Genomic DNA, 55,315 nt, shown 5'->3' with positions numbered 1-55,315 from the left:
GTGAGCCGCCCTACTACACGACCGATACCTGCGCCGGCTGCGGGGCGATCGTGCACGGCATTCACGGCCGGTGGACGTGTGCCGCGTGCGGCGCCTGCAGCCCGTACCAGGAGCCCCCGGAGGGCTGGTGCTCGGAGATCACCCCGGAGGAGCTGGCGGCCAACACCGTGGGCTACGACAAGCCGCCCGGCTCCCGCTCACAGGGATAGCGGTCGGTTCTTCTCGCGGTCGGTCTTTCCGTGGTCAGTCCTTCTCGTCGGGAAGGATCAGGTGCATCGCCCAGGCCACGATCGAGACGATGACGCCGCCGATGAGTGCGGTCCAGAAGTTCGCGACGTGGAAGTGGAGATGGAGCCTGCCCGCCACCCAGCTCGTCAGCAACAGCATCAACGCGTTGATCACCAGGGTGATCAGGCCGAGGGTGAGGATGAAGAGCGGCAGGGACAGGAACTTCACGATGGGCTTGACGACGAAGTTCACCACGCCGAAGACGAGCGCCACGGCGAAGAGCGTGACCGCCTTCTTCGCGGTCGTGTCCCCCGCGTGAGCCAGGGTGATGCCCTTGAGCAGCCAGACGGCGACTGCCAGGGCCGCCGCGTTGGCGATCGTCTTGACCACAAAATTCTTCATACGTGAGATCGTGGCAGACGGGACCGACAGGTGGGACGGGCGCGGACGGCCGAGCCGGCGCGCGGAAACGGAGACAGGCGCATGAGGGCGTTCCGGCTGGACGAGCTGGAGGCGGAGCGTGCCGCGAACAACGGCGCGTATCTGCAGTTCCTGCGGGAGCGGAACATGTCGGCCGGACTCTATGCGCTGGACGCGGGCGCCACGGACCCGCAGGGCCCGCACGAGCAGGACGAGGTGTACCTCGTGATGAGCGGCCGGGCGTCGATCACGGTCGGGTCGGAGACGACGGAGGTCGCGCGGGGCAGCGTGGTCTATGTACCGGCCGGGGAGACCCACCGGTTCCACCACATCAGCGAGGATCTCCGGGTTCTGGTGATCTTCTCTCCGCCTGAGGCCTGAGGGGCGCCCCCGGCATCCCGTAGGGGACCGTTCAGGGACCTACGAGGGGCGCGAGGCCCCCATCCGCCCCCTTGTCCGCCCTAGCATCGAGAGCAGGCCGGGGCACTTCGCCCCGGCGGTCCGTCCGTCAGTGATGTGCAAGCGAACCGGAGAGCAGGGGACGACATGGCCGAGAAGGGGATACTCGCGGGGCTGCCTTGGTGGGTGAAGTGGATCGTCTTGCCGGTCCTCGTCATCCTCGTGTTCGGCTCCTTGATCACCAGTGTGCTCGGATTCCTCATCAGCGTGGTCTTCAAGGTGCTGCTGCTGGTCGCGCTCATCGCCGGACTGATCTTCGTCTTCAAGAAGTTCACGTCGTCCTCGTCGTCGAAGGGCGGCGACTGGTAGGAGACGGCGGATGCGGGATGCCGGCGGTTTCCGGCGGCCTCGTCAACTCAACGAGGCAATGCGCGGGAGGTACTTCTCCCGTCAGCGGATTCCGCCGCTTCACCCCGCCACCGCGTGTGCGATGAGGGGGAGTCGCCCACTCCCGCGTCCGTCACGCGCGGTCCCAACCGGTCTTGCCGCAGTGGCCAGTTATCCGCTGTTGCGCTAGGCAGAATCAGGCGGAACGACTCCGCCCCGTAGTCGAGTCGCTACGCTCCAGAGTCAGTGAGCTCGTAAGCTCACTCTCGATCTCTATCGGTAACTGAAAAATCACTCCTTGTGATCCACGGGTCGTTGTTGTCAGACTATGGCGTCATTAGAGGGTCATGAGGATCCAATCCCGGCCAAACCGACGAAGACGGGGCATTGGGCGATGCGCGACACAGTTCAGGCAGAAGTGATCATGACGTTCCTCGTCTCCGAGGAGCTGTCCTTTCGTATCCCGGTGGAGCTGGGCTACGACAGCAGCGATCCCTACGCGGTGAAGTTCACCTTTCACCTGCCCGGCGACGCCCCGGTGACCTGGGCGTTCGCAAGGGAGTTGCTGCTCGACGGGCTGAGCCAGCCCTCCGGCGAGGGCGATGTGCACATCGCCCCCGCCTCCGCGCAGCATCTGTCGGACGTCTTCATCCGGCTGCAAGTGGGCGGCGAGGGTGCCCTGTTCCGGGCGGGCGCCGCACCCCTGGTGGCCTTCCTCGACCGGACCGACCGGATCGCGCCGCTCGGCGAGGAGCGCACGGTCGCCGACTTCGACTACGACCTGGCCGCGGCGCTCGACAACATCCTCGCAGGCAACACCGAGGGGCAGAACGCGGGTTAGCCCGCCATGGGTGCCCCGGCCTCCCCGGCGTCCTCCTCGACCGGCACCCGCTCGGCACGCGGGGCCGCAGCCGCGGACGCCGTGCCGCCGCCCCGGCCGTCGGCGCCATGGGCACCGCCCAGCGCCGTGCCCGGCCCGTCGGTGCCCATGGACGCGAGCAGCTGACGCGCCAGTCCCAGGCCCGTGCCTCCCATCGTGAGCGCCTTCGCGAACATCTCGGACATGCCGTCCGCACCGTTCAGCAGCACCATGTGGTCCACGTTGCCGAACGCCTGCGCCCCGGCGCGCACGATCTCCGGCCACTTCTCGGCCAGTTGCTGGGCGACGACGGCGTCCTGGTTCTCCGCGAGCGCCGCCGCACGTGCCTTGATCGCCTCGGCCTCGGCCAGTCCCTTGGCCTTGGCCGCCTCGGCCTCCGCGAGCCCCCTGGCCTTCGCGGCCTCGGCCGCGGCAAGACCCTTGGCCTGGGCGGCCGCCGCATCGGCCTGGCCCGTCGCGCGCGTGGTCTCCGCCGCCGCGTTGCCACGGGCCTTGGTGGCCTCCGCCTCGGCGGCCGCCGCCGTCTTCACCCGCGTCGCCTCGGCCGCGGCCGCCAGCTCCGTCTCCCGGGCCTTCGCCTGGGCGGCGGAGATCCGGGCGTCGCGCTCCGCCTCCGCGAGCGTGCGCTTCTCGTACGCCGCCGCGTCCGCGGGCTTGCGGACGTCCGCCTGGAGCTGCTGCTCCCGGCGCTGGGCGGCGAGTTCGGCGACACGCGTCTCCTGGACCACGACCTCCTGCTGGGCCGCCGCGTCCGCGAGCGGACCAGCCTGCCGCGCCTTGGCGGCGGCGCTGTCGCGCTCGGCCTGGTAACCGGCCTGGAGGATCTGGCTGTCGCGCTGTGCCTCCGCCATCCGGGCCGCGGCCTGCTGCTCGGCCTCGGTGGCCAGCCGGTCCGCCTCCGCCTGCGCGATGCGGGCGTCCCGCTGCACCGCGGCGGCGTGCGGCGCGGAGAGGTTCTTGATGTAGCCGGTCGGGTCCTGGATCTCGTGGATCTGCAACGAGTCGATGATCAGGCCCAGCTTCTCCATCTCCGTGCCCGAAGCCGACCGGGTCTCGCCCGTCAGCCGCTCACGGTCACGGATCATGTCCTCGACCGTGAGGCCGCCGACGATGGACCGCAGATGGCCCGCGAAGACGTTGTGCACCCGCTCGGCCATGTGCTTCTGCTGGTCGAGGAAGCGGCGGGCCGCGTTGGCGATCGACACGAAGTCGTCGCCGACCTTGAATATCACCACGCCATGGACTCTGAGCGGAATGCCCTGCTTTGTCACGCAATCCACGTTCAGCTCGGCCTCGTTGAGGTCGAGCGAGAGCTTGCGCACCGCCTGCACTCCGGGCAGCACGAGCGTGCCGCGCCCGGTGACGATCCTGAAGCCCATGCCCTCCCCGAGGCCCTCCGTCCGGTGCTTCGAACCGGAGATGACGAGCGCCTCGTTGGGCTCCGCGACCCGCCACATCAGCTTGAACAGGCCGATTGCGGCGGCAATGGCGACGACGATGATCCCCGCCACGATTCCGATGAACATGAGTCTGATCCCCCCTCCTTACCAAATCCCTTGGGGCAAAAGGTGCGTTACCCGGATATCCAGGTGAGTGCCGGCCGGGCGGCGAGGCTCACTCGGCGTCGTAGGCCCGCGTCACATACACCGTGCGCGGCGGCTGGTACTCGACGACCATGACGACCGTGCCGCGCTCCAGGCGTGCGCCGGGCTCGGCCGCGTACGCCAGGAAGGCCTCGGCGCCGCCCCGCACGCGGAGCATCACCTCACCGACCAGCCCGGGGCCCACCGACCCGGTGACTCTGCCCAGTTCGCCCACCATCACGACTCCCCCCGTCCGCCGCCGGGCACCGCGCCGTCACTTCGCGCGGCGCCGCCTTCCGCCCCTGGCTCTTGCCCTGCCCCTTGCCCCGACCTGGGACTCCGTACTCGCATTGTGACGGTCGGCACTGACAACGAGCGCCGCCAGGGCGGTCGTCACCGGCACCGAGAGCACCAGGCCGATGCTGCCGACCAGGGTACGGACGATCTCCTCCGCGACGATCTCGCTCGTCGCCACCGTCCCGACCCCGCTGTCGGCGACCGAGAACAGCAGCATCAGCGGCAGCGACGCACCCGCGTACGCCATCACGAGCGTATTGACGACCGAGGCGATGTGATCCCGGCCGATCCGCATGGCCGCACCGTACAGTTTGCGCCAACTCGCGTGCGGGTCGGCGTCCTTCAGCTCCCACACCGCCGACGTCTGCGTCACGGTCACGTCGTCGAGCACGCCCAGCGAGCCGATGATGACTCCCGCGAGCAGCAGGCCCTTGGTGTCGATCCTCGGGAAGAGGCCGTGGATCAGGCCGCTCTGGTCGTCCGTGTTGCCCGTCAGATGCGCCCAGTCGATGAACAGCGAGCCGAACAGCCCGATGACCATCAGCGAGGTGAGCGTCCCCAGCACGGCCACGGACGTACGGGCGTTGAGGCCGTGGCACATGTAGAGCGCGATCAGCATGATCGCACTGCCGCCGACCACGGCGACCAGCAGCGGATCCGAACCCTGGAGGACGGCGGGGAGGATGAACAGCGTCAGCAGCCCGAAACTGATCACCAGGGCCGCCAGGGCGAACACCCCGCGCAGCCGGCCGATGACCACCACCGCCAGCGCGAACACCCCGGCGAGCAGCGCCATCGGGATGTCGCGGTCCACGTCCGTGACCGAATAGCGCAGATTCTCGGGCGCCTTGGGCGCGTACGCCAGGACGACCTTCTGGCCCACCGAGTAACGGCGCGAGGCGTCCGGCTGCACGATCTCGGTGAACGTACGGCCCTTGTCGGGACCCGAGGTGACCTCCACGGTCGCCTTCTCGCACGGCCCCTGCGGCGGGTCCCCCGGACCCTGCTGCGTGGCGGGCCGGGCGCCCACGGCGGCGCAGTCCTTCTCCTCCACGCCCACCACCCGCCCCGCCCGGGTCTGCTGGTCGAGGCCCAGCCCGGTGTGCTGATGCGGCGGCGCGGAGCCCGGCCACAGGACGAACAACCCGACGGCCACCGCACCGGCGAACGGGATCAGCACGGCGGCGATCACCTTGCGCAGATGCGACGAGACGGGAGCGGCCGGACCGTGGCCATGGGCATGGGAGTGGCCGTGCGAGTGGCCGTGCGAGTGGGAACGGTCACGGGGAACGGGGTCGGTGCGGGTCACCGCGGCATCATCGCAAGCCCCCCTGGCCCTCCGCCCCGGGGAGGCGCTAGCGTGGTGCCACCTTTGCAATCGCGGGAGCTCGGAGCACCGGGCTGAGAGGGCGCTGACCTCCGTACGCACCGTACGGAAGCCGCTGCGTCGACCGCCGAACCTGTTACCGGGTAATGCCGGCGTAGGGAGTTACGGTCTCATGGCCACGCAGGACGCACGCACGTCTGCACACACGTCCACCAACCCGTCGACAACTGAACAAAACGGGCAGACCGGCTGGCACAAGGACTACATCTCGGGCGCCCCCGGCATGCGCCCGGACCTTCGCGTCCCCGTGCGCCGGGTTCACCTCACCAACGGGCGGGACGTCCGGCTGTACGACACCTCGGGCCCCTACACCGACCCGGCCGTCACCACGGACGTCCGCCGCGGCCTGGTGCCGCTGCGGGAGAACTGGATCGTCGGGCGCGGCGACACCGAGGAGTACGCCGGCCGCCCCGTGCGCCCCGAGGACGACGGCATCAAGCACACCTCGCCCCGCGGCGGCCTCAGGAACCTCGACGCCGTCTTCCCCGGCCGCCCCCGCCTGCCCCGCCGGGGCCGCGACGGCGCCGCCGTGACGCAGCTCGCGTATGCGCGGCGCGGCGAGATCACCGCGGAGATGGAGTACGTCGCGCTCCGCGAGAACGTCTCCCCGGAGACCGTCCGCGAAGAGATCGCCGCCGGCCGTGCCGTACTCCCGGCCAACGTCAACCACCCCGAGATCGAGCCGATGATCATCGGCAAGCGGTTCCTGGTCAAGGTCAACGCCAACATCGGCAATTCCGCGGTCACTTCCTCCATCGAGGAGGAGGTGGAGAAGATGACCTGGGCCACCCGCTGGGGTGCCGACACGGTCATGGACCTCTCCACCGGCCGCAACATCCACACCACGCGGGAGTGGGTGCTGCGCAACTCGCCCGTCCCGATCGGCACCGTCCCGCTCTACCAGGCACTCGAGAAGGTCGACGGCAAGGCCGAGGACCTCACCTGGGAGATCTACAAGGACACGGTCGTCGAACAGGCCGAGCAGGGCGTCGACTACATGACCGTCCACGCGGGCGTCCTGCTGCGCTACGTCCCGCTCACCGCCCGCCGCAAGACCGGCATCGTCTCCCGGGGCGGTTCCATCATGGCGGCGTGGTGCCTGGCGCACCACAAGGAGTCGTTCCTCTACGAGAACTTCGAGGAGCTCTGCGAGATCCTCGCGTCGTACGACGTCACGTTCTCGCTCGGCGACGGCCTGCGCCCGGGATCGATCGCCGACGCCAACGACGCGGCGCAGTTCGCCGAGTTGAGGACCCTGGGCGAGCTGAACCGCATCGCCAAGCGGCACAACGTGCAGACCATGATCGAGGGCCCGGGCCATGTCCCGATGCACAAGATCAAGGAGAACGTCGACCTCCAGCAGGAGATCTGCGAAGAGGCTCCCTTCTACACGCTCGGCCCGCTGACCACCGACGTCGCCCCGGCGTACGACCACATCACCTCCGGGATCGGCGCCGCGATGATCGCCTGGTGGGGCACGGCCATGCTCTGCTACGTCACGCCCAAGGAGCACCTGGGCCTGCCGGACCGCGACGACGTCAAGACGGGCGTCATCACCTACAAGATCGCCGCCCACGCGGCCGACCTCGCCAAGGGCCACCCGGACGCCCAGGAGTGGGACGACGCCCTCTCGGACGCCCGCTTCGAATTCCGCTGGGAGGACCAGTTCAACCTGGCCCTCGACCCGGACACCGCCCGCGCCTTCCACGACGAGACGCTTCCGGCGGAGCCGGCGAAGACGGCGCACTTCTGCTCGATGTGCGGGCCGAAGTTCTGCTCGATGCGCATCTCGCAGGACATCCGCCGTCAGCACGGCGGTGAGCTGTCGGAGCAGCCGGAGCTGTCGGAACTGTCGGACGAGGACGTCGAGGCGGGGATGGCGGAGAAGTCGCGGGAGTTCGCGGAGGCGGGGAGCCGGGTGTATTTGCCGGTGGTGGAGTGAGCGAACTTGCGGTCTATCCACAGGGGGTGACCTGCAGGTTTGCGCAAGGTCTAACTGGAGGTTAGACCTTGCTCGCACCTGTACAGTCAGGGCGGGCCCGAAGTCGCAAGCTGCGTTTGCGACTTCGGGCCCACTGCCGACTACTTGAGCACGTAGACCGGTGTGCCGTCGTCCAGCATGCCTGTCTGACGAATGCAACCTTGCTTCAGCAGCATCCTCAGCGCGTCATGGACACGGCGTGACGTCAGTCCGGTCCTTGCGGCGATGATCTCCAACCCATGGCGGCATTCGCCGTGTTCGAGAATGGTGGGCACGATGTAGGCCGCGATGGCCCAGGCGTCGTTGGTGACCGCCAGGTTGCGGCCGAGCCAGCCTCTGAGAACCGACTCCGCTGTGAGCCACGGGCCTGATGGGGGTGGCGGTACCGCCTGTTCGGCGGACGGCAGACGATGGGCAATGCCCTCTACCTGATCCGTAAGCCGGTTGAGGGCGGCGCCGATGTTCCGGATCGCTTCGATCATCTCCACCCGGTGCTGCGCGGCTTCTCGCTGGGCGAGGGCGAACTCCTCGTCCAACCGCAGGTTGCGTTCCTCTAGGCGCACGATCGCGTCCGCCACCTCATGCGGCATGGCGTACGCAGGCCGGCCCGTGTTCGGTTGCTGGACCTCTGCCTTCTCGAGGGAGTATGAGCCCTCGCGCTGGACGGTGATGATCACCTCTGTGACCCACCGCTTGAATGGCTCCGCTTCCGGCTTGGTGCAGCCGTTGACCAACCGGATCAAGCCTTGCAGGTTTACCATCCGCATGTGCTTCTGGATTCTGTGACCTGCATGTTTGCGCAAGGTGTCGCCTCTGGCGACACCTTGCGCAAGCTCAGCGAAGCCCATGACATGCTCGTCTGGGACGTGCTGGGCGAGCGCGTCACGCGTGTTCGCGTACCCGAGACGCGTCGCCACATCCGCCGCCGGAAACCAATGGCTCCCATCCGGCATCGTCAGCCTCCGCACCCGCGCCCCCGTTGCCGCGAACACGAAGTCGTTGACGTCGATCGCGTCCTGCCCGGTGCCCACCGTCTGGTCCGGTGGCAGATTTTGTGTGCTCATGTTGAGCATCACCTCCTCACCGCACCGTAGGCACACCGAATCCACAAGTGCCGCACGATAAAAGGAAGTTCGCTCAATAGGGGAGATCCGGTTGACGGATCAGTCCGGTCGCTCCTTCGGCCCGCCGTAGTCGGGGCTGGAGAAGCCCGGTGGGGTGTAGCCCAGGTGCGGGGTGCGGCCGTGGGGGCGTGGGCCCGGGACGGGTGAAGTGCCCGGGCGGGCCTGGGTGTTGCGGAGGGCCTCGCGGAGGAACGGCAGGACACCGCGCTCCAGCAGCGCCTGCCGCCAGACTTCCCGGGCGTGTGCGACTTCGTCGGCCTGCCGGTCACCGCGTGCGGGCTCCTGGTCGCGTCCGTTGCGCAGGGCGGTGAGCAACAGGGCGGCCATGCCGACGACCGCGGCCGCGGCGGTGATCCCGGCGAACCACCAGCCCGCGGTGATCATGGAGTTGCCGACGGAGGTGCTGGAGGCGACCAGACGCAGGACATAGCCGATGAGAAGGAAGATGAGCGCGGCGATTCCGGCCAGGACCGGGGCGAGCACGGCGAGCACCGCTCCGGCGCCCGCGCCCTCCTCCCCGTCGGCGGATGCCGCCATGGCCGCGGTGCCCGGGGCGGGGTCGCCGTCGTCACCCCGCGTGACCCCGCCGGCGCCGACGGGCTGGGGCTGGACGGCGGCCGTACGGGCACGCAGCGCGTCGCGTGCGTCGACGTAGGCGTGGTATTCGGCCGTCGCGCACGCCGAGATGGCGGTTATGGCCTGGAGGGCCATGGTGCGCAGTTGTTCGGTGTTGAGGCGCTGTCCCGGGGCGGTGGACAGGGCGTTGATTTCCGGGTCTCGGTCCGCTGAACGCAACGCCTGGTCCAGAACCCGCTCGAATTCCGGGCGGTCCTCGGCCAGTAGGTGCGGAGCGCTGTTCATGTGCATCCCCCGATGCTCCGTAGGGCCTTGTAGCCGGCTTGTACCGGGCAGTGGGCGGAAACGGAGGAGAGCCTGCTACGGATAAGCCGATGGTAGAGCCGCACCGACGCGAGGTGACAGTGCGTTTCCCGAATTACCCCGTGGCGGTGGAACTCCGTACTTGCCCGTGGTGCTGCCGGCTGAACCCTCAGGCAGCGATCGGAAGTTGCACGACCAGCAGTTTTCCGGCCATCGTGACCCCTCCGTCCATCGCGAGGGCGAGGCCGTCCGCGTACAGGTGCGGACCGTTGACGACGGGGGCGCTCTCCTCGCCGTCGGCGTCCTCGCCGGGCACCTCGCCGAGGAGGTAGGGGATGGGGCTGTGGCCGTGCACCACGCGGCTGCCGCCGTACGTCTCCAGCAGTTCGCGCGCGGCGGTGGAGCCGTCGTCGCGGAACGCGAAACGCTTGGTGAACTTGCGGAACAGATCCCAGCATTCGTCGGGGTCGTTGCGCTGCAGCGCTTCCGTGACCGCGTCGTTGACGGCTTCGATGGAGTCGCCGTACTCGAGGTAGGCGGTGGTGTCGGAGTGGACGAGCAGGTGTCCGTCCTCCTCGGCCATCGCGTCGAGCCGGGACATCCACTGCAGGTGGTGGTCCTCCAGCCGCTCCATGTCCGTGCGCTGTCCGCCGTTGAGCAGCCACGCGGCCTGGAAGGAGGCCGTCCCGGCCCCGGAGTTGACGGGGGTGTCGCCGAACCGCTTGGCGCCGATGAGCAGCAGCTCGTGGTTGCCCATGAGCGCCTTGCAGTAGCCGCCCGCGGCCGCGGCCTCGGCGGACAGCCGCATGACGAGGTCGATGACCCCGACGCCGTCCGGGCCCCGGTCGGTGAAGTCGCCGAGGAACCACAGGCGGGCGTTGCCCGCGGCCCAGTGGCCCTGTGCGTCGATGAGGCCCTGCTCGGCCAGCGCCGCGTAGAGCTCGTCGAGGTAGCCGTGCACGTCGCCGACGACGTAGAGCGGCCCGGGGCCGGGGGGCAGGGGCTGGGTCTGCGGGACTGGCAGCGGCGTGAGCTCCACGGTCGGCACGTCGTTCGGGGCACTGTGGCCGAGGACGGGCAGGTCGCGGGCGGTCGGGGTGTAGCCGCCGAGGTGCACGGGGCTCTCGGCGGGCAGCCCGGAGCCGGGCGGGTCCATGGGGAAGTCCGGGTGGTGCGAGGCCGGGCCGGGCACGTAGTCAGGCATGAACGACGGCACGGCGTACCCGGAGTAAGGCGTGGCCTCCTCCATGGTCCGTACCGCAGGTTCCTGTCCGGCCCCCTGAGCCATCGACCCCTCCACCGTCGCGCCGCAGTGCACCTTGTGGACCCTGCCTGGTCGCCGGCGGCCCGTGGTGTCGTGCGCCCATCATAGGAATGACCGTCGCGGCTTGTGACGCACCAGGGGCCGTCAATCGGGGAGGGGGACCGGGTTTGCCGGTCATTTCTCCCCAATTGCGTCATTCGCGCCGGTCAACGAGGGGGCAGCCCCTGCCGTCACGGCCGTGGGGCCGATCTGCTCGCTCGCCGTAATGCGGGGCTGCCCGTGTTGACGTTCGCGGTGTACAGGGCCCGTCAGGTGGCGGCCGGGCCGCGCGGGGCGCTGACGGTGGTGCGCGGGGGGCGGCGCTCGGAGGAGGTCCGCACGATCAGTTCGGTGGGTATGACCTGTTCCACAGGCCGCCCGGTGTCCAGACCCTCGATGGCGTCGATCAACAGCTGTACGACGGCGGTGCCGATGCGGCGCGGCTTGAGGGACAGGGTGGTGATCGGGGGCTCGGTGGTGGCGTAGACGGTGGATTCGCTGCAGCAGACGAGCAACAGGTCGTCCGGTACGCGCAGGCCGTAGCGGCGGGCGGCGGCGAGCAGATCGGTGCCGTTGGGGTCGAAGAGGCCGTAGACGGCGTCGGGGCGGTCGGGGCGGGCGAGCAGGCGGTCGGCGGCGACGGCGCCCGCGCAGGGGTCGTGGGCGGGGTACTCCTCGTAGACCGGGTCCTGGCCGATGCGTTCGCACCAGTGAAGGTAGGCGTGGGTGGAGAGCCGGGTGTAGGTGTCGGTCGTGGTGCCGGTGAGCAGGCCGATCCGGCGGGCGCCGGCGGCGGCCAGGTGGTCGAGGATGCCCAGGACGGCGGCCTCGTGGTCGTTGTCCACCCAGGCGGTGACCGGGAGGATGCCGGCCGGGCGGCCGTCGGAGACCACGGGGATGCCCTGGCGCACCAGGTCGGAGACCACGGGGTCGTGGTCGGAGGGGTCGATGACGACGGTGCCGTCGAGGGCGACGTTGGACCACACGTCGTGGCGGGAGGTGGCGGGCAGGATGACCAGGGCGTAGCCGCGGGCGAGCGCGGCGGAGGTGGCGGCCCTGGCCATCTCGGCGAAGTATGCGAACTCGGTGAAGGTGAAAGGTTCATCCCCGTACGTGGTCACCGTCAGGCCGATGAGGCCGGACTTGCCCGTACGGAGCGTGCGGGCGGCGGCCGACGGGCGGTAGCCCAGCCGGTCCGCGACCTCGCGGACGTGGCGGCGGGTCGCGTCCGGCAGGCGGCCCTTGCCGTTGAGCGCGTCGGAGACGGTCGTGATCGACACCCCGGCGGCGGCGGCAACGTCCCGGATGCCCGCCCGGCCCTGCCGGCCGCCCCTGCGGGAGGAGTCCGCTCGGCTCACCTGATGCTTCCCTGCTGCTGTCATGGCGAGCCGATAGTAGGGCTCGGGTGGTCCGTTGGCAGGGCTCCGTAATTCACTGTTGACAGGCACGTTTCTGCACGCCCAAATCCCACCAATGACCTTGGAAGCAGAGGTAGTTGATGGGGGTGACGGTGCTGCGTTGACTCCTGGCATATCTACGTCTGATGAATGGTCCATCTCGTGCGGTGGTTTCAACTCACCTTCACGAGGGACGCGCGCCACGGCGCTCGCCACGGCGCGCGCCGGAGGAAGAAGCGCCGCTCAAAGCTCTGGACGCCGTACGGGGCAATCCTCATAAGGTGTGCAGTATTCGAGTGAGGAGGCCCCGCGGTGACCGAGAAGACCCCCAGGCTGCGGCCTGAGCTGGACAGCGTGCCGACCTACAAGCCGGGCAGGCCGGCTGCGACGGACGGCCCGGTCGCGTACAAGCTGTCGTCCAACGAGAACCCGTATCCGCCGCTGCCCGGGGTTCTGGAGAGCGCGGTCGCCGCGGCCGGTTCCCTCAACCGCTACCCGGACATGGCGTGCGCCGGGCTGATGGCGGAGCTCGCGGACCGCTTCGAGGTGCCGCTCTCCCACCTGGCCACCGGCACCGGCTCGGTAGGCGTCGCCCAGCAGCTGGTGCAGGCGACGGCCGGCCCCGGGGACGAGGTCCTCTACGCCTGGCGTTCCTTCGAGGCGTACCCGATCATCACGCAGGTGTCGGGCGCCACTCCGGTGCAGGTCCCGCTGACCCCGGGCGATGTGCACGACCTGGACGCGATGCTCGCCGCGATCACCGACCGGACCCGGCTGATCTTCGTCTGCAACCCCAACAACCCCACGGGCACGGTGGTGCGCCGCGCCGAGCTGGAGTCCTTCCTGGACCGGGTGCCGTCCGACGTGCTCGTGGTGCTGGACGAGGCGTACATCGAGTTCGTCCGGGACCCGGAGGTCCCGAACGGGATCGACCTCTACCGCGACCGCCCCAACGTCTGTGTGCTGCGCACGTTCTCCAAGGCGTACGGGCTGGCCGGGCTGCGGGTCGGCTTCGCGATCGCGCACGAGCCGGTGGCGGCGGCGCTGCGCAAGACCGCGGTCCCCTTCGGGGTGAGCCAGGTCGCGCAGGAGGCCGCGATCGCCTCGCTGCGCAGCGAGGAGGCGCTGCGCGAGCGGGTCGACGCGCTGGTCGCGGAGCGGACGCGGGTGGTCGAGGGGCTGGCCGGCCAGGGCTGGACGGTGCCGGAGGCGCAGGCCAACTTCGTCTGGCTGCGGTTGGGGGAGCGCACGCTCGACTTCGCCGCCGCGTGCGAGCGGGCGGGCGTGATCGTGCGGCCGTTCCCGGGCGAGGGTGTGCGGGTGACGATCGGCGAGACCGAGGGCAACGACCTGTTCCTGCGGGCGGCCGAGGAGTTCCGCAAGGAGCTCTGAGGTCTGACGCCGCCCTGCATCGCACTGCGCCCTGGGCCGGATCCGTCATGGATCCGGCCCAGGGCGTTTTTGTGTGCCGGGGGACAGGTGTACGGGCGGTCAAGGGGCCGAAGGGGGTACCCCGCTGTCTGTCCGAAAAGACATGTGCGCCATAATGACTTGTGAATGTGAACGCGTTCACAAGCTCGTCTTTATGTCCTGTTTTCAGTGGGGCATATGGGGCGAACCGTCGGCTTTTAGTCGCCGGTGGCGCACGATGCAAGGAGAGACCGAGTGAACCTGGCTATGGCGCCGGAGACACTGTCGCGCTGGCAGTTCGGCATCACCACCGTCTACCACTTCCTCTTCGTCCCCCTCACGATCAGTCTCGCGGCGATCACCGCGGGTCTGCAGACGGCCTGGGTCCGTACGGACAAGGTCAAGTACTTCCATGCGACGAAGTTCTGGGGAAAGCTCTTCCTCATCAACATCGCGATGGGCGTGGTCACCGGCATCGTCCAGGAGTTCCAGTTCGGCATGAACTGGTCGGACTACTCGCGCTTCGTCGGTGACGTCTTCGGCGCCCCGCTCGCGATGGAGGCCCTGCTGGCCTTCTTCTTCGAGTCCACCTTCATCGGCCTGTGGATCTTCGGCTGGGACAAGCTGCCCAAGAAGATCCACTGCGCGTGCATCTGGATCGTCGCGGTCGGCACCCTGCTCTCCTCGTACTTCATCCTCGCCGCGAACTCCTGGATGCAGCACCCGACGGGCTACCGCATCGACAAGGCGACGGGCAAGGCTCAACTCACCGACATCTGGGCGGTGCTGACACAGAACACCACCCTGGTCGTGGTCTTCCACACCATCACCGCCGCCTTCCTCACCGGTGCGGCCTTCATGGTCGGCATCGCCTCGTTCCACCTGTGGCGGGCCAAGCGCAAGCAGATCAAGGGCGAGGAGCTCGGCGAGAAGCAGCGCCACCAGATCGGCGCGATGCGCTCCTCGCTGCGCGTCGGACTGGTCGTCGCGGTGATCGCCGGGCTCGGCACCGCGATCAGCGGCGACAGCCTCGGCAAGGTGATGTTCGAGCAGCAACCGATGAAGATGGCCGCCGCCGAGGCACTGTGGGAGACCCAGGCACCGGCGCCGTTCTCGGTGTTCGCGGTCGGCGACGTCACCAAGGGGCACAACAGCGTCGAGATCGAGATCCCCGGCATACTCTCCTTCCTCGCGCACAGCAACTTCTCCGAGGCCGTCCCCGGCATCAACGACATCGCCGCGAAGGAGGCCGCGCAGTACGGCGGCAAGGCGGATGACTACATCCCCAGCATCTTCATGACCTTCTGGGGCTTCCGCCTCATGATCGGCTTCGGGATGACCTCCTTCGTCGCCGGGCTCATCGGCCTGTGGACCACACGCAAGAAGTTGTGGCTCGCGCCGGAGTTCCGCACCGGCGAGAACGAGGTGCCGCGGCTGATGCTGACGCGGACGCGCGAGATGAACCCCCTCCTCACCAAGTGGTCCTGGCGCATCGGCATCCTCACCATGGGCTTCCCGCTGATCGCCAACTCCTTCGGCTGGATCTTCACGGAGATGGGACGCCAGCCCTGGGCCGTCTACGGACTGCTGAAGACGGACAGGGCCGTCTCGCCCGGGGTGAGCCAGGGCGAAGTCCTCACCTCCATGATCGTGTTCACGCTGCTCTACGCCGTGCTCGCGGTCGTCGAGGTCAAGCTGCTGGTCAAGTACGGCAAGGCCGGGCCGGACACGGACGAGCAGCCGCCGGCGAAGGACCCCCGGCTGCGGCTCCCCTCGGGAGAGCCGGCGGCCGAGGAGGCCGACAAGCCGATGACCTTCGCGTACTGAACGTACTGACGCGGCGGAACGGAGAGATTCCATGCACCTCCACGACTTCTGGTACCTGCTGATCGCTGTCCTGTGGATCGGCTACTTCTTCCTCGAGGGCTTCGACTTCGGCATCGGCGTGCTGACCAAGCTGCTCGCCAAGGACCGCACCGAACGCCGGGTGCTGATCAACACGATCGGCCCCGTCTGGGACGCCAACGAGGTCTGGCTGATCACGGCGGGCGGTGCCACCTTCGCCGCCTTCCCCGACTGGTACGCCACGCTCTTCAGCGGCTTCTACCTCCCGCTGCTCGCCATCCTGGTCTGCCTCATCGTGCGCGGCGTCGCCTTCGAGTACCGCCACAAGCGCAGCGAGGAGCGCTGGCAGCACAACTGGGAACACGCCATCTTCTGGTGCTCGTTGCTGCCCGCCTTCCTGTGGGGCGTCGCCTTCGCCAACCTCGTGCGCGGTGTGCCGATCGGGCCGGACAAGAACTTCACCGGCAGCGTGCTCGACCTGCTGAACCCGTACGCCTTGCTGGGCGGCCTCCTCACGCTCGTGCTCTTCACCTTCCACGGCGCTGTCTTCGCCGCGCTCAAGACCGTCGGCGACATCCGGCACCGGGCCCGGGCGTACGCGACCCGGCTCGGCCTCGTCAGCGCGGTGCTCGCGGTGGCCTTCCTGGGCTGGACGCAGGCGGACTCCGGCAACGGACGCAGCCTGCCCGCACTGATCGTCGCGGTGGCCGCGCTCGCCGCCGCGCTGGTGATGAACCGGCTCGGCCGGGAAGGCTGGGCCTTCGCCCTGTCCGGAGTGACGATCGTGGCCGCCTTCGCGATGCTCTTCCTCGCCACCTTCCCGGACGTCATGCCCTCCTCCACCGACCCTCGGTGGAGCCTGACCGTCACCAACGCCGCGTCCAGCCCCTACACGTTGGGGATCATGACGTGGGTCGCGGGCTTCATGACCCCCGTGATCATCGGCTACCAGGCGTGGACCTACTGGGTGTTCCGCAAGCGGATCGGCACCCAGCACATCCCCGCCGCGCACTGAGGAACAAGCGAGGAACAAACAAGGAACGAGCGAGGAGCGAGCCGATGAAGCCCGTCGACCCCCGGCTGTTGCGGTACGCCTCCGCGACCCGCTTCTTCCTGGCCGCCTCCGTGGTGCTCGGGCTGGCGGGGGCCGGTCTCGTCGTCGCCCAGGCGATGCTCATCGCAGAGACGGTCACCGGGGCGTTCCAGCACGGGCGCACCGCGGCGCAACTGGCGGTGCCGCTCGCCCTGTTGGCCGCCGTCTCGGCGGGCCGGGCCCTCGTGGCCTGGCTCACCGAGCTGGCCGCGCACCGTGCGAGTGCGTCCGTCAAGTCGCAACTGCGCACCCGGCTGCTCGAGCACGCCACGCGGCTCGGGCCCGGAGCCGCACCGGGCACCGGCGAGCTCACGACCCTCGCCACGCGCGGAGTGGACGCGCTGGACGACTACTTCGCCCGCTATCTGCCCCAGCTCGGTCTCGCGGCCGTCGTGCCCGTCGCCGTGCTGGCCCGTATCGTCTCCGCCGACTGGCTCTCGGCGCTCGTCATCGTCCTCACGCTGCCCCTCATCCCCCTCTTCATGGCCCTCATCGGGTGGGCCACCCAGGCCCGGATGGACCGGCAGTGGCGCCTGCTGTCCCGGCTCTCCGGGCACTTCCTCGACGTCGTCGCCGGACTTCCCACGCTCAAGGTCTTCGGCCGGGCCAAGGCCCAGGCCGAGTCGATCCGCGCCATCACCTCCGACTACCGGCGCGCGACCCTGCGCACGCTGCGCATCGCCTTCCTCTCCTCCTTCGCGCTGGAACTGCTGTCCACCATCTCGGTGGCCCTGGTCGCCGTCGGCATCGGCATGCGGCTCGTGCACGGCGAACTCGATCTGTACACCGGGCTGTTGGTGCTCGTCCTGGCGCCCGAGGCCTATCTGCCGCTGCGGCAGGTGGGCGCCCAGTACCACGCCGCGGCGGAGGGACTCGCGGCCGCCGACCAGGTCTTCGCCGTGCTGGAGACCGAGCCCGCGCCGCGGGGCGGCCTGCCCGCGCCGGACGCGCGCCGGGCCGCGCTGACCGTCGACCGTCTCGTGGTGCGGCGCCCCGGGCGTGACCAACCCGCCCTGGCCGAGACCTCGTTCGAGGTGCGGCCCGGGGAGACGGTCGCCCTGACGGGCGTGAGCGGCAGCGGCAAGTCCACGCTGCTGGACGTCCTCCTCGGCTTTGTGCGGCCCGCGAGCGGGCGGGTGCTGGTGGGCGGTGCGGAGCTGTCATCGTTCTCCCCCGAAAGCTGGCGGGACCAGGTGGCCTGGGTCCCGCAACGGCCCCATCTCTTCGCCGGGACAATCGCCGAGAACGTGCGACTGGCACGGCCGGACGCCACGGACGCACAGGTGCGGGACGCACTGCGTGCGGCCGGAGCGCTCGAGTTCGTCTCCATGCTGGACCATGGCACTGACACTCGCCTCGGCGAGGACGGTGCCGGCCTCTCCGCCGGGCAGCGCCAACGCCTCGCACTGGCACGGGCGTTCCTCGCCGACCGGCCGGTGCTGCTCCTCGACGAGCCGACCGCGAACCTGGACGGCGAGACGGAGGCGGGGGTCGTCGAGGCGGTGGGGAGGCTGGCCGAGGGGCGGACGGTGCTGATGGTTGTGCATCGGCCTGCGTTGCTGGCGGTGGCCGATCGGGTGGTGCGGGTGGGGGGTGCGGTGGAGGAAGTGAGCCCCCGGCCCGCCCTTTCACCGTTTCTTCCGGGGGCTCCGCCCCCGGACCCCCGGTCCTCAAACGCCGGACAGGCTGAATTGGGCCGGGCCGGGCTGGAAAGCGGGCCCCGGAGCAAGAACCCCCTTGCGCGCGTGCGCGCCGAAGGCGCCCCGTGGCGGGGGCGGTTCGGGCTGGCGCTGGTGCTCGGGAGTCTGGCGCTCGGGAGTGCCGTCGGGCTGATGGCCGTGTCCGGGTGGCTGATCTCGCGGGCCTCGCAACAGCCCCCCGTGCTCTACCTGATGGTCGCCGTCACCGCGACCCGCGCGTTCGGCATCAGCCGGTCCGTCTTCCGCTACGCCGAGCGCCTCGTCTCGCACGACGCCGTGCTGCGCGCCCTGGCCGGGCTGCGGGTCTCCGTCTACCGGCGGCTCGAGCGTCTCGCCCCGGCGGGGCTGCGCGACGCCCGGCGCGGTGATCTGCTCTCGCGGCTCGTCGCCGATGTGGACGCGTTGCAGGACTACTTCCTGCGCTGGTTGCTGCCGCTCGGCTCGGCCGTGCTCGTCGGCGCCGTGTCGGTCGGGTTCACCGCGTGGCTGCTGCCGGAGGCCGGCGCGCTGCTCGCGGCCGGGCTGCTGGTCGCGGGTGTCGCGGTGCCCGCGCTGTCCGGTGCGGTCGCGCGGCGTGCCGAGCGGCAACTGGCGCCCGCGCGCGGGGCGTTGTCGGCCCAGGTGGTCGGCCTGCTCGCCGGGGTCGCCGAGCTGACCGTGGCGGGCGCCCTGCCCGCCCGGCTCGAGCGGCTGCGCCGCGCGGACGGCGCGCTCACCCGCATCGCCCGCCGGGCCTCGGCCGCCACCGCGCTCGGCGCCGGCCTGTCCGCCCTCGCCTGCGGTCTGACCGTGGCCGCGACGGCGTGGGCGGGTGCCGGGGCCGTCCACGACGGGCGGCTCGGCGGGCTGTGGCTGGCCGTCGTCGTCCTCACCCCGCTGGCCGCGTTCGAGGCCGTCGCGGGCCTGCCGCTCGCGGTGCAGCACCGGCAGCGTGTCCGCCGCGCCGCGGAGCGGGTGTACGAGGTACTGGACGCCCCCGAGCCCGTACGCGACGGAACGGACCCCGCGCCGCGGTCGCCCTTCCCGCTGCGGCTGGACGGCCTGACCGTCCGCCACCCCGGGCGCTCCGAGGCCGCCCTGAGCGGATTCGGCATGGAGCTGGCCGAGGGCCGCCGCGTCGCCGTCGTCGGACAGTCCGGTTCGGGCAAGACGACGCTCGCACACGTGCTGCTGCGCTTCCTGGACGCCGAGTCCGGCGCGTACACCCTCGCCGGCCGCGACGCGGCCCGTATGGACGGGGACGCGGTGCGGCGGCTCGTCGGCCTGTGCGCGCAGGACGCGCACATCTTCGACAGCTCGCTGCGCGAGAACCTGCGGCTCGCGCGTCCGGGGGCGGGGGACGACGAGCTGCGCGGGGCGCTGCGGGCCGCACGGTTGCTGGCGTGGGTGGAGAGCCTGCCGCAGGGGCTGGACACCCTGGTGGGCGAGCACGGGGCGCGCCTGTCCGGCGGCCAGCGGCAGCGGCTCGCGCTCGCCCGCGCGCTGCTCGCGGACTTCCCCGTGCTGGTGCTGGACGAGCCCGCCGAGCACCTCGACCTGGCGACCGCGGACGCGCTGACCGCCGATCTGCTGGCGGCCACGCGGGGCCGTACGACCGTACTGATCACCCACCGGCTGGCCGGTCTGGAGGCGGTCGACGAGGTGATCGTGCTGGACCGGGGGCAGGTCGTGCAGCGGGGCGGGTACGCGGAACTGGCGGGGGTGTCCGGACCGTTCCAGCAGATGCTGGAGCGGGAACGGCAGACGGAGTCCGTCGACGCGCATCCGCCGCTTTCCCTGGCAAAAGGTACTTATTAGGCTCTGGGTATGGCAGCCACGGCAGAATCCTCGGGCCCCCAGGACCTCACGGCACCCTCGGGCCACTTGGACCCGTTGGCGATCGCCACCGAGGCCACGCGCAGTCTGCAGGGCATGTCCACGCAGCTGACCTCGCGCGTCCCGCAGCTGCTGGAGGCCATGCGGTCGGTCGGCACCGGCCTCGAGCTGCACACCATGCTCGACCGGATCGTCAAGACCGCCGCCGAGCTCGCCGATGCGCGCTACGCCGCCATCGGCGTCATCGACCCCTCCGGCCGGGGGCTCGCGGACTTCATCACCCACGGCGTCACCGAGGAGCAGCACAGGCGCATCGGCACCCTGCCCGCCGGCCGGGGTCTGCTGGGTGCCCTCATCCGGCGGCCCGAACCGGTCATGCTGGCGGACCTGACGACCGACCCGCGCGCGTGCGGCTTCCCGCCGGGGCACCCGCCGATGCGCAGCTTCCTGGGCGTCCCCATCCGCGTCGAGGGCGAGGTGTTCGGCAACCTCTATCTCACCGGGAAGCGCGGCGGTGGTGAGTTCAATATCGCGGACCTGCACATGGTGAAGATCATCGCCACCGAGGCGGGCATCGCGATCGGCAACGCGCGGGTGCACGAAGAGGGCCGTCAGCGGATGCGCTGGATCGACGGTTCGGTGGCCGTCACCACCGCCCTGTTGTCCGGAAGCGACGCGGAGGACGCACTGTCCGTCATCGCCGAACAGGCGCGCCGCCTCGCGGACTCCGCCGCCGGCATCGTGCTGCTGCCGGAGCAGGACGGCGGGCTCGAGATGGCGGCCGTCTCGGCCGACGACCCCGCTGGGCTGCTGGGGACGGTGATGCCCCATCACAGCCCCGTCGTGTCGCAACTCCTCGCCGGGGAGCCGGTGTTCACGGACGACTCGGCCACGGACCCCCGGATGACGACAGAGGACGCGCCCCGTTTCGGCCCGAGCATGCTGCTGCCGCTCAAGAGCGGCGACCGGGTGCTCGGTGCGCTCGCGACACCGCGGCACCGCGGCGCCCGCAGATTCAGTGCTGCCGAGCGCACCCTCGCCGAGCGGTTCGCCGCACAGGCCGCGCTCGCGCTCGTCCTGGCGGAGGCACAGCGCGACCGGGAACGGCTCGCCGTCTACGAGGACCGCGACCGGATCGCCCGGGACCTGCACGACCTGGTCATCCAGCGGCTGTTCGCCACCGGTCTGCTGCTTGACAGCGCGCAGCGCAGGGCGGTGGTGCCCGAGGTGCGCACGACGGTGGGGCAGGCCGTGGACGAGCTGGACCGGACGATCCAGGAGATCCGTACGGCGATCTTCGCCCTCCAGCAGGAGCCCACCGAGGCGCCCGCCGGGCTGCGTACGCGCGTCCTGCGGGAGATCGGCACGGCCGCAGTGCCGCTCGGTTTCCAGCCCTCGGCGAGCTTCGTCGGCCCGGTCGACGCGAAGGTCGGCGAACGGACGGGCAAGAACCTGATCGCGGCACTGCGCGAGGCCCTCTCCAATGCCTTCCGGCACGCTCAGGCGTCGCGCATCGAGGTCGTCGTCGACGTGACGGCCCGCCTGCCGGACGGACGGGACGCGGTCCGGCTGACGGTCGCCGACGACGGGGTCGGCATCCCGGAGGGCGGGCGGCGCAGCGGGCTGCGGAACCTCGCCAAGCGGGCCGAGTCGCTGGGCGGTTCCAGCTCGTACGGGCCGGGGCTCGGCGAGGACGGACGGGGCACGCGGGTGATGTGGGAGGCGCCGCTGTAGCCGGTTCGGCCGCACGATGTGCCCCGAACGGTCTTCTGCGGGGGCGTGCTGTTGACGGCCGGGACAAGATCGCGTTCATGCGGTGTCGTCGTTTTCGCCGGTACGGCGTGGCGCTGTGCGCGGTGTGCGTGTTGGTGTCGCCCCTGTTCGGGTCCGTTCCCTCGGCCGCGGTCAGGGCCCCGGCGCGGCTGGCGCGCGCCGGCTCCGAGGTGTACCGGCTGGCCCACGAGGCCGGGCGGGCCAGGGAGCGCTACGAGCGGGGGCTCGCGGCGCTGGGGGAGCGCCACGAGCGGGTCCGCGGGCTGGCGCGGCAGCTGCGCGGGCAGCGGTTCGTCTCGTCGGTGCTGCGGGAGGACGCCGGGGCCGCCGCCCGGGCGCAGTACCGCACGGGCGGCTTCACCGCCGTGGGCAGCCGGTTCGCCGAGGACCCCTTCGAGCTGATGGAGCTGCAGGAGCGCGACATCGACCGCCGTGACCGGCTGGCCCGGAGGCTGGGCGAGGCCGACGGCACGAGCAGGTCCCTGGCGGCCGAGGAACGGTCCGCGGCGATCGCCTGGCACGCGCAGGAGGAGGACGTCTCCCGGCTGCGTGAGCTGAAGGGCGTCCTCGACGAGCGGCTGGTGGCCGCGCGCGGGAAGCTGAACGATCTGGCCGAGACGGCCATCGGCAGCGGCCGCTGCGAACCGGTCGACCGCGAGGCCATCGGCGCGGGCGACAACGCGCACCCGGGCGGGGAGACGCGGCAGAGCTGGACGCGCCCGGTGCTGGACTACCAGCTGTCGGCCGGTTTCGGCGGCTCCGGTGCGAACTGGGCCTCCACGCACACCGGTCAGGACTTCGCCGTTCCCGTCGGCACGCCCGTGCGCGCGGTCGGTTCCGGGACGGTGGTCGCGGCGGGCTGCGGGGGAGCGTTCGGCATCAGCATGGTGATCCGGCACGAGGGCGGCTGGTACTCGCAGTACGCGCACCTGTCGGCGCCGTTCGTGGCACCGGGGCAGAGGGTGCGTCCCGGGGAGTGGATCGGGCTGTCCGGGACCACCGGGAACTCCACGGGCCCGCATCTGCACTTCGAGATCCGTACGACCGAGGAGTTCGGCTCCGCGGTCGAGCCGCTCGAGTGGCTGCGGGCCCGTGGCGTCCGGGTGTGACTACGCGCGGTCGCGCAGGATCCGTTCGATGACCTCCGCCACGCCGTCGTCGTTGTTGCCCGACGTCCGGTGGGTGGTGGCGGCCAGGACCTCGGGGTGAGCGTTGGCCATGGCGTACGAGGTGCCGGCCCAGGTGAGCATCTCCAGGTCGTTGGGCATGTCGCCGAACGCCACGACCTCTTCGGGCGCGATGCCGCGCTCGGCGCAGCAGCGGGCCAGCGTGCTGGCCTTGCTGACGCCGAGGGCGCTGATCTCCAGCAGTGCGGTGGGGCTGGACCGGGTGAAACAGCCGTGGTCGCCCGCGACCGCGCGGGCGACGGCGAGGAAGTCGTCCGGCAGCAGGTCGGGGTGGTGGGCGAGCAGCTTGAGGACGGGGGCGTCGCTTCCGTCGCCGAGCGCGTCCTCGGCCGTGGCGACGAAGGCGAGCGGCTCGAGCTGGAAGGGCGGGTACTGCGGCTCGTACTGGACGCCGGTGGTGCGGTCGACGGCGAAGGAGGTGCCGGGCACGGCGGCGCGCAGCGTGTCGACGATGGCCAGGGCGTCGGCGTGCTCCAGCGGTCGTACCTCGACGAACCGGCCGCCGTCGTGCAGGTCGACGACGGCCGCCCCGTTGGCGCAGATCGCCAGCCCATGGCCGTGCACATGTGCGCTGACCACGTCCATCCAGCGCACCGGCCGTCCGGTGACGAAGAAGACCTCGATGCCCGCCTCCTCGGCGGCGGCCAGGGCGGCGACCGTGCGGTCGGAGACCGTCTGGTCGTCGCGCAGCAGGGTTCCGTCGAGATCCGTGGCGATCAGCCGGGGGACCGGGGATCTGCGGCGGGCGGCCGGGGTCTCGGGCTGCTCGGTAGCTGAAGTCACGAGTCCCATTCTCGGTGACGCGGTGGGTACGGGTGTACGGGCGTACGTCAGCACGGGAGGCTCTTACGCGAGCTGCGCGAGGCCCTCGGTGGCGATGCGCTCGAAGACCTTGTCGTCGGCCGCGAAGTCCGAGTCGGGAATGGGGCTGTGGATGACGATCTCGTCGAAGCCCAGCTCCAGGTGCCTGCCCGCGAAGTCGACGAAGGCGTCGAAGGAGGCCAGGGGGCGGTCGGGGGTGAAGCCGGTGAGCAGGATCTTGTCCAGCTCGCGCACGTCCCGGCCGGTGGCCTCGCACGCCGCTTCGAGCTTGGCGACCTGGCCGCGGATCGCCTCGCGCGACTGCTCCGGCGTTCCCGTCTCGAAGATCTTCGGGTCGCCCGTGGTCACCCAGGCCTGCCCGTACCGGGCGGCCAGGCGCAGTCCGCGCGGGCCGGTGGCGGCGATCGCGAACGGGATGCGCGGGCGCTGTACGCAGCCGGGTACGTTGCGGGCTTCCTCGGCGGAGTAGAAGTCGCCCTTGTGCGACACGGCGGGCTCGGTCAGCAGCCGGTCGAGCAGCGGCACGAACTCCCCGAACCGGTCGGCCCGCTCGCGCGGCGACCAGGGCTCCTGGCCGAGCGCGGTGGCGTCGAAGCCGTTCCCGCCGGCGCCGATGCCCAGAGTGATCCGGCCGCCGGAGATGTCGTCGAGCGAGATGAGCTCCTTGGCGAGGGTGACCGGGTGCCGGAAGTTCGGCGAGGTGACCAGGGTGCCCAGCCGGATCCGTCCGGTGATGCCCGCAGCCGCCGTCAGGGTCGGCACGGCGCCGAACCACGGGCCGTCGCGGAAGGTCCGCCAGGACAGGTGGTCGTAGGTGTACGCGGCGTGGAAGCCGAGCTCCTCGGCCCGCCGCCATTCGTCGGCGCCCCCCTCGTGCCAGCGGCGGACGGGGAGGATCACGGTGCTGAGGCGAGGGGAAGTCGTCATGGGCCCGAGCCTACGTCCGGTGGAGCGGGCGTTCGGAAAGGCGTTCGGAAGAGCATTCGGGAGTGCTGTTCGGAGGAGCGTTCCTTACCCCGCTCTTTACCGCGCGCACAGCCGGGGGCGAGGGAGAATCGGGACAGGGGCACCTGCCGTGGGCACGGTGTCCGAGGCCTTGGAGGTATCCATGCAAGGCACCCGATTCACCCCGGACCGGGGACTGACCACCCGCATGGTGACGACGATGTTCTTCATCGGGCTGCTCTATGTGGTCTTCGTGGGCGTGCTGGTGGTGCTGTTGCGCGGAGCCTGGCCGCTGGTCGTACTGCTCGCGGGGGGCATGTTCATCGCCCAGTTCTGGTTCAGCGACCGCATCGCCGCCTTCGGCATGGGCGCCCGCGAGGTGACCGAGCAGGAGGCGCCGGAGCTGCACGGCGCGGTGGACCGGCTGTGCGCGCTGGCCGACATGCCCAAGCCGAGGGTGGCGATCGCCGACACCGATGTGCCGAACGCCTTCGCGACCGGCCGCAACCGCAACAACGCCCTGGTGTGCGCGACGACCGGGCTGCTGCGGCGGCTGGAGCCGGAGGAGCTCGAGGGCGTGCTGGCGCACGAGCTCTCGCACGTGGCGCACCGTGATGTGGCGGTGATGACCATCGCCTCGTTCCTGGGTGTACTGGCCGGGATCATCACCCGCATCGGGCTGTGGGGCGGCCTCCGCAGGGTCGGCGGGCGTGACAGCAACACGGCGATCCTGATGATCGTGATCCCGCTGGTCAGCGCTGTGGTGTACGCCATCAGCTTCCTGCTCACCCGGATGCTGTCGCGCTACCGCGAGCTGTCCGCCGACCGTGCCGCGGCCCTGCTGACGGGACGGCCCTCGGCGCTGGCGTCCGCGCTCACCAAGGTCACGGGCCAGATGGCCCGCATCCCCACGCGCGACCTGCGGCAGGCCGAGCCGTTCAACGCCTTCTTCTTCGCGCCGGCCTTCTCCAAGGACAGCGTGAACCGGCTGCTGTCGTCGCACCCGACGCTGGAGCAGCGGCTCGAGCAGCTCGGCCGGATCTCGGTCCAGCTGGGCCGGCCCTGACATGAACCAGCCCTGACACGAACCGGTCCTGACACGAACCGGTCCTGACACGTAAGGAGCCTTGCGGACGTGGGTTTCCTGGACATCCTCCTCGGGCGCACCAAGCCCGTCCGCCCGGACCTGGACCAGCTCTTCGCTCTGCCGTCCGCCGCCGTCACCCTCCAGGCGGGCGCGGGTTTCCGCCCGACGGGGACGGGCTCGGTGTGCTTCGCCAGCGTGGAGGGCGGCGCCTTCGACACCCTGCAACAGGACGTACGGGCGCTGCTGGACACCGACACGGAGCACGGCGGCGTGCCGGTGGAGTTCAGCCGGGACCCCTACGGCTACACCTGGCTGCTCGCACGGCACTCGCCGGACGACACCGCGGGCCTGGTGGGTGACCTGCACGGGGTCAACACCCTGCTCCAGGACGCCGGCTTCGGGCCCCAGCTGCTCTGCTCGCTGGTGGGTTTCCGGGACGCCGGAGAGCGCTCGCTGGCGCTCGTCTACCTCTACAAGCGCGGCACGTTCTACCCCTTCGCGCCCGCGGCGGGCGGCGGGGACAGGCGCGACAACGGGCTGGAGCTCCAGGCCAGGGCGCTGCTGGAGGACGACCTGCGGATCGAGACGGACCTGAGCCGCTGGTTCCCGGTCTGGGGCGCGCCCGGGCTGTGAGGGGTGCCCGGGCTGTGCGGGGCGGCCGTCAGTCGGTGCCGGTTCTCGAGCTGTACTGCTCGGCGGCCCAGTGCGCCCATTCCTCCTTCATGGCGGTCACGCGGAGCCCGTACTCCAGGGTCAGGCGGCCGGTGACCGACAAGGGGTCGTCCCCCCAGTCGATCTGCGCCTCCAGCTCCTTCAGCGCGGCGTGCTCGCGGGCGGCGCGCCCGGCCTCGCCCGCGAGGTAGGCGACCGCCTCGAGTGGGGTCAGGGCGCTGAGGAAGAAGACCTTCAGCATGGCCTCGCTGCGCACCGGGCGGCTCGGCTCGTCCGAGGTGAGCCATCGGTGGAGCTCGGAGACGCCCTTGTCGGTGATGGCGTACTCCTTGCGGCCCCGGGCGCCCTCCGCGGTCGTCGTGAGCAGGCCCGCCTGCGCGAGCTTGCCCAGCTCTCCGTAGACCTGGCTCTGGGTGGCGGGCCAGACGTTGGCGAGTGAGGACTCGAACGCCCGCATCAAGTCGTAGCCGCTGGCGGGGCGTTGGGCCAACAGTCCGAGCATCGCGTGTCTCAGGCTCATGACCACCACCTTACCTTCCACTCTTGACACGTCAAGGCTGGACGCTCTACTTTCGACGTGTCAAAACTGGAATGTCGGGGGGCCGGTCGTGCCCGGCCGATCGGACGAGGGGGAAATTCCGTGAAACTGAGCCAGCTGCGCACCTTCCTTCCCTGGATCGCCTTCGCGATCGTGTCCCCGATCGGCTTGCGGTGGGGAGTGGCCGCCTCGCTCGCGGTCGGCGCGGTCCTGCTCGCCAAGGACGTCGCCGCAGGGGTCCGGGCCGAGTCGATGATCCTGGAGTACAGCTCGACGCTCTTCTTCGCGCTCCTCGCCGTCGTGGCCTTCGGCTTCCCCGGCAGCGGGCTGGAGCAGCACACCAGCGCTCTCTCCTCGGGCTGGCTCGCTCTCACCGCGTGGGGCTCGCTGGCCGTCGGTCGGCCCTTCACCATCGGCATCGCCAAGCGGGAGGTGCCGCGCGAGGTGTGGGAGAACCCGCTGTTCCACCACGCCAATGTGGTGATCACCGCCGTCTGGTCCCTGTCCTTCACGGTGGGCGCCCTCGCCGCCGAGGCCATCCGCGCGGCCGGCCTCGGCGCCGAGGTCTCCATACCGGTCCACGTCGCCGGGTTCGTCCTCCCGATGATGTTCACCACCACCTACCGGCAGCGCCTCCGCGCCCGTGCCCGCGCCGCGCAGGCGTGAGCTGAGCAGGGCAGTTCACCCATCGATCCGCATCAAGGAGGTTGAGTGCCATGACGACACCGCCCGCGCACCTCGCAGGCAACTACGCGCCGGTCAAGGAAGAGCTGACCGCCTACGACCTGCCCGTCACCGGAGCGATTCCGCCGGAGCTCACCGGCTGGTATCTGCGCAACGGCCCCAATCCGCACGACGCGGCATCCGGCCACTGGTTCTTCGGCGACGGCATGATCCACGGCGTGCGGCTGGAGGGCGGCCGGGCCGTCTCGTACCGCAACCGCTGGGTGAGCACCTCGACGTTCACCCATGGCGCCCGGATTTATGACGGGCAGGGCAATGCCGACTTCACCGCCGGGCACGCCAACACCCATGTCGTACGGCACGCGGGCCGCACCTTCGCACTGGTCGAGTCCTCGGTCCCGTACGAGATGGACTGCCGCCCCGGGCACGAGCTGGAGACCGTCGGGCCGTACGACTTCGCGGGCCGGCTGACCACTTCGATGACCGCCCACCCCAAGACCTGCCCGGTCACCGGCGAGCTGCACTTCTTCGGCCACAACGGCATCACCGCGCCCCACCTGACCTATTACCGCGCCGGTGCCGACGGGGAGTTGGCCGTCAGCCGCCCCATCGAGGTGCCCGCGCTCACGATGATGCACGACTTCCACCTCACCGCACGCCATGTGGTTTTCATGGACCTGCCCGTCGTCTTCGACCCGGTGCGTGCGCGGCAGCCCGGCGGAGGTCTGCCGTACACCTGGGATCCCGGGTACGGGGCCAGACTGGGCGTGCTGCGCAGGGACGATCCCTTCGGCGAGGTGCGCTGGCTGCCGATCGACCCCTGCTACGTCTTCCATACGCTCAACGCCCATGACGAGAGCGATGAGCACGGTGAGCGGATCGTCCTCCACGTCGTGCGCCGCCCGCATCTCGGGGCCACCGGCCTGGGGCCCTCCCGGCCTGTGCTCTGGCGCTGGACCGCCGACCTCACCACCGGCACGGTCACCGAGGAGCAACTCGACGACACCACCTGCGAGTTCCCCCGCATCGACGACCGCCTCGCCGGGCATGCGGCCCGCCACGGGCACGTCACGGTCGCCGCGCCCCCGGGCGCTGAGCCCGTGCCCGGTGCGCTGCTCCGCTACGACCTGGGCACCGGAACCGTCGTCCGGCACGACTTCGGGCCGGGGCGCGTCCCCTCCGAGGCGGCCTTCGCACCGGCCGACGACCGGCCGGGCGGCCCCGGCTGGCTGATCACCTACGTCCACGACGAGGCGACCGGCACCAGCGACCTCGTCATCCTCGACGCGGACGACCTCGCCTCACCTCCCGTCGCCGTCGTCCACCTGCCCCAGCGTGTGCCCTACGGCTTCCACGGCAACTGGATAGCCGACCGCTGATCGCCGGCCGCGGGCGGCGAGGGCGTCCATGGTGCGGGCCCGGACCTCGCGTTCGGCGGCGGCGGTGACGAACTCCCCGACGTGCTCGGCGCCGACGAGCCCGGCGACGGCCCGGACGGTCCCGGCGGGCAGCCGGACCGGCTCGTCGCCGGGGGCGGGTCCGGCACCGTCCGCCGGACGGTCGTGCGCGGTCCCGTGGTCGTGCGCGGCCCCGGCCGCGTCGCCGAGGTGGTCGCGCAGCAGCTGGGTCGCCAACGTCCGCATCGCGCGGGCCAGTTCGGCGTCCATGGTCTGCTGGGCGAGCGGCCGTAGCCGGCGTACCAGCGAGGCGGCCTCCGCGGCCTCGTCGTCGGTCGGCGGGTGATCGAGGTACGGGCGGAACACATGCTCGGTGGTGAGGGCGAGGAAGCGTTCCGCGATGTACTCGACCTGGGCGCGCAGTTCCCGCAGGTGATCGGCGAGGGCGGGCAGCGGTACCCCGGCCGCGGACAGCTCGGCGGCGACGTCCAGTTCCCGCGGGCTGGGCACGTGGAACACGTCCGGGGAGCCGGGCAGCCGTTCCAGGACGCCGAGTTCGACCGCGTCCTCGACGGCCCGGTCGCTGGAGTCGCTGCCGAACTTCTCGTCCAGCTCGGCCCGTGTGATCCGGCCCGCCTGCTCGTCCGTCCACGGCCCGTCCACCTCGGCCACCAGGCCGAGGACCCCGCCGAGCCCGCGGCCCGTGTCCCAGGCCTCGAGCAACTCCTTGATGCTGGCCAGGGTGTAGCCGCGGTCGAGGAGGCCGGTGATCTGCCGCAGCCTGGCCAGGTGGGCGTCCCCGTAGACGTTCGCCCTGCCCCGCCGCTCCGGCTTCGGCAGCAGCCCCCGGTCCTGATAGGCCCGGATCGTGCGGACCGTGGCACCGCTGCGGTGGGCGAGGTCCTCGATCCGGTACTCGGCCACGGTCATGAAGCCGCCGCGCGTCCCGTGGCACCCACGGCGGCAGCCCGTGCCGCGGGGGAGGCGGCCAGGTACGCGACGGCCGCGCTCAGCGAGCCCTCCTGCGAGGGGTGGTAGGACGGCCGCAGGAAGCGCGGTATCGCCGCCCCCAGCTCCCGCCACGTCGGCAACAGGCCCTTCGCCACGGCTCTGTTGTGGTTGCGCAGCGAATAGCGCATACGGCCCGCGAGCCGAGGGTCGTGCCGGATCAGATAGGACGTGCCGTACCGCCACAGGTACATCAGCGCCACCGCCGTGACCAGCATGCTCATGACCCGCCGGACATAGCGCCCCGGGTCCCCGCCGCCGCAGTGCTGGTACATGTCGAAGGCCACCGACCGGTGTTCGACCTCCTCCGCGCCGTGCCAGCGCAGCAGGTCCAGCATCACCGGATCGGGGTCGGCATGGTCGAGCGCGTCCGCCCGCAGCACCCAGTCGCCCAGCACCGCCGTGAACTGCTCCACCGAGGCGATCACCGCCAGCCGCCAGCGCAGCCACTCCCGCTCCGGCACCGGCAGCCCGAACGGGGGCCGCTCGCCCAGCAGCACGTCGAAGAGGAAATCCACGTGCCGCGTGTACTCCGCCGTGTCCAGGCGCTGCTCGGCCAGGTGGTCCAGCACATAGGAGTGCTGCACGCTGTGCGTGGCCTCCTGGCCCATGAACCCCTTGACGTCCTTGAGCAGTTGCGGGTCCCGCACCAGCGGCAGGGCCTCCTTGAAGACCTTGACGAACCACCGCTCCCCGGCGGGCAGCAGCAGGTGCAGGACGTTGATGACATGGGTGGCGGTGGGCTCGTCGGGTATCCAGTGCAGCGGCGTCCGCTGCCAGTCGAACGCCACGCGCCGGGGCGCTATCCGGTAGGTCATGTGCGGTTCTCCTCAGCTGTCTCTCTGCGGTGGGGGCTACAGCGGGGGCTACAGCGGGGGCTACAGCGGGGGCGCGATGCGCGCGAGCGCACGCAGCGCCCTCGGGGCGAAACGGGACAGGAAGCGCGCGCCACGCGCCTCGGGCGTCACCGGGACCACGGCCTGATCGTCCAGCACGGCCCGCAGGACGGCCGAAGCGACCTTCTCCGGCGGGTAGTTGCGCAGCCCGTACGCCCGTGTGGCCTTCGCCCGGCGCCGCTCCTGCTCCTCCTCTGGCACGCCCACGAAGCGCGAGGCGCTGGTGATACCGGTGTTGACGGCACCGGGGCAGACCGACGAGACCCCGATCCCCTGGCCTGCCAACTCGGCGCGCAGGCACTCGCCGAGCATCAGCACCGCCGCCTTCGACGTGCAGTACGCGGAAAGCGTGCGCAGGGGCTGATAGGCCGCCGCGGACGCGATGTTGACGATGTGGCCGCCCTGCCCGCGCTCCGCCATCTGCCGGCCGAACGCCCGGCAGCCGTGGATCACCCCCCACAGGTTGACGTCGAGGACCTTGCGCCAGTCCTCCGTCGAGGTGTCCATGAAGTCGCCGGACAGCCCGATCCCCGCGTTGTTGACCAGGACATCCACCACGCCGTACTCGGCGGCGACCTGGGCGGCCAGCTTCTCCATCGCCTGCTCGTCCGCGACGTCGGCGCACTCGCCCCAGGCCCCGGCCGCACCGATCAGCCGCGCCATCTCGGCCGTCCGGGCCGCGCCTTCCGCGTCCTTGTCGACCGCGACGACCCGCGCCCCGGCCTCCGCGAAGGCGAACGCGGTGGCCCGCCCGATGCCGCTCGCCGCACCCGTCACCAGCACCAGCCGCCCGCCGAACCGCTGCGCGAACGGCCCCGCCGCCACCTGCTCGCGCGGCGGCGCGCCGTCCTCCCGGGATGTGACGAACTCGGCGATCCACGACGCCACTTGGTCCGGCCGGGTGCGCGGCACCCAGTGCCCGGCCCGCAGCGTGCGCCGCACCAGCCCGGGCGCCCAGCGGTCCAGGTCGTCGTAGAGCCGCTCGGAGAGATAGGGGTCGCCGGTCGGGACGATCAGCTGGACGGGCGCGTGGGCGAACGCGTCCGCCCGCGGCCGGCGCAGCCTCGCCCGTACGTTGTCGCGGTACAGCCAGGCGCCGTGCGCCGCGTCGGAGGGCAGCGACGCGGTGGGGTAGGGCCCCCCGCTCCGGGGTTGCGGCACCTTCTCGAACCGCTCGAGCATGGCCGGCCAGCGTCTGCCGAGCGGCCCGCGCCAGGCCGCCTCCGGCAGCACGGGCAGGTGCAGCGCGCCCACGTACCACGACCTGCGGCTCTGGCCCAGCAGATGGGCCGCGCGGCGCGGGGTCGGGCGGGCGGCGCGCCGTCTGATCCAGTGCGCGAAGTGGTCGAGTGACGGGCCCGAGATGCTGGTGAAGGAGGCGACGCGGCCCTCGGTGCGCTCGACCGTGGCGAACTCCCAGCCCTGCACCGACCCCCAGTCGTGGCCGACCAGATGGACCGGGGCATCGGGGCTCACCGCGTCGGCGACCGCGAGGAAGTCGTCCGTGAGCTTCTCGAGGGTGAATCCGCCGCGCAGCGGCCGGGGTGCGGTGGAGCGGCCGCAGCCGCGCACGTCGTACAGCACCACATGGAACCGGTCCCGCAGCCGCATGGCGACCTCGGACCACACCTCCTTGCTGTCCGGATAGCCGTGCAGCAGCACCACTGTCGGGTGCGCGGCATCGCCCAACTCCGCGACGCACAGCTCGATTCCGCCCGACCGCACCCGGCGCTCGCGCGCGCCCTCGATTCCCGCGCTCTCGATTCCCGCGCCCGTCATGCGGCAGCCCTCTCCTGTCCGTGCCGCACATGCGGCAGGTCGTCGTCCAGCCAGAACGCGCTCTCCTCGGGGTCCCGGGAGTCGGTGACCACGAGGAGCTCCTCGAACTTCGCGCCCGTGCCGCGGAATCCGAGGTGCGGCTCGACCGCCCACAGCCCCGGGTGGGGCGGGTGGTCCGAGACGCGGTACGGGCTCCACAGCGGCGACCAGCCCTCCCGGTGCCCGTGCAGGGCGTCGGAGGCCAGCCCCTTGAGCGACTGGACGCCGAAGCCGAACACCGTGGGCGACCAGCGGCGCTCCGGTATCCGGCCCACCCGGTGCGCGATCACGCCGAACGGATAGGCGCGGTGCCGGTTGACGTACCCCTGGCGGGCCATGAGCCGGTCGACGTCCTCGTAGATCTCGCGCAGCGACCGCCGTTCGCGCACCTCGCGCAGGATCAGGTCGCGGTGCTCCCGCAGATCGGTGAGCATCCGGGTGTGCAGCGGACTCGGGCCCAGGCAGCCGGAGTAGCCGATGTCGGCGGTGAACCCGCGGTGCACCGGCGCCATGTCCAGGACGAACGGCATGCCCGGCTCCAGGGCCCTGCGGGTGGGGAAGAACTGGTGCGGCAGCCGGAAGCCGGCGAACGCGGTGCGGTCGCCGAACCAGGCGAAGGGAAGGTGGAACCAGTCCCGTACGCCGCGCTCGTACAGCCACTCCCGCTGCATCCGGGCGGCGTCCCGCTCGGTCACGCCCGGGACGAGCCGGGCGGCGACGGCCTCGGCGCAGTCGTACGCCAGGCGCTGCACATCCCGGAAACCTTGCAGGTCATCGGCGGTTCGTACCGCCGCAGGTGCCGTCATGCCCAACCGCCTGTCTCGTCCGCCGGGCGAACCCCGGGACCCCGTACGCAAGTTGACACTGATGAATGTGACAATGGACGGAGGCTGAGTCAAGACCTGTGCACCGACGGGTAGGGGGCCGAAGGAACGACCCCCTACGGGCGGGTCAGACCGGAGGACTACGCGGAAGCCACCATCTGGGCTGACGACCGGCGCGGTCCGCGCCGCTACCGTCGAATACGTGACTGTGATCGCCACCGACGGCCTCAGCAAGCGGTTCCCCCGGGTGACCGCCCTGGACCGGCTCTCCGTAGACATCACGCCGGGAGTGACCGGCCTGGTGGGTGCCAACGGGGCCGGCAAGTCCACGCTGATCAAAATCCTGCTCGGGCTCTCCCCGGCCACCGAGGGCCGGGCCGAGGTGCTCGGTCTGGACGTCGCGACCCAGGGGCCCGCCATCCGCGAGCGCGTCGGCTACATGCCGGAGCACGACTGCCTGCCGCCGGACGTGTCGGCGACCGAACTCGTCGTCCACATGGCCCGGATGTCCGGCCTGCCACCCGCGGCCGCCCGTGAGCGCACCGCCGACACCCTGCGCCACGTCGGGCTGTACGAGGAGCGCTACCGCCCCATCGGCGGCTATTCGACGGGCATGAAGCAGCGGGTCAAGCTGGCCCAAGCGCTCGTCCACGGGCCCCAGTTGGTCCTGCTCGACGAGCCGACCAACGGCCTCGACCCCGCCGGGCGCGACGAGATGCTGGGCCTGGTCCGGCGTGTCCACACCGACTTCGGGATCTCGGTGCTGGTCACCTCCCACCTGCTCGGCGAGCTGGAGCGCACCTGCGACCACGTCGTGGTCATCGACGGCGGCAAGCTGCTGCGCTCCTCCGCCACCAGCGACTTCACCCAGGCCACGGGCTCCCTCGCGGTCGAGGTGACGGACAGCGACGCGCACCCGGACGACACGTCCGCACTCGCCGCGGCCCTGGCCGCGGCCGGGCTCGAGGTGCACCCCGCAGGGGAGCACGGGGCGCCGGGCGCGGGCTCGGTGCTGCTGGTCGACGTCGCGGGCGAGGAGACGTACGACACCGTGCGCGACGCAGTCGTCGAACTCGGCCTCGGGCTGGTCCGGATGGAACAGCGACGGCACCGCATCGCCGAGGTCTTCCGGACCGACGAACGGGGCACTTCCGATGCTGCCTGAGACCACGACCGCAGCCGCGCCGGATGTCATCCACAACATCGGCTACCGCGGCTATGCCGGGGAGCGCCTCGGCCGCGCGTACATCCGCCGCTCGCTCTTCGCGCACAGCCTGCGCGGCACGTACGGCCTGGGCCGCTCGGCGAGGTCCAAGGTCCTGCCGATGCTGCTGTACGCCGTGATGACGCTGCCTGCGGCGACCATCGTCGCCGTCGCGGTGGCCATGAAGACGAGCAAGCTGCCGATCGCCTACACGAGTTACGCGCTCTACTTCCAGGCGGTCATCGGTCTCTTCGTGGCCGCTCAGGCTCCCCAGGCGGTCTCGCGGGACCTGCGGTTCAAGACGGTGCCGCTGTATTTCTCGCGCCCGATCGAGCGCGTCGACTATGTGCTGGCCAAGTACGCCGCCCTGGCGTCGGCCCTGTTCATCCTCACCGCCTCGCCCCTGCTGATCCTCTACGCGGGTGGCCTGCTCGCGAAGCTCGGCTTCGCCTCGCAGACGAAGGGCTTCGCAGAAGGACTGGTCTCCGTGGCACTGCTCTCGCTCCTGTTCGCCGGCATCGGCCTGGTGATCGCCGCGCTCACACCGCGCCGCGGTTTCGGCGTGGCCGCTGTCATCGCCGTGCTGACCATCTCCTACGGGGCGGTGAGCACCATCCAGGCCATCGCCGACGGCCATGAGAACGCCACTGCCGTCAGCTGGTTGGGGATCTTCTCCCCCATCACGCTCATAGACGGCATCCAGACGGCGTTCCTGTCGGCCGCCTCCAGCTTCCCCGGACAGCACGGTCCGGGCACCGGTGCGGGCGCGGTCTACCTCCTCGTCCTGTTCGGCGTGGTCGCCGGCTCGTACGCGCTGCTGATGCGCCGCTACCGGAAGGCCGGGCTGTGACGACGATCCGCATCGACCGCGTCTCGCGCTGGTTCGGGAACGTGGTGGCTGTCAATGACGTGACCCTCTCGGTGGGCCCCGGTGTCACCGGCCTGCTCGGCCCCAACGGCGCGGGCAAGTCCACGCTCATCAACATGATGGGCGGCTTCCTCGCCCCCTCCAGCGGCACGGTCACCCTGGACGGGACGACGATCTGGGGCAACGAGCAGATCTACCGGCACCTCGGCGTCGTCCCCGAGCGCGAGGCGATGTACGACTTCCTCACCGGCCTCGAGTTCGTGGTGGCCAACGCCGAACTGCACGGCCTGCCCGCCTCCGCCGCGCACAAGGCGCTCGCCACGGTCGAGATGGAGTACGCGCAGGATCGCAGGATCTCCACCTACAGCAAGGGCATGCGGCAGCGCGTGAAGATGGCCTCCGCGCTCGTCCACGACCCGTCCGTGCTGCTGCTCGACGAGCCGTTCAACGGCATGGACCCCCGCCAGCGCATGCAGCTGATGGAGCTGCTGCGAAGGATGGGGGCCGAGGGGCGCACGGTGCTGTTCTCCTCCCACATCCTGGAGGAGGTCGAGCAACTGGCCTCGCACATCGAGGTCGTCGTCGCCGGGCGGCACGCCGCCTCCGGCGACTTCCGCAAGATCCGCCGCCTGATGACCAACCGCCCGCACCGCTATCTCGTGCGCTCCAGCGACGACCGTGCGCTGGCCGCGGCGCTGATCGCCGACCCGTCGACCGCGGGCATCGAAGTCGACGCCGAGGAAGGCGCGTTGCGGGTGCAGGCGGTCGACTTCGGTCGCTTCACCACGCTGCTGCCGTCCGTCGCCCGTGCGCACGGGATCCGTCTCCTCGCGGTCTCGCCGTCGGACGAGTCGCTGGAATCCGTCTTCGCCTACCTCATCGCGGCCTGAAGGGAGCCCTGTCGTGTTCCATCCCACTGTCGCCCGGCTCACCTATCGCGGACTCCTGGGCCGCCGCCGGGCCGCCATCCTCTTCGCCCTGCCCGCCCTGCTGCTCGTCATCGCGGTGGCCGTCCGCGCCCTGACCGGTGCCGACGACGCCAACGCCACGCACGTCCTGGGCGGTTTCGCGCTGGCCACGATGGTCCCGCTCATCGGCGTCATCGCCGGCACGGGCGCCATCGGCCCGGAGATCGACGACGGCTCGGTGGTCTATCTCCTCGCCAAGCCGGTCAAGCGGCCGACGATCGGCCTCACCAAGCTGGCCGTCGCGATCGGGGTGACCGTCGCCTTCTCGGCGATACCCACGTTCGTCGCGGGCCTGCTGCTCAACGGCAACAGCCAGCGGATAGCCACGGCCTACGCGGTCGCGGCGGCCGTCGCCTCCGTCGCCTACAGCGCGCTCTTCCTGCTGCTGGGCACGGTCACCCGGCACGCCGTGGTCTTCGGGCTGGTCTACGCCCTGGTCTGGGAGACACTCATCGGCAACTTCGTGCCGGGCGCCCGCACGCTGAGCGTCCAGCAGTGGTCGCTGGCGCTCGCCGAACGGATCGGCGCCGAGGGCGCGATCACCTCGGACGTGGGCCTGCCGGTGGCGCTGGTGCTGCTCGCGGCGGTGACGGCGGGAGCCACGTGGTTCGCTGGGGAGAAGCTGCGGAAGCTGACGCTGGCGGGCGAGGAGTAGGGCTAGACGCTGCGCAACAGCACGTCGGCGATGACGAGTTGCTCCGGCTGAAGGGCTGTCTCCTCGTCCTCGATGTCCCACAGTGCGTTCTGCAGCACCCGCGCGAGCGTCCAGCGCACCGCCCGGCCCCGGTCGAGGCCCAGCGCCTCGGTCATCAGGTCGAACCGGCGGCGCACCGCCCGCGCGGGGTCGCCCGTGGCGGCTGCGTCCTCCCACCGGTTGACGAGGGCGGGCAGCAGATCGAAGCCGGGGTCGCCGGCGAGCGGCTTGGGGTCGATCGCCAGCCACGGCCCCCGGCCCGAGCCGGGCAGCGGGGCCAGCACGTTCTCGTAGTGCAGGTCCCAGTGCAGCAGCCGGTCGCCGGGCTCGTCCGCGACCTCCCGCACCGCCGCCGCGCAGGAGAGCACCATCCGGCGCTCGTCCGGATCGGCCAGGGCGGACACCGCCCCGGGCGTGTCCGCGAGCATCGTGGCCGTCTCGTCGGCGAGTCGGCGCAGCCCGGCGGGGACGGGCGCCTGGTGCAGCCGGGCCATCAGGTCCACGAGGGACCGGAGCGCGGCCTCGTCGTCCGGTACGGACGCCAACGAGCGGCTGCCGTCCAGGCGTTCCAGCAGCATGACCCCGGAGCCCGGCTCCTCCTCGAGGAGCCGGACGGCACCCGTCCCGTCCCACGCCCGCAGGGCGAGCGGCTCACCCGCGGTCTCCTCGTCCACCGGCTGGAGCTTCAGTACGGCCGGGGTGCCGTCCTGCCGCAGGACGGGCAGGACGAGCGCCACCATGCCGTGCGTCGGCGGACCGTCGGTCCGCAGTGCCCAGCGGTCGAGGAAGTCCGCCGCGAGACCGGGCAGCGCGTCGATCCACTCCTTCTCGTGAGAGGCGGTCAGTCCGGCAGGAACGGTGATCGGCATGGCCGCATCCTGCCTCAGATCTTCCGGTCGCGTCCCGCGCCCAGCCCCAGGAACAGCAGAGCCGTGCAGGCGATGAGCAGCAGCCCGACCGGAAGCGTCCACCCGTCCGTCGCCTGGTGCACCGCACCGATCGCGAACGGCCCGACGGACGCGAGGAGATAGCCCCACGTCTGTGCCATGCCCGACAGCCGTGCGGCCGTGTGGGCATCGCGGGTGCGCAGCACCATGAACGTCAGGGCGAGGCCGAGCATGCCGCCCTGGGCAACGCCCATCAGGGTCGCCCAGACCCACGCCCCCGCCGCGGGCGCGATCAGCAGTCCGACGATGCCGCCCGCCATGAGGACGACGACGCTGACCGCGAGCGGCCGCTGGTCGCGCATCCGGCCGGCGAGCAGCGGCGCGACGAACGAACCGGCCATCTGCACCAGCGTGTAGAAGGCGTAGACGATGCCGGCCTCGCTCTTGCTCATGCCGTGGTCGGTGAAGATGGTCGGCATCCAGGCGATGCAGACGTACGCGATCAGCGACTGGGTGCCCATCATCAGCGTGACCTGCCACGCGAGGGGCGAGCGGATCAGGTCCGGTCCGTCGGCGGCGGCCTGCCGGGGCTCCGGCGACGCACCGGTGCGGGCCGTCCTGCGGGCGATGACGGCCTGCGGGATCCACACGACCACGGCGACCACGGCGAGCAGCGCCCACGAGGCGAGGGAGCCCTGCCAGCCGCCGAGCGCGTTCTCCAGCGGGACGGACGCGGCCGCGGCGCCGGTGGCGCCGAGGATCAGCGTGGTCGAGTAGAGGGCGGTCATGCTCGCCGCCCGGTCCGGGAAGTCCCGCTTGACCAGGCCCGGCATCAGCACGTTGAGCAGCGCGATCGCGGTGCCGACGAGTGCGCAGCCGACGAACAGGGCCGCCACCGGGGGCGCGATGCGCAGCAGGATGCCGCCGGCCAGCAGCACGAGCGCCCCGCACAGCACGGCTTCCGTGCCCCAGCGCCGGGCGAGCCGGGGGGCGATGATCGAGCCGAGGCCCATGAAGACCAGCGGGATGGTGGTCACCAGGCTGCTCGCTGCCGCCGCCAGGTGGAAGTGGCCGCCGATCTCGTCCATCAGCGGCGACACCCCGGCGAGCGCGGCCCGCATGTTGAGCGAGGCGAGGACGATCCCGAGCATGACGAGCGCGGGGTGTGCGCGCAGCGTGCGCACGGCGGCGGGGGAGGGTGCCGCGGACAGGGGTTCTTCGGCGGCTATGAGGGCTGTCTCGGGCCTCGTTTCGGACATGGGGTGCCTTTCAAGGGGGTGCGGTGGGTACGGGTCAGCGCTCGGCGAGCAGGGACTCGACGGCCTGCTTGGGGCGCTCGAGCAGGACCCGGGCGGCCCGTGCCGCGGCGTCGGGGTCGCCGGAGGCGATGGCGGTCATCAGGTCGTGGTGGTCGCCGTGCAGGATGCGGGGCATCTCGCAGTCGCCGAGCGCGGTGATCAGCGCCTCGCGCACGGAGCTGCTGAACCAGGTGTAGGTGGAGGTCAGCGCGGTGTTGTGCGCGGCCTCCACGACGGCCCGGTGGAACGCGATGTCGTGGTCGGCGTACAGCTCGAGGTTGCCCGACTCGGGCTGCCCCTCGGCGTCCTCGTATGCCGTCTGGGCGTCGAGCGCCTCGCGCATCCGCTCCAGGTCCGCCGCCTCGTGGCGCGAGGCCGCGAGCCGCGCGGCCTCCACCTCGAGCGCGATGCGGAGCTCCAGCACGTCCCGTACGCCGGCGCGGCGCACCCCGCGCATGATCTCGGCGGGGTCGGCGGAGGAGACCACGAAGGTGCCCTCGCCCTGCCGTGAGCGCAGCATCCCGGCGTGCACGAGGACGCGTACGGCCTCGCGGACCGTGTTGCGCCCCACGCCCATCTGCTCGGCGAGCGCGTGCTCGGTGGGGATGCGCTCGCCGACGGGCCACTCCCCGGCGGTCACCTGGGTGCGCAGCTGTTCCACGACGGTGTCCACGAGGGACTGCCGTCCCGCTGCGTGCAGTGCCACGAATCCTCCAAGGGGCAGTCAGTCAACCGGTTGCCCAGTCATCCTACAACTCGCGCTGCGGGTCCTCCGTGCCTCGGCTACCGTCGAGTGGTGGTCGAGCGTGACACGGGCGTCCTCTCCCGGTGGTCAGCTGCCGTGGAGTGGCTGCGCACCTGGGTCCGTACGTCCCCCGGCACCCACATCTGGCTCCTGATCATCGGGATCACCAGCCTGGTCATCGCCTCGGCGAGCGAGGGGCTCGAGGTCTTCCTGCTGCACCGGAACAGCAGCAACATCCACGAGCTCGACAAGCACCCGCTCCAGTCCCTGCTCATCAGCGGTTTCTGGATCGAGAGCCCGTCCTCGTTCCTGCTGTACGCCGTGCTCTTCGAGGTGTTCAGCGCCAACGTGGAGCGCTGGGTCGGCACCACGCGCTGGCTGTTCACGGTCGTCGTCGCCCATATCTCGGCCACGCTGGTCAGCCAGCGGATGCTGCTGGTGGCGATCGAGCACCACAATGCGCCGCGGGCGATGAAGCACGTGGTCGACATCGGCGTCTCCTACGGCCTGGCCGCGGCGGCGGCGCTGCTCACCTACCGGGTGCCGCGGCCCTGGCGCTGGCTCTACCTCGTGGGCCTGGTGCTCTTCTTCGCCCTGCCGCTGCTGACCGGCGGTACGTACACGGACTTCGGCCACGCGATCGCGGTCGTGGTCGGGCTGGCCTGCTGGCCGTTCACGCGGGGGCGGCCGACGTGGGACCTCGCCGCGCAGGGCAGGCGCGTCGGGCAGGTTCTCAGGGGTATGGGCCTCAGGAGCGTCGGCCGCTCCGGCTGACGGCCTTCGGGCTTCACCGACGGCCTTCGGGCTTCAAGCGAGGGCGGCCACCCGGCGGGCGTTGGCGAGCGTCGCGCGCGGGCGCAGCACGGCCGGGTCGAAGGCGTCCAGGACAGTGCCGTCGGCCAGTCTGCGGGGCAGGTCCGGGTTGGCCAGCGCGCCCGTGCCGACCGAGAGCAGATCGGCGTGGCCGCCGGCCAGGACGCGCGCGGCCTGGTCCGCGTCGTGCATCCCGCCGTTGGCGATCACGGGCAGGCAGGTCGTCTCCCGGGCGACGGCGGTGATCGTACGGCCGTCGTCGAAGCGCGCGTCGTCGAACCAGGCACGGCCGTTCCCGGCGATGTGCAGATAGTCCGCGCCCGCCTGTGCGGCTGCCGCGAAGACGACCGCGGCTTCGCAGGCTCCGCCGGCCCAGCGGTGCGTGAAGTCGTTGATCTTCGTCTGCGAGAAGCGGACGCCGACCGCGAAGCCGGTCCCCACCGCGGCGCGGATGGCCGCGGTGACCTCGGCCGTCAGCCGGATCCGGTGCTCTACGGGGCCGCCGTAGCGGTCCGTGCGGAGGTTGGTGTAGTCGGTGAGGAACTGGTCGAGCAAGTAGCCGTTGGCGCCGTGCACTTCGACGCCGTCGAAGCCCGCTTCCCGGGCGCGTACGGCCGACTCCGCGAAGCCGCGCACGACGCGCGCGATCTCCACCTCCGTCATTGCCAGCGGTTCGGGCCACGGCCCGTCGCCGCCGTAGAACGCCAGCTGGGTGCCGCGCGGGCGGAGCGCGGAGGGTGCCGCGGCGACGGGCCGGAAGCGGTTGCCCTGGGAGAGCGCCCCCGCGTGCATGAGCTGGAGGACGATGCGGCCGCCCTCCTCGTGCACCCGCTCGGTGACCTGCCGCCAGGCGGCGGCCTGTCCGGGCGTCGCGATCCCGGGCTGGTCGAGGTAGCCCTGGCTGTACGCGGTGTCCGTGTACGTGCCCTCGGTGATCAGCAGGCCGAAGCCGCCCCGCGCGAAGCCGGCGTAGTACGCGGCCATGTCGTCGGTCGCCAGGCCGTCGGGCGTCGCCGAGATACGGGTCATCGGGGCGAGCGCCAGCCGGTTGGGCAGCCGCAGACCGGCGAACTCGGCCTCGGTGAGGGCGGGATGGCGGGTGGGGGCGGTCACGACAGGGTCTCCCTGGGGGTCGGGGCGGGGGTGGCGAGCGAGGCGCGGTACCACGGGGCGTACGCGCGCAGCCGTGCCTGGTGGCCGGGGCCCGGGTCGCACCCGGCGAGCTGCCACACGGATGTGCTGCGGTACCAGTGGTCGGTGGAGAAGAGAGAGAGTTGACGTTCCGTCACCTTGCCCTGGGTGCGCAGGAGCCAGCACAGGTACTGCTCGTAGGAGAGGTCCTGCTGGGGCAGCGGGAGTCCCAGCGTCTCGCACAGCACGGTCACCAGGTCGCGGTTGCTCAGGGGGTCGGGGTGGTTGGCGTGGTGCACGGTGCCCGGTGGCAGCGGGGGTTCGGGCGCCGTGGCCAGGGCGGCGAAGAGCCGGGCGAGGTCGTCGACCGCGATCAGGGACAGCAGCGCCCGTCCTCCGTCGCACCACGCGTGCACACGGCCGAGCATCTCGGTGACGGCGGGCACCACCCAGACGTCCCCGGTGCCGTAGACGAGGTGGGGGCGCAGCACGTTGCCGCCCGCGGCGAGCACCATGCGCTCGGCGGCCAGCCGGCTGCGGCTGGTGACGGACACCGGGGCGGGGGGTATCTCGTCCTCGGCGATGCCGCGGTGCACGCCCGCGCCGTAGACCGCGGCGGTGCTCAGGGAGATGATCCGGCGCGTACCGGAGCGGGCCGCCTCGGCGAGCAGGGCCCGCGTCCCCTCCTCGTTGACGGCGGTGCACAGTTGCTCGTCGGAACCGATGTAGCCGGCGAGATGGAGCACCGTGTCGACGTCGTCGCAGACGCCGCGCAGCGAGGCGGGATCGGCGAGGTCGCCGTAGGCGTACTCGACGCCGGGCGCGGGGTCGGCCTGCGGCCGTCTGACCAGCGCGCGTAACCGGTGGCCGCCGGCCCCCGTGCCGAGGGCGTGCAGCACGGCGGAGCCGATGAAGCCGGTCGCCCCGGTGACCAGGATCCGCGGGCCGTTCACGCCGAACGCACCGGCTGCAGGTGCAGGGTGCCGAACGCGGCGAGCCGCCCGTCCTGTTCGACCGTCACATGGACGGGCACGCCGCCGCCCGACAGCGAGCCGATGACCTCGGCGCCGACGCGCGCCGGACGGTCGAAGTCCACGGGGCGCGTGAACTCGACCGCGAAGTCCAGGGCCAGCGCGTCGCCGCACCCGGCCGTCAACTGCGCGGCCTGGCGCATGGCTTCCATGAGCGCCACGCCCGGGACGCGGTCCGCGCCGGGGGTGCAGAGCACGGGGTGGCCGCGGTCGACGCGCAGGAGCCAGGAGTCGTCGCTCTCGCCGGTGGCGACCAGGACGTCGACGGCGTCACGGCGGCCCACCAGCGCGGGGTTGACCGGCGTGAGCGACGGGGCGTCCTCGGCGGGCCCGGCCGGCGCCGCGTCGCGCAACTGCGCGTACTGCTCGGCGGAGACGCAGGTGAACGTCGTCTCGCCGCGTCCGATGAGCGCGGAGCCGCGGCGGATGTCGATGGTGGCCCGCAGACCCGCCAGGTCGTCGCCGCGCGCCCTGACCTCCCGGCAGACGACGTCGAGGGTCAGGTTGGCGGGCTCGGGCCCGACCCGGAAGCCGATGGGCGACAGGGAGTACTTCAGGTTCCACGTCAGGAATTCGGCGCCCTGCGGAACGCCCGGGCCCGTGTGGGCGACGAGCAGGGCCGCCTGCCGGATGGTCTCGGCGGCCAGCAGCGGGTCGTACCAGCGGCCCAGCACCGGGCCGAAGAAGCAGTGCGCGCGCGGCCATTGGGCCGAGACGGTGTAGGTGTGCTCGTCCTCGGCGCGGCAGTGGGTGAGGAAGACCTCGGAGACCGAGGCCTGCCGCACGAGGTCGCACGGCACGGTACGGCTGAATTCCCGGCCGGCCAAGGTCTGTTCGTCGAGCAGTACGGACATGTTCGCAACTCTCCCCTGCGACAGGTGTGACAGGCCACGGACCTTTCCTTGCACAAGAACGTACCTCCCAACCGGTTTTTTATCCAGAGGGTGGGAGAGAAAAGAACATGAACAGCAAAAGGCCGGTTCCCGGCGCGAGTTCGCCGGGAACCGGCCTTGGCCGGGGTGTGCTCTGTACTGCTGTTACGCCTCCTGGCCGCCGCGCAGCAGTGCCACGAGGGCCGTCGTCCGCTCGTCGAGCGCGGCGACGTCGAGTGCGGCGGCGAAGTCCTGCTCGAAGGTCTCCGAGGCCTCGTCGACCAGTTCCCTGCCGTGCGGGGTGATACGGGCGTACGTGGCGCGGCGGTCCGTCTCCGAGATCACGCGGTGGGCCAGTTCGCCGCCCTCGAGCCGGCCCATCAGCCGGCTCACGGTGGACGGGTTCACGCCGATGGCCTCCGCGAGGTCCTGCATGCGCAGCCCGTCCTCACGGGCCTCGGCGAGGGCGGACAGGGCCATGTGCTCGAGCGGCGTGACCCCGTGGCGGCGCAGCATGCGCTTCTCGAGCGTGCTGCCGACCTGGCCGGTCAGTATGGCCAGCTGCCGGTAGAGGTCGAGTCCGGTATGGAGGGCGGTGTCCGATGCCGTCATGTCCTTCGTCTCCCTGCCTGGACGTCTGCTGCACACCCCGTCTGGACATGCTAATGCTGTTGCAAGCATTCATCATGCCCTGCGAAGGGAATGTCCTGGCAAAGAGAGCAGCTGGGTGGGGGTGCGGTTCCGGCCGGTTCACACTCCGTACCGGGTGCGGTAGGCGGTGAGGCGGCCGGCGAGCGCGCGGCGGCTGATGCCGAACTCCTCGGTGCCGAAGGGTTTGCCCCTCCGGGCGGCCGCGGCGGTGCGGGCGGCGAGGTTCAGCACGTTCCGCTCGACCACGGGGGTCTGCTCGAGGCCGAGGAAGGCCAGGGCCTCGCGTACGGTCGCGGCGGGGTCGTCCGTCAGGTCGTGGTGGCGGATGTCGAGGACGCGGCCCGGGGGCAGGCGGCGCAGCGCGCTTTCCGCGCCCGTCAGGTGCCGTACCGTCCGCGCGGCCCACTCGCGGCCCGTCTCGTGCGGGTCGGCGGGTGCGGAGAGCGCGGCGCGCAGGGTGTGGCTGATTCCCGCCGTGGTGGCGGCGACCCGGGCCGGGTCGCGGTGCACCCGGATGACCGTGGCCTGCGGATAGACGTCGAGAAGCTCCGGCAGGTGACGGGCGTGGAAGGGGTCGCGCAGCAGGAGCGCCGAGCCGGGGATGCGGTGGGCGACGGCCTGGAGCTGCTCGCGGTGGAAGCGGTAGGCCTCCGTCATGGGGTGCTCCTCGAGCCGGTCCGCGTACGCCGGGACGCGCCAGGCCAGGGCGGTCGCCGGGCTCTGGAAGGCGTTGCCGAGCAGCCAGGAGCAGCTGCCGGGCCGGGTCGCCTCGCGCAGCAGGCCCGCCGGACGGCCGGTGAGCAGGCGGCGCGTGCCGCCCGCCACGGCGCGGCCCCGCTGGATCAGGCCGCGGAACTCGCACGGTTCGGCCGCGGGGGCGGCCGGCTCGTGCAGCTCCCAGAGGGCCGGTGCGTCCACTCCGGGGTGCTCGGCCAGCAGGTTGTGCAGTAACGCGGCGCCGCTGCCTGGCAGTCCGGTGATGAACGAGGGTGCGGGCCGCACGGCGGTGACGGCGGGGTCGCCCAGCGGCAGCAGGCGCAGCTGGGCCTGGCGGGCGAGGGCCGCGCGCAGCCTGGCCCGGACCACGACGAGACCGACGGGTGTGAGGCGGCCCTCGTGGTTGAGGGATGCGACGAGCCGCTCGAGCTCGGGCAGGAAGCGGGTGGAGCAGCCGCCGGGGGTCCGGGCCGCGCTCTGGACCAGCTCGTCCAAGTCGAGGGACCAGCCGGTGCGTTCGGGCCGGATGACCACGTGCGGTGCGGTGCGCGTCGTGCCTCTCGCTGCCTGACGTTCGGTGCTGATGCTGTACGCGGCCATCGCCACCCCATTTGTCGCCACAGGAGAAGACCTGTCCAACTGGCTTGTCCGTAAAGACTATACCAGACAACCGGTTTGTTTTTGAAGAGGAACGACAACACGAGCGTCGGGAGCATCGGGAGGAGGGAACGCCGCAGCGCCCCCGACGGTCCCTTCCTCCCGTCGGGGGCGCTTGCCCGCCGCATCATCGGCGTCACGCGGCTCCTGCGGCCATCGCACCACCTCCTTCCCCGCAGGGCAGTGCCGAGAGGACCGAGGTCAGGGCTCTCTCGAACGTCTCGGAGGCCTGGACCGCCAGTTCGCGGCCCGCGCGGGTGGGTGTGGCGTAGGTGGTGCGCCGGTCGCGCTTGCCCAACTGCCGGTCCGCCAGGCCGCAGTGCTCCAGTCGCGTCAGCAGTCTGCTCACCGTCGACTGGGTCAGCCCTATCGTCTCGGCCAGCTGCTGCATGCGCAGCCGTTGCCCGCCGGCCTCCACGAGTGCGGTCAGTGCGAAGAAGTCGGACAGGCCCATGCCGTGCCGGCGGAGCATCGTCCTCTCGATCGCGTGGGTGACTCGGCCGGTGAACAGGATCCGTTCACGCCAGCAGGTGGCCTGGTCAGCATCCGTCGATTCCACAGGTGGCACCCCACTCTTCCTCGGTGAGGGCCGCCTGTTCGGCTTTCGCGGCCTCGATGGCGGTGCGGAGCTGTGCGGGGTGCGGCACCCCCTCGATGCGGTGGGTGCCGCCGATGATGAGCGTGGGCACGCTCTGGATGAGGTTCTGCTCCGCTATGGCCAGCGCCTTGCGGTGCGCCTCGGCGTACGTGCCCTGCTCGAGTGCCGTGCGGAACTCATCGGCAGGCAACCCGAGTTCGGCCGCCAGCTCGGTGAGTACGTCGATCTCCCCGATGTCACGGTTCTCCTGGAAGAAGGCCCGCAGCATCCGAGGCGTGTACTCCGAGGCAAGCCCGTGCTCCTTCGCGAACTGATAGCCCTCGAAGGCCAGCCGGGTGTACGGCTGGGGCGAGACGTCGGGCAGCTTCATGTCCACCTTCATGCGCTTCGCCATGGGGTAGACAGCCCGCTGCCAGATCGTCTGCAGGTACTCGCCCTCGGGGTGCAGCGTCGGAACCGGGTGCGGGCGCAGTTCGAACGGCATCCATTCGATGGCGACGTCCTCGTCCGCGGTCGCCTTGCGCAGCGGCTCCTCGGCCAGCATGCAGAACGGGCAGACGTAATCGGACCAGACCTTGATGTGCACCGTCATGCGGTCGGCTCCTTCCTGGTACGTACGGTGGTGAATGGGTCATCGGTACAAGCGGGCTCCCCGCCATTCGTCGAAGGGGCGCTCCGCGCCCTCGACGGGGAGCGAGGTCACCTTGAGGTGCCATCGGGTGGGGTCGGTCGCGAAGATCCGGTACGAGTCGGAGTAGTCGAAGCCGCCCCGCGCCGCCATGTGACGGTCGGCGGCGAAGACGATGTGGGCGACGCCGAAGTAGAGGGACGCCATGTAGCACAGGGCGCAGGGCTCGCCCGAGGCGATGAGCGTCGAGCCGGCCACGGCGTGGATGCCGTGCTGCTTGGCCGCGGCCCGCAGCGCGACGATCTCCGCGTGCGCGGTCGGATCGCGGTCCTCGGACACGGTGTTCACTCCCGTGCCGAGTACCTCCCCCCTGCGCCCGATCACCAGGCCGGTGAAAGGGATGCCGCCGCGGGCCACATGCTTGGAGGAGAGCTCGACCGCTTTCTGCACATGAGCGACGAGTTGCGGGTCGGTGCCCGGGGGGAACGAGGGGGAGGGCGTGGTCATCGGGTACGACTCCCTTGGGAGAGTGGCAGGTTGGAGTGGGGGGGGGCGGAGTGGGGGGCGGAGTGGTTCGAAGGAGGGGTCAGCCCACGGCGTGGAGCCTGCGCTCCACGGGTTCGGCGGCGGACCGGTAGCGCAGGAAGCCCTGCAGCCGCTCGGCCCTGTGCAGTGCCCCTTTGTGCAGCACCATGCCGTAGACGCATGAGGCGTCCTCGCGCCAGCAGATCAGCGGCTCGGTGTACCGGTCGCCTTCGCGGGTCATGAACAGGGCGACGTAGCCGTCGGCGGGAAGCAGGGCCATGGCGGGCCTACCTCGGCCGGGGGCTTGCGTCGAAGAGCCGCCCGTAGGACGTGACGTCCTTGGCCGCGTCCGCGGCGCCGCCCTCGTGCAGGGCGTGCCAGAAGAGCACCTGGTTCGCGGTCAGGACGGAGAAGTCCAGTTCCTCCTCCAGCCCGGCGATGACTCCGACGGCGCGGATGCCGTTGCCCGCGACGAGCACGGCGTCGGGACGGGACGAGGCCACTTCGGTGCGTATCCAGCCGGAGAGCGCCTCGGGGGTGATCTCCTTCTGGTTGCTCGGCAGTCCACAGGGGCCGTGGTGGACGACGTGCAGGCCCTGGTCGGTGAAGTACTTGGCGCCCAGTGCGGACAACTCCTCGTCGAACCACGGCGGGTTGACCAGGGCGAGCCGCTCGGCGCCGAGCGCCCGGAGGCCCGCGACGGCCGCGGTCGTGGTGCCCACCAGCGGGATCCCGCGGGTCCGGGCGGCCAGCCGGTCGTACAGCTCCTGCTCGCCCTTGGGGCCGAGGACGTACGAGGAACTGGTGAAGCCCAGCGCGATCACGTCGATGGGCGAGGCCGCGAGGAGCTCGGTGGCGTTGTCCACGTGCGGCGGCTCGACGAAGGAGTGGACCGGGGCGTGCGGGATCTTGGGGTCCATCTCGCCGCCCGGACGCATGGCCTCGAAGACGAGCCGCGAGCCGTGGATGAACACGTCCTCGGGCGCCATCGCCTGGAGCTCGGACTCGGGGCCGACGTCCGCGTGCGGCACCACGACGCCGACCCGGGCCCGGGCACGCCAGCCGTCGATGGGGGTGGTGTTGCTCATGGCTCCTCCTGAGGGAATGCGGGGACTTGGGCTACGGGGTTCCTACGGGGTTGCTGGAGGGTCGCTCCGGGATCACGGCGCCTCGGCGGACAGCGAGCCGCCCCCGACGGTGCCGTCGCCGTTGAGGAACCGGGGGTGCTTGCGGCGCATGTTGGTCATCACGTAGTCGTAGGGCAGGTCGTCGAACTCGCCGTGCATGTACAGGAATTCCATGGTCTTCTGGGCGGCGGCCTCGGTCTCGGCCTCGTCGGCGTCGAAGGGGTGGTAGAGGCTGTCACCGGTGCCGTCGAACTCGAGGGGGGTCATGCCGTAGAGCCGGCACAGCAGCTTGTTGAAGACCGGCGTGGCCTTCATCCAGCGGCCGCCGAGGTAGACCGAGGTCAGGCCGTGGAAGAAGACATCGCCGCCGATGTGCTGCTTGAGGCGGTCGGAGGCGAGGTGGTTGCGCACGTCGCCGTAGACCAGCCGGCTGGGTATGCCCACCGCGCGCACCGCGGCCGCGTAGAGGATCGACTTGTGCAGGCAGAAGCCCTGACCGCCGGTGGCGATGGAGCTGGCGCGCAGCCCGTCGCGGGACAGGTCGGCTCCGTAGACCTCGTAGAAGACGTTGTCGCGGACGCCGTAGTACAGCTGGATGGCCTTCTGCACCGGCGAGGCGTCGTGGTCGGTGACCCAACGGTTCACGAATTCCTGGACCTCGTAGGAGTCGTGGTCGAGGAAGTCGGTCGACCGCAGCAGGTGATCGTAGGCGTTGGGGTGCTCGACGGCAGTGGTCATGGCGCGTCCTTCCAAGGGTCGGTGGGGGAGAACAACAGCCCGGTCAGAGGCCGAGCATGGCGGCGATGCGGTTGCGCTGGATCTCGGACGTGCCCGAGTAGATGGTCCCGGCGAGGGCGTTGCGCACGTCCTTCTCGATGCCGTGGTCGGTGAGGTAGCCGTAGCCGCCGAAGATCTGCAGGGCCGCGAGGGCGGTGGCCTTGTTGGCCTCGCTCACGGTGATCTTCGTGGCGGCGACGTCGATCGTGCTGTCCTTGTTGGCTTCGACCTTCTCCGCGGTGTCGTAGAGCCACTTGCGGGCGGTCTCCACCGCGATCTTCATGTCCACGAGCTTGTGCGACACGGCCTGGAAGCCGCCGATGGGCTGGCCGAACTGCTCGCGGCTCTTGGCGTAGGCGAGGCACCGCCCGAGCCGGTGCTCCATCTCGCCGAGGTTGATGCTGAAGGAGAAGAGGATCTCCCGCTTCATCACATAGTCGAGGATGAGGAATCCGGCGCCCGGGGAGCCCAGCATCTGGCTCGCCGGCACCCGCAGGTCGTCGAAGAACACCTCGGCCAGCGGCGAACTGCGCAGCCCCATCTTCTTGATGTTCTCCCCGACCCGCAGTCCGGGGGTGTCGCGCTCGACGAGGAAGACGCTGAGCCCGAACGGGCTGCCGGCCTCGCCGGTGCGCACGTACAGCAGGAAGACATCGGCGATCGTGGCGTTGCTGATGAACATCTTGGAGCCGTTGATGACGTAGTCGTCACCGTCCTTGACGGCGACCGACCGGATGTTCATGGCGTCCGAGCCGTGCTCCGGTTCGGTGATCGCGTGCGCGCCGATCAGGCTGCCGTCCAGGATCCGGGGGAGAAAGCGGTCCTTGAGCTCCTGCGAGCCGAAGCGCTGGAGCGGGATGCCGGTGGAGACGATCTGGGTGGAGGCCGAGAAGTTCAGGCCCGCGTCCCGCGAGAAGCGGCCGAGCCCCTCGAGCGCGTACATCGTGGTCGGCAGCGACTGGCCGAGGCCGCCCCACTCCGTGCCGAACGGGACGCCCAGCAGGCCGGATTGCCGGATCGTCTTCCACTTGTCGTAGGGGAATTCCTGCTGCTCGTCCCACTCGAGGTGGCCCTCGTTCAGCTCGTCCGCGAGGGGGGCGATCAGATTGTGGAGGCGCTCCTGCTCCTCTGACCACTTGATCATGTCGGGTGTTCTCCGCTCTTCCGCGTCGCTGCTGGATGGAGGGGCGCCGGCCGGAGCGGCCGGCGCCCGGGGGAACTCAGTACCGCGAGAAGCCGTCCTCGCTGAGCGAGTGCACCTCGTCACCGCGCAGCGCCGGGGCGAAGGCGCACACCAGACGGAAGTCCTCGTCGTCCGAGGCGATCAGGTGGTGGGCGTCGTGGTTGTCGAGGGCGTACATCGTGCCCGCGGTGATCTCGATGCGCTTGCCGTCAACGGTCTCCACCGCGCCGCTGCCGGAGATGCAGTAGCAGGCCTCCAGGTGCTGCTGGTACTGGAGCTTGGAGGTGGTGCCCTTGTAGACGACGGTGTCGGTCAGGGAGTACCCCATGCCGTCGGCCTCGGTCAGGAAGCGGCGGCTCAGGCCGTTGCCCCACTCGACGTCCTTCACCTCGGTCAGGCTACGAATGATCATTTCGTGCTCTCCTTGTCAGCTGTGGTGCGGAGTCAAAGGGATGGGAAACGGTGTTCAGCGCGCCGCCGCCGGGGACTTCGCCCCCGCGACGAAGTCCGCAATGGCCTCCACGGAACGGAAGTTGTCCGCGGCGATCGGGATGTCGTCGAGCGGCAGCTCGAACGTCTCGGAGACCCAGGAGATGACCCGGATCAGACCCAGGCTGTCGATCACTCCGTTGCCGACGAGGTCGTAGTCGGCGGCCAGTTCGGAGGGGTCGATGTCCGGGAGGAACTGGGAGGTGATGAACTCGGTGATACGGCCTGCGATGCTCATGCTGACTTCCTCTCCATCATCATCTGGTTCTTGATCAGGTTGCGGTCGGGCTTCCCGGTGGCCGTGCGCGGCAGTGGTGCGTCGCCGACCGCGAACGAACCGGGGATCGCCGGGCGGGGGAGCGCCCACGAGCAATAGGTGCGCAGCACCAGGCTGTTGAGCGTGGAGCGCTGTTTGCGCTGGACGACGGCGTGCAGTTTGACGCCGGCCAGCTCGTCGGGGATGGCAACGACGGCTGCCTCGCGCACATCCGGGTGGCCGAGGATGACCTGCTCGACCTCCTGCATGTTGGTCCGCACACCGCGGACCTTCACATGGAAGTCGTTGCGGCCCTCCAGGACGAAGGCACCGTCCTCGCGCCGGGTGACCATGTCACCGGTGCGGTAGTAGACGCCGGGGGGCGCGTCTTCGGGATCGGTGACGAACACCCCCTCGTTACGGGCGGTTTCGAGGTAGCCCGTGGTCTGGAAGGGGGTCGAGACCAGCAGCTCGCCGGTGCCCTGGCCCTCGATGGGCCGGCCGTCCTCGTCCAGCAGGAGGGCGATGACGCCAGGCAGCGGGCGGCCGATGGGGATCTTCTCGTTGGGGGCGAGCCGTTCGACGTCGACCTCGTGGATCAGGCTGTCGTTGGTCTCGGTGCACCCGAAGAGGTTGTGGAAGCGGGCGCCGGGGAACAGTGCGGCCAGTCGCTCCAGCAGCGCGTGCGGCATGGCGTCGCCGGTGAAGACGACGTGCCGGGCGCTCTTGAGGACGAGCCCCTCGGCCTCGGCCGCCTCGGCCAGCAGCCGGAAGAACATCGGCACGGCCTGGACGAGCTCGACGTCGTTCTCCTCGAACAGGCCTCGCAGATAGGCCGCGTCCGTCGCCCGGTCCTGGTCCACCAGGACGACGCACCCGCCGGCGCCGAGCGTGGACCACACGTCCAGCAGCGACAGATCGAAGTTGAGCGGGGCGAAGCTGAGGACGACGCTGTCGGGCCCGGTGCCGAACTGCTCCGCGCCCCAGGCGAGGAAGTTGTCGACGGACGTCATCGGCAGCGGGACGATCTTGGGGGTCCCGGTGGAGCCCGAGGTGGTGAGGAAGAGCGCCGCCCGGTCGGCCGGGGGCAGGACGAACCCGTCGGCGCTCGCGGTGCTCTCCACGGGCCGGGCCGTGACGGTGGCCGGGCCTCCGGACTCCTGCGTGACCGTGAGGATGTGGGAACACGACGCCTGCCGGCCCAGTGTGCCCAGCACGTCCTCGCCGAGCTCGGGCGAGGGGAGCAGGATCTGCCGCTGCTCCATCAGGAGCGCGATCACCAGGGCGATGGCGGCGGGGGACTTCTTGACGGACACGGCGACCGGTCCGTCGGCGGACAGTCCCAGATCCGCCAGCTGGGTGCGCAGGCCGCGGGCGGTCTCCAGCAGTTGCCCGTAGCTGACGCGGTCCTGGTGGAAGACGAGAGCGGTGGCATCCGGTCGTAGCTTCGCCTGTTCGGCGAGGCGGTTGAGGAACCCTTGTGAGGGCATGGTCTCCTCGCTTTCGGTGGGGAAGAGAACGCTCGGGTGAAGAAGGGGAGTTGGGGGAGGAAGGAGTGGGGGAGGGGGCTGGGCGCCCCGGCTGCCGGCGGGGGAACCTGTCAGCCGGGGGCCCGTCCTGGGTGGCCTGGCGCCGATGTGCCGGTGGCGTTGCTCAGACGCCCGCCGCCAGCTTCAGGCCGATGATGCCGCCGATGATGGCGAGGAAGCAGACGACCTTCTCCTTGGTGATCTTCTCCTTGAAGATCACCGAACCGAGGAGGACGGTGCCGACGGATCCGATGCCCGTCCAGATCGCGTAGCCGACGCCGACGTCCAGCGTCCGCAGCGAGAGGCTCAGGGTGTAGATCCCGCCGGCGGCGGCGAGCAGGGTGAAGACCGAGGGCCACAGTCGGGTGAAGCCCTTGGTGGCGTTGGTGCCGAGCGCGAAGGCGACTTCGAACACGGAGGCGATGAGCAGCCAGATCCAGGCCATGACAGGGGTTCTCCTTGGGAGTTCGGGTGCGGGGGACGCGGAAAGCGGCGGAAAGGCGGCGGGCGGTTCAGGCTGCCGAGAGTGATGCCGGTGTCTCGAGGGCGATCACCTCGTCGATGACCTTGGCGAGGAAGGCGCGTTGCGGCATTCCTTCGACCTTGGTGCGCCCTTCCCCGATGAAGATGGTGGGGACGGTCGTGATGCCGAGGTCTTCGTGTGCGTGGCGCAGGATCCGCTGGTGGGTCTCGTGGTAGCGGCCGGTCTCGAGCGCGGTCCGGTACTCCGGGGCGTCCAGGCCGAGTTCGGCGGCCAGTTCGGTGAGGACGCCGACATCGCCGATGTCGCGTTCTTCGACGAAGAAGGCCGTCAGTATGCGCTCGTTGTACTCGGTGCCCTTGCCGTGCTCGAGGGCGAACTGGTAGCCCTCGAAGGCGAGTCGGCTGTAGGGCTGCGGCGACACGTCCGGCAGCACGATCGGCATCTCCATGCGTGCGGCCAGCGGGTAGACCACGTTCTTCCAGATGGTCTGGAGATAGTCACCCTCGACCAGCAGAGTCGGTGTCGGTTCCGGACGCAGTTCGTAAGGGTGCCAGCTGATCTCCACGTTTTTGCCCTCGGTCGCCTGGTCGAGGACCTTCTTGGCGAGGAGGCAGAACGGGCAGACGTAGTCGGACCAGATCTCGATCTTCAGAGGCATGACATCCCCCCATCGGTCGCGGGCCGGTCAGCGGGCGGCCGCGGGGGCGGGCTCGGGCATGGTGGCTTCGGCGGTGGAAGCCTCCGCCGTCGCCTTCCGGTCGACGAGCTTGAGGCCGATGATCCCGCCGAGGATGACGACGAAGCAGATCACCTTGGCGAGGGTCAGCGACTCGCCGAAGATCACGGCGCCGAGGAGGACGGTGCCGACGGATCCGATGCCTGTCCAGATCGCGTAACCCACGCCCACGTCCAGTGTCTTGAGCGCGAGGCTGAGGAAGAAGATGCCTCCGGCTGCCGCCCCTGCCGTCAGCAGGGACGGGCCGAGCTTGGTGAAGCCCTCGGTGGCATTGGTGGCGAGGGCGAAGACCACCTCGAAGACCGAGGCGATGAGCAAGTAGATCCAGGCCATGCCCGTACATCCTTCCCGATTGATTGCTTGCGCAAGCGATGCTTGTGTCAGCAATAGTGATGGGCGAACGGGTGCGCGTCAAGCCATCGGAGGGGTGAAGACGGAATCTCTTCGGCGGGGCGCCCACGCCGTGCGCGAAGGCGCCCCGGGGCGGGCTCAGATGTCGAAGTAGAGCTCGAACTCGTGCGGGTGGGGCCGCAGTTGCATCGGCGCGATCTCATTCGTGCGCTTGTAGTCGATCCAGGTTTCGATGAGGTCGGCGGTGAAGACGCCGCCTGCCTGGAGGTATTCGTTGTCGTTCTCGAGGGCTTCGAGGACGGCGGGGAGGCTGGTGG

56 protein-coding genes and 1 pseudogene (1 of these 57 cut by a window edge) are annotated in these 55,315 nt (G+C 70.8%); 20 read left to right on the top strand and 37 right to left on the bottom strand.

Annotated features, from left to right (window positions below):
* Positions 1-209 carry the 3' portion of a hypothetical protein gene (locus ACV530_RS31800; protein WP_494336142.1) on the top strand. It extends 37 nt beyond the left edge of the window, so 209 of the gene's 246 nt are visible here — the last part of the coding sequence; its start codon lies off the left edge, out of view; its stop codon occupies positions 207-209.
* Between the two features lie 34 nt (positions 210-243).
* On the opposite strand, the gene ACV530_RS31795 is transcribed toward ACV530_RS31800, so the two are convergent.
* A complete protein-coding gene (locus ACV530_RS31795) occupies positions 244-630 on the bottom strand; it encodes a phage holin family protein (protein ID WP_494336141.1) in 387 nt (128 codons plus the stop codon).
* Between the two features lie 81 nt (positions 631-711).
* On the opposite strand from ACV530_RS31795, the gene ACV530_RS31790 reads away from it, so the two are divergent.
* The 3 genes from ACV530_RS31790 to ACV530_RS31780 all read left to right on the top strand — a co-directional run bounded on the left by ACV530_RS31790 (position 712) and on the right by ACV530_RS31780 (position 2,275).
* The gene (locus ACV530_RS31790; protein WP_494336140.1) at positions 712-1,029 is read left to right on the top strand and encodes a cupin domain-containing protein; all 318 of its coding nucleotides are present in this window, start codon (positions 712-714) and stop codon (positions 1,027-1,029) included.
* Positions 1,030-1,194: 165 nt separating this feature from the next.
* Positions 1,195-1,416 carry a DUF5326 family protein gene (locus ACV530_RS31785; RefSeq protein WP_494336139.1) on the top strand — a complete coding sequence of 74 codons (222 nt, stop codon included), beginning with the start codon at positions 1,195-1,197 and terminating at the stop codon, positions 1,414-1,416.
* Positions 1,417-1,828: 412 nt separating this feature from the next.
* Positions 1,829-2,275, top strand: a complete 447-nt coding sequence (locus ACV530_RS31780) for an SsgA family sporulation/cell division regulator (protein ID WP_494336138.1) — start codon at positions 1,829-1,831, stop codon at positions 2,273-2,275.
* Here the strand turns inward: ACV530_RS31780 and ACV530_RS31775 are convergent.
* The 3 genes from ACV530_RS31775 to ACV530_RS31765 all read right to left on the bottom strand — a co-directional run bounded on the left by ACV530_RS31775 (position 2,272) and on the right by ACV530_RS31765 (position 5,503).
* Positions 2,272-3,840 carry an SPFH domain-containing protein gene (locus ACV530_RS31775; protein ID WP_494336137.1) on the bottom strand — a complete coding sequence of 523 codons (1,569 nt, stop codon included), beginning with the start codon at positions 3,838-3,840 and terminating at the stop codon, positions 2,272-2,274. The two genes, ACV530_RS31780 and ACV530_RS31775, sit on opposite strands and share 4 nt — an antisense overlap.
* Before the next feature lie 88 nt (positions 3,841-3,928).
* A complete protein-coding gene (locus ACV530_RS31770) occupies positions 3,929-4,135 on the bottom strand; it encodes an NfeD C-terminal domain-containing protein (protein WP_494336136.1) in 207 nt (68 codons plus the stop codon).
* Positions 4,136-4,171: 36 nt separating this feature from the next.
* Positions 4,172-5,503, bottom strand: coding sequence for a YibE/F family protein (locus tag ACV530_RS31765; RefSeq protein ID WP_494336135.1), 1,332 nt, complete (start codon positions 5,501-5,503; stop codon positions 4,172-4,174).
* A gap of 190 nt (positions 5,504-5,693) precedes the next feature.
* Here ACV530_RS31765 and thiC point away from each other — a divergent pair, with 190 nt between their 5' ends.
* Positions 5,694-7,523, top strand: coding sequence for a phosphomethylpyrimidine synthase ThiC (gene thiC / locus ACV530_RS31760; protein WP_494336134.1), 1,830 nt, complete (start codon positions 5,694-5,696; stop codon positions 7,521-7,523).
* 140 nt (positions 7,524-7,663) lie between these two features.
* Here the strand turns inward: thiC and ACV530_RS31755 are convergent, their stop codons facing one another.
* From ACV530_RS31755 to ACV530_RS31740, 4 genes are all read right to left on the bottom strand, one after another.
* Positions 7,664-8,635 carry a BRO-N domain-containing protein gene (locus tag ACV530_RS31755; RefSeq protein WP_494336133.1) on the bottom strand — a complete coding sequence of 324 codons (972 nt, stop codon included), beginning with the start codon at positions 8,633-8,635 and terminating at the stop codon, positions 7,664-7,666.
* A 90-nt stretch (positions 8,636-8,725) separates the two neighbouring features.
* A complete protein-coding gene (locus ACV530_RS31750) occupies positions 8,726-9,553 on the bottom strand; it encodes a hypothetical protein (protein ID WP_494336132.1) in 828 nt (275 codons plus the stop codon).
* A gap of 181 nt (positions 9,554-9,734) precedes the next feature.
* On the bottom strand, positions 9,735-10,853 hold the full coding sequence (locus ACV530_RS31745) for a metallophosphoesterase family protein (protein ID WP_494336131.1): 1,119 nt from the start codon (positions 10,851-10,853) through the stop codon (positions 9,735-9,737).
* A gap of 284 nt (positions 10,854-11,137) precedes the next feature.
* The gene (locus tag ACV530_RS31740) at positions 11,138-12,250 is read right to left on the bottom strand and encodes a LacI family DNA-binding transcriptional regulator (protein WP_494336130.1); all 1,113 of its coding nucleotides are present in this window, start codon (positions 12,248-12,250) and stop codon (positions 11,138-11,140) included.
* Positions 12,251-12,577: 327 nt separating this feature from the next.
* Here ACV530_RS31740 and hisC point away from each other — a divergent pair, with 327 nt between their 5' ends.
* The 6 genes from hisC (at position 12,578) to ACV530_RS31710 (ending at position 23,010) form a co-directional block, all read left to right on the top strand.
* The gene (hisC, locus tag ACV530_RS31735) at positions 12,578-13,657 is read left to right on the top strand and encodes a histidinol-phosphate transaminase (protein WP_494336129.1); all 1,080 of its coding nucleotides are present in this window, start codon (positions 12,578-12,580) and stop codon (positions 13,655-13,657) included.
* A gap of 273 nt (positions 13,658-13,930) precedes the next feature.
* A complete protein-coding gene (locus ACV530_RS31730) occupies positions 13,931-15,502 on the top strand; it encodes a cytochrome ubiquinol oxidase subunit I (protein ID WP_494336128.1) in 1,572 nt (523 codons plus the stop codon).
* Between the two features lie 31 nt (positions 15,503-15,533).
* Positions 15,534-16,535 (top strand): cytochrome d ubiquinol oxidase subunit II, encoded by a 1,002-nt coding sequence (cydB, locus tag ACV530_RS31725; RefSeq protein ID WP_494336127.1) that lies wholly within the window; start codon positions 15,534-15,536, stop codon positions 16,533-16,535.
* 44 nt (positions 16,536-16,579) lie between these two features.
* The gene (gene cydD, locus ACV530_RS31720) at positions 16,580-20,110 is read left to right on the top strand and encodes a thiol reductant ABC exporter subunit CydD (RefSeq protein WP_494336126.1); all 3,531 of its coding nucleotides are present in this window, start codon (positions 16,580-16,582) and stop codon (positions 20,108-20,110) included.
* Positions 20,111-20,119: 9 nt separating this feature from the next.
* The gene (locus ACV530_RS31715) at positions 20,120-21,862 is read left to right on the top strand and encodes a GAF domain-containing sensor histidine kinase (protein ID WP_494336125.1); all 1,743 of its coding nucleotides are present in this window, start codon (positions 20,120-20,122) and stop codon (positions 21,860-21,862) included.
* A 77-nt stretch (positions 21,863-21,939) separates the two neighbouring features.
* Positions 21,940-23,010 carry a M23 family metallopeptidase gene (locus tag ACV530_RS31710; protein WP_494336124.1) on the top strand — a complete coding sequence of 357 codons (1,071 nt, stop codon included), beginning with the start codon at positions 21,940-21,942 and terminating at the stop codon, positions 23,008-23,010.
* Here ACV530_RS31710 and ACV530_RS31705 read toward each other — a convergent pair whose 3' ends face one another.
* Complete coding sequence (locus tag ACV530_RS31705; protein ID WP_494336123.1) at positions 23,011-23,880, bottom strand: HAD family hydrolase; 870 nt, start codon at positions 23,878-23,880, stop codon at positions 23,011-23,013.
* A 54-nt stretch (positions 23,881-23,934) separates the two neighbouring features.
* The gene (locus ACV530_RS31700) at positions 23,935-24,837 is read right to left on the bottom strand and encodes an LLM class flavin-dependent oxidoreductase (protein WP_494336122.1); all 903 of its coding nucleotides are present in this window, start codon (positions 24,835-24,837) and stop codon (positions 23,935-23,937) included.
* Positions 24,838-25,018: 181 nt separating this feature from the next.
* On the opposite strand from ACV530_RS31700, the gene htpX reads away from it, so the two are divergent.
* Positions 25,019-25,921 carry a zinc metalloprotease HtpX gene (gene htpX, locus ACV530_RS31695; protein ID WP_494336121.1) on the top strand — a complete coding sequence of 301 codons (903 nt, stop codon included), beginning with the start codon at positions 25,019-25,021 and terminating at the stop codon, positions 25,919-25,921.
* Positions 25,922-25,990: 69 nt separating this feature from the next.
* Positions 25,991-26,575, top strand: a complete 585-nt coding sequence (pspAB, locus tag ACV530_RS31690; protein ID WP_494336120.1) for a PspA-associated protein PspAB — start codon at positions 25,991-25,993, stop codon at positions 26,573-26,575.
* Between the two features lie 28 nt (positions 26,576-26,603).
* On the opposite strand, the gene ACV530_RS31685 is transcribed toward pspAB, so the two are convergent.
* A complete protein-coding gene (locus tag ACV530_RS31685) occupies positions 26,604-27,134 on the bottom strand; it encodes a PadR family transcriptional regulator (protein ID WP_494336119.1) in 531 nt (176 codons plus the stop codon).
* Between the two features lie 120 nt (positions 27,135-27,254).
* Between ACV530_RS31685 and ACV530_RS31680 the strand changes: the two genes are divergently transcribed.
* On the top strand, positions 27,255-27,818 hold the full coding sequence (locus ACV530_RS31680; protein WP_494336118.1) for a hypothetical protein: 564 nt from the start codon (positions 27,255-27,257) through the stop codon (positions 27,816-27,818).
* Between the two features lie 50 nt (positions 27,819-27,868).
* A complete protein-coding gene (locus ACV530_RS31675) occupies positions 27,869-29,215 on the top strand; it encodes a carotenoid oxygenase family protein (protein WP_494336117.1) in 1,347 nt (448 codons plus the stop codon).
* Here ACV530_RS31675 and ACV530_RS31670 read toward each other — a convergent pair.
* From ACV530_RS31670 to ACV530_RS31655, 4 genes are read right to left on the bottom strand one after another with little or no spacing between them, the layout of a single operon-like run.
* Positions 29,138-30,163, bottom strand: coding sequence for a MerR family transcriptional regulator (locus ACV530_RS31670; RefSeq protein WP_494336116.1), 1,026 nt, complete (start codon positions 30,161-30,163; stop codon positions 29,138-29,140). The two genes, ACV530_RS31675 and ACV530_RS31670, sit on opposite strands and share 78 nt — an antisense overlap.
* Positions 30,160-31,059: a metal-dependent hydrolase gene (locus ACV530_RS31665; protein WP_494336115.1), complete on the bottom strand. Its 900-nt coding sequence runs from the start codon at positions 31,057-31,059 to the stop codon at positions 30,160-30,162. The genes ACV530_RS31670 and ACV530_RS31665 overlap by 4 nt, the downstream gene beginning before the upstream one ends.
* Before the next feature lie 60 nt (positions 31,060-31,119).
* Positions 31,120-32,916 carry an SDR family oxidoreductase gene (locus ACV530_RS31660; protein ID WP_494336114.1) on the bottom strand — a complete coding sequence of 599 codons (1,797 nt, stop codon included), beginning with the start codon at positions 32,914-32,916 and terminating at the stop codon, positions 31,120-31,122.
* Positions 32,913-33,761 carry a M24 family metallopeptidase gene (locus ACV530_RS31655; RefSeq protein ID WP_494336113.1) on the bottom strand — a complete coding sequence of 283 codons (849 nt, stop codon included), beginning with the start codon at positions 33,759-33,761 and terminating at the stop codon, positions 32,913-32,915. The genes ACV530_RS31660 and ACV530_RS31655 overlap by 4 nt, the downstream gene beginning before the upstream one ends.
* Positions 33,762-33,981: 220 nt before the next feature.
* On the opposite strand from ACV530_RS31655, the gene ACV530_RS31650 reads away from it, so the two are divergent.
* From ACV530_RS31650 to ACV530_RS31635, 4 genes are read left to right on the top strand one after another with little or no spacing between them, the layout of a single operon-like run.
* Entirely contained in the window at positions 33,982-34,944 is a 963-nt protein-coding gene (locus ACV530_RS31650) for an ABC transporter ATP-binding protein (protein ID WP_494336112.1), read from the top strand.
* Entirely contained in the window at positions 34,934-35,833 is a 900-nt protein-coding gene (locus tag ACV530_RS31645; RefSeq protein ID WP_494336111.1) for an ABC transporter permease, read from the top strand. The genes ACV530_RS31650 and ACV530_RS31645 overlap by 11 nt, the downstream gene beginning before the upstream one ends.
* The gene (locus ACV530_RS31640; protein ID WP_494336110.1) at positions 35,830-36,741 is read left to right on the top strand and encodes an ABC transporter ATP-binding protein; all 912 of its coding nucleotides are present in this window, start codon (positions 35,830-35,832) and stop codon (positions 36,739-36,741) included. Before ACV530_RS31645 ends, ACV530_RS31640 begins: the two co-directional genes overlap by 4 nt.
* Positions 36,742-36,754: 13 nt before the next feature.
* The gene (locus tag ACV530_RS31635; protein WP_494336109.1) at positions 36,755-37,474 is read left to right on the top strand and encodes an ABC transporter permease subunit; all 720 of its coding nucleotides are present in this window, start codon (positions 36,755-36,757) and stop codon (positions 37,472-37,474) included.
* A 2-nt stretch (positions 37,475-37,476) separates the two neighbouring features.
* On the opposite strand, the gene ACV530_RS31630 is transcribed toward ACV530_RS31635, so the two are convergent.
* From ACV530_RS31630 to ACV530_RS31620, 3 genes are read right to left on the bottom strand one after another with little or no spacing between them, the layout of a single operon-like run.
* Complete coding sequence (locus tag ACV530_RS31630) at positions 37,477-38,382, bottom strand: aminoglycoside phosphotransferase family protein (RefSeq protein WP_494336108.1); 906 nt, start codon at positions 38,380-38,382, stop codon at positions 37,477-37,479.
* A gap of 14 nt (positions 38,383-38,396) precedes the next feature.
* Positions 38,397-39,659: a CynX/NimT family MFS transporter gene (locus ACV530_RS31625; RefSeq protein WP_494336107.1), complete on the bottom strand. Its 1,263-nt coding sequence runs from the start codon at positions 39,657-39,659 to the stop codon at positions 38,397-38,399.
* A 34-nt stretch (positions 39,660-39,693) separates the two neighbouring features.
* Complete coding sequence (locus tag ACV530_RS31620; protein WP_494336106.1) at positions 39,694-40,404, bottom strand: FadR/GntR family transcriptional regulator; 711 nt, start codon at positions 40,402-40,404, stop codon at positions 39,694-39,696.
* A gap of 90 nt (positions 40,405-40,494) precedes the next feature.
* Between ACV530_RS31620 and ACV530_RS31615 the strand changes: the two genes are divergently transcribed.
* A complete protein-coding gene (locus tag ACV530_RS31615) occupies positions 40,495-41,217 on the top strand; it encodes a rhomboid-like protein (protein WP_494336105.1) in 723 nt (240 codons plus the stop codon).
* A 33-nt stretch (positions 41,218-41,250) separates the two neighbouring features.
* Here the strand turns inward: ACV530_RS31615 and ACV530_RS31610 are convergent, their stop codons facing one another.
* The 19 genes and pseudogenes from ACV530_RS31610 to ACV530_RS31520 form a co-directional block, all read right to left on the bottom strand.
* Positions 41,251-42,369 (bottom strand): oxidoreductase, encoded by a 1,119-nt coding sequence (locus ACV530_RS31610; protein ID WP_494336104.1) that lies wholly within the window; start codon positions 42,367-42,369, stop codon positions 41,251-41,253.
* Positions 42,366-43,340 carry an NAD-dependent epimerase/dehydratase family protein gene (locus tag ACV530_RS31605; RefSeq protein ID WP_494336103.1) on the bottom strand — a complete coding sequence of 325 codons (975 nt, stop codon included), beginning with the start codon at positions 43,338-43,340 and terminating at the stop codon, positions 42,366-42,368. The genes ACV530_RS31610 and ACV530_RS31605 overlap by 4 nt, the downstream gene beginning before the upstream one ends.
* Positions 43,337-44,272: a ScbA/BarX family gamma-butyrolactone biosynthesis protein gene (locus ACV530_RS31600; RefSeq protein WP_494336102.1), complete on the bottom strand. Its 936-nt coding sequence runs from the start codon at positions 44,270-44,272 to the stop codon at positions 43,337-43,339. The genes ACV530_RS31605 and ACV530_RS31600 overlap by 4 nt, the downstream gene beginning before the upstream one ends.
* A gap of 183 nt (positions 44,273-44,455) precedes the next feature.
* Positions 44,456-44,902 carry a MarR family winged helix-turn-helix transcriptional regulator gene (locus tag ACV530_RS31595; RefSeq protein WP_494336101.1) on the bottom strand — a complete coding sequence of 149 codons (447 nt, stop codon included), beginning with the start codon at positions 44,900-44,902 and terminating at the stop codon, positions 44,456-44,458.
* A 138-nt stretch (positions 44,903-45,040) separates the two neighbouring features.
* Positions 45,041-46,258, bottom strand: coding sequence for a sulfotransferase family protein (locus tag ACV530_RS31590; RefSeq protein WP_494336100.1), 1,218 nt, complete (start codon positions 46,256-46,258; stop codon positions 45,041-45,043).
* A 193-nt stretch (positions 46,259-46,451) separates the two neighbouring features.
* The gene (locus tag ACV530_RS31585) at positions 46,452-46,874 is read right to left on the bottom strand and encodes a MarR family winged helix-turn-helix transcriptional regulator (RefSeq protein WP_494336099.1); all 423 of its coding nucleotides are present in this window, start codon (positions 46,872-46,874) and stop codon (positions 46,452-46,454) included.
* Positions 46,855-47,505, bottom strand: a complete 651-nt coding sequence (locus tag ACV530_RS31580) for a DsbA family oxidoreductase (protein WP_494336098.1) — start codon at positions 47,503-47,505, stop codon at positions 46,855-46,857. The genes ACV530_RS31585 and ACV530_RS31580 overlap by 20 nt, the downstream gene beginning before the upstream one ends.
* Positions 47,506-47,544: 39 nt before the next feature.
* The gene (locus ACV530_RS31575; RefSeq protein ID WP_494336097.1) at positions 47,545-48,048 is read right to left on the bottom strand and encodes a nucleoside deaminase; all 504 of its coding nucleotides are present in this window, start codon (positions 48,046-48,048) and stop codon (positions 47,545-47,547) included.
* 79 nt (positions 48,049-48,127) lie between these two features.
* Positions 48,128-48,346 (bottom strand): DUF6253 family protein, encoded by a 219-nt coding sequence (locus ACV530_RS31570; protein ID WP_494336096.1) that lies wholly within the window; start codon positions 48,344-48,346, stop codon positions 48,128-48,130.
* Between the two features lie 7 nt (positions 48,347-48,353).
* Entirely contained in the window at positions 48,354-49,154 is an 801-nt protein-coding gene (locus ACV530_RS31565) for a maleate cis-trans isomerase family protein (protein ID WP_494336095.1), read from the bottom strand.
* A 72-nt stretch (positions 49,155-49,226) separates the two neighbouring features.
* The gene (locus ACV530_RS31560; protein ID WP_494336094.1) at positions 49,227-49,931 is read right to left on the bottom strand and encodes a transglutaminase-like domain-containing protein; all 705 of its coding nucleotides are present in this window, start codon (positions 49,929-49,931) and stop codon (positions 49,227-49,229) included.
* A 43-nt stretch (positions 49,932-49,974) separates the two neighbouring features.
* Positions 49,975-51,114, bottom strand: coding sequence for an acyl-CoA dehydrogenase family protein (locus ACV530_RS31555; protein WP_494336093.1), 1,140 nt, complete (start codon positions 51,112-51,114; stop codon positions 49,975-49,977).
* Between the two features lie 76 nt (positions 51,115-51,190).
* Entirely contained in the window at positions 51,191-51,565 is a 375-nt protein-coding gene (locus ACV530_RS31550; protein WP_494336092.1) for an ectoine synthase, read from the bottom strand.
* Positions 51,566-51,619: 54 nt separating this feature from the next.
* Positions 51,620-51,880: an acyl carrier protein gene (locus ACV530_RS31545; protein WP_494336091.1), complete on the bottom strand. Its 261-nt coding sequence runs from the start codon at positions 51,878-51,880 to the stop codon at positions 51,620-51,622.
* Positions 51,877-53,388, bottom strand: a complete 1,512-nt coding sequence (locus ACV530_RS31540) for an AMP-binding protein (RefSeq protein ID WP_494336090.1) — start codon at positions 53,386-53,388, stop codon at positions 51,877-51,879. Before ACV530_RS31540 ends, ACV530_RS31545 begins: the two co-directional genes overlap by 4 nt.
* A 163-nt stretch (positions 53,389-53,551) precedes the next feature.
* Positions 53,552-53,872 carry a DMT family transporter gene (locus ACV530_RS31535; RefSeq protein ID WP_494336089.1) on the bottom strand — a complete coding sequence of 107 codons (321 nt, stop codon included), beginning with the start codon at positions 53,870-53,872 and terminating at the stop codon, positions 53,552-53,554.
* Between the two features lie 67 nt (positions 53,873-53,939).
* Positions 53,940-54,569 carry a DsbA family oxidoreductase gene (locus ACV530_RS31530; RefSeq protein ID WP_494336088.1) on the bottom strand — a complete coding sequence of 210 codons (630 nt, stop codon included), beginning with the start codon at positions 54,567-54,569 and terminating at the stop codon, positions 53,940-53,942.
* Positions 54,570-54,596: 27 nt separating this feature from the next.
* Positions 54,597-54,980, bottom strand: coding sequence for a DMT family transporter (locus tag ACV530_RS31525; protein WP_494336087.1), 384 nt, complete (start codon positions 54,978-54,980; stop codon positions 54,597-54,599).
* A gap of 156 nt (positions 54,981-55,136) precedes the next feature.
* Positions 55,137-55,315 (bottom strand): annotated as a pseudogene (locus tag ACV530_RS31520) (type I glutamate--ammonia ligase); the annotation flags it as partial.

The sequence above is a fragment of the Streptomyces sp. SX-6 genome (genome assembly GCF_059089585.1).
The sequence above is the reverse complement of the archived record's forward strand: the minus strand, read 5'-3'. Positions and strand labels throughout refer to the sequence as shown.

Coding starts and splice junctions, on each gene's coding strand:
- ACV530_RS31795 (WP_494336141.1), bottom strand. CDS start 630: ATGAAGAATTTTGTGGTCAAGACGATCGCCAACGCGGCGGCCCTGGCA.
- ACV530_RS31790 (WP_494336140.1), top strand. CDS start 712: ATGAGGGCGTTCCGGCTGGACGAGCTGGAGGCGGAGCGTGCCGCGAAC.
- ACV530_RS31785 (WP_494336139.1), top strand. CDS start 1,195: ATGGCCGAGAAGGGGATACTCGCGGGGCTGCCTTGGTGGGTGAAGTGG.
- ACV530_RS31780 (WP_494336138.1), top strand. CDS start 1,829: ATGCGCGACACAGTTCAGGCAGAAGTGATCATGACGTTCCTCGTCTCC.
- ACV530_RS31775 (WP_494336137.1), bottom strand. CDS start 3,840: ATGTTCATCGGAATCGTGGCGGGGATCATCGTCGTCGCCATTGCCGCC.
- ACV530_RS31770 (WP_494336136.1), bottom strand. CDS start 4,135: ATGGTGGGCGAACTGGGCAGAGTCACCGGGTCGGTGGGCCCCGGGCTG.
- thiC (WP_494336134.1), top strand. CDS start 5,694: ATGGCCACGCAGGACGCACGCACGTCTGCACACACGTCCACCAACCCG.
- ACV530_RS31755 (WP_494336133.1), bottom strand. CDS start 8,635: ATGCTCAACATGAGCACACAAAATCTGCCACCGGACCAGACGGTGGGC.
- ACV530_RS31750 (WP_494336132.1), bottom strand. CDS start 9,553: ATGCACATGAACAGCGCTCCGCACCTACTGGCCGAGGACCGCCCGGAA.
- ACV530_RS31745 (WP_494336131.1), bottom strand. CDS start 10,853: ATGGCTCAGGGGGCCGGACAGGAACCTGCGGTACGGACCATGGAGGAG.
- ACV530_RS31740 (WP_494336130.1), bottom strand. CDS start 12,250: ATGACAGCAGCAGGGAAGCATCAGGTGAGCCGAGCGGACTCCTCCCGC.
- cydB (WP_494336127.1), top strand. CDS start 15,534: ATGCACCTCCACGACTTCTGGTACCTGCTGATCGCTGTCCTGTGGATC.
- cydD (WP_494336126.1), top strand. CDS start 16,580: ATGAAGCCCGTCGACCCCCGGCTGTTGCGGTACGCCTCCGCGACCCGC.
- ACV530_RS31715 (WP_494336125.1), top strand. CDS start 20,120: ATGGCAGCCACGGCAGAATCCTCGGGCCCCCAGGACCTCACGGCACCC.
- ACV530_RS31710 (WP_494336124.1), top strand. CDS start 21,940: ATGCGGTGTCGTCGTTTTCGCCGGTACGGCGTGGCGCTGTGCGCGGTG.
- ACV530_RS31705 (WP_494336123.1), bottom strand. CDS start 23,880: ATGGGACTCGTGACTTCAGCTACCGAGCAGCCCGAGACCCCGGCCGCC.
- ACV530_RS31700 (WP_494336122.1), bottom strand. CDS start 24,837: ATGACGACTTCCCCTCGCCTCAGCACCGTGATCCTCCCCGTCCGCCGC.
- htpX (WP_494336121.1), top strand. CDS start 25,019: ATGCAAGGCACCCGATTCACCCCGGACCGGGGACTGACCACCCGCATG.
- ACV530_RS31685 (WP_494336119.1), bottom strand. CDS start 27,134: ATGAGCCTGAGACACGCGATGCTCGGACTGTTGGCCCAACGCCCCGCC.
- ACV530_RS31675 (WP_494336117.1), top strand. CDS start 27,869: ATGACGACACCGCCCGCGCACCTCGCAGGCAACTACGCGCCGGTCAAG.
- ACV530_RS31670 (WP_494336116.1), bottom strand. CDS start 30,163: ATGACCGTGGCCGAGTACCGGATCGAGGACCTCGCCCACCGCAGCGGT.
- ACV530_RS31665 (WP_494336115.1), bottom strand. CDS start 31,059: ATGACCTACCGGATAGCGCCCCGGCGCGTGGCGTTCGACTGGCAGCGG.
- ACV530_RS31660 (WP_494336114.1), bottom strand. CDS start 32,916: ATGACGGGCGCGGGAATCGAGAGCGCGGGAATCGAGGGCGCGCGCGAG.
- ACV530_RS31655 (WP_494336113.1), bottom strand. CDS start 33,761: ATGACGGCACCTGCGGCGGTACGAACCGCCGATGACCTGCAAGGTTTC.
- ACV530_RS31645 (WP_494336111.1), top strand. CDS start 34,934: ATGCTGCCTGAGACCACGACCGCAGCCGCGCCGGATGTCATCCACAAC.
- ACV530_RS31630 (WP_494336108.1), bottom strand. CDS start 38,382: ATGCCGATCACCGTTCCTGCCGGACTGACCGCCTCTCACGAGAAGGAG.
- ACV530_RS31625 (WP_494336107.1), bottom strand. CDS start 39,659: ATGTCCGAAACGAGGCCCGAGACAGCCCTCATAGCCGCCGAAGAACCC.
- ACV530_RS31600 (WP_494336102.1), bottom strand. CDS start 44,272: ATGTCCGTACTGCTCGACGAACAGACCTTGGCCGGCCGGGAATTCAGC.
- ACV530_RS31595 (WP_494336101.1), bottom strand. CDS start 44,902: ATGACGGCATCGGACACCGCCCTCCATACCGGACTCGACCTCTACCGG.
- ACV530_RS31590 (WP_494336100.1), bottom strand. CDS start 46,258: ATGGCCGCGTACAGCATCAGCACCGAACGTCAGGCAGCGAGAGGCACG.
- ACV530_RS31580 (WP_494336098.1), bottom strand. CDS start 47,505: ATGACGGTGCACATCAAGGTCTGGTCCGATTACGTCTGCCCGTTCTGC.
- ACV530_RS31575 (WP_494336097.1), bottom strand. CDS start 48,048: ATGACCACGCCCTCCCCCTCGTTCCCCCCGGGCACCGACCCGCAACTC.
- ACV530_RS31570 (WP_494336096.1), bottom strand. CDS start 48,346: ATGGCCCTGCTTCCCGCCGACGGCTACGTCGCCCTGTTCATGACCCGC.
- ACV530_RS31565 (WP_494336095.1), bottom strand. CDS start 49,154: ATGAGCAACACCACCCCCATCGACGGCTGGCGTGCCCGGGCCCGGGTC.
- ACV530_RS31560 (WP_494336094.1), bottom strand. CDS start 49,931: ATGACCACTGCCGTCGAGCACCCCAACGCCTACGATCACCTGCTGCGG.
- ACV530_RS31555 (WP_494336093.1), bottom strand. CDS start 51,114: ATGATCAAGTGGTCAGAGGAGCAGGAGCGCCTCCACAATCTGATCGCC.
- ACV530_RS31550 (WP_494336092.1), bottom strand. CDS start 51,565: ATGATCATTCGTAGCCTGACCGAGGTGAAGGACGTCGAGTGGGGCAAC.
- ACV530_RS31545 (WP_494336091.1), bottom strand. CDS start 51,880: ATGAGCATCGCAGGCCGTATCACCGAGTTCATCACCTCCCAGTTCCTC.
- ACV530_RS31540 (WP_494336090.1), bottom strand. CDS start 53,388: ATGCCCTCACAAGGGTTCCTCAACCGCCTCGCCGAACAGGCGAAGCTA.
- ACV530_RS31535 (WP_494336089.1), bottom strand. CDS start 53,872: ATGGCCTGGATCTGGCTGCTCATCGCCTCCGTGTTCGAAGTCGCCTTC.
- ACV530_RS31530 (WP_494336088.1), bottom strand. CDS start 54,569: ATGCCTCTGAAGATCGAGATCTGGTCCGACTACGTCTGCCCGTTCTGC.
- ACV530_RS31525 (WP_494336087.1), bottom strand. CDS start 54,980: ATGGCCTGGATCTACTTGCTCATCGCCTCGGTCTTCGAGGTGGTCTTC.